We start from the raw sequence: 57671 nt of genomic DNA, 5'->3' as shown, positions 1-57671 counted from the left end.
GTGTAACCATGAACTAAATCCTTAACTCTTTTTAAAACAAGCCCCACAATAAGGCTTATCCTATGGGCGTCCAGCACCGTACCATAAAACAGAGCCTATGAGGCTGCCTCCCGTTTTTTTATTGACCATGTTATAGAGGGCAGCATGACGCGTTCTTCTATGCTGCCAGACAGCCCGCCACCGCCTTTTCAGAAGCCCCGTTTCCGCCGTTGGCGGTTCTTACTAGGGGCTGCGCTTAGCCTTTGCACGCTTGGCCTTGCCACCCTTGTGCTGGTGGGTTGGGGCTTATATGCCCATCTTAGTGCTAATCTCCCCAGCGTAGAGAGCTTGCAACATTACCAACCCCCCGTTGTAAGCCGGCTATACACCGCTGATGACCAACTCATGGCCGAACTCTCGCACGAGCGGCGTATTTATGTGCCCATCCGGGCCATCCCCCCACGTGTGCGTAACGCCTTCCTCGCTGCGGAGGACCAAAATTTCTATTCCCATGGCGGGGTGGACCCTTTAGCGATGCTGCGTGCTGGGGTGACGGATATTATCAGCATCCTCACCCATCAGGGTAAGCGTCCCCTCGGGGCCTCCACCATTACCCAACAGGTCGCTAAGGTCATGCTGCTTAATAATAACAGCCTGACCATCGACCGCAAAATACGCGAAGCTCTGCTTGCGATGCGTATTGAGCGCACCCTCTCCAAAGACCGTATTTTAGAAATCTATCTTAACGGGATTTATCTGGGTAATGGGGCTTATGGTGTAGAAGCCGCCGCTCAGACTTATTTTAACAAAACGCTCGACCAACTTAGCAATGCCGAGGCTGCGATGCTGGCCAGCATGCCTAAATCCCCTAGCAATTATAATCCCTTCCTCCACCCTAAAGCGGCGATGTGGCGGCGCAACTGGGTGCTGGACCGGATGAGCGAGACACGCGCCATCACCCCAGAGGATGCCCAGCAAGCCAAGCAAGACCCGCTCATCCCCCAAGGCTATACGCGCTTCGGCCCCTTGCAGGATTCCGAATGGTTCGCCGCAGAAGTCCGCCGCCAGCTCACCACCCTCTATAGTGAGGAACAAACCACCGAGGGCGGGTTGGATGTCCATACCAGTTTGGATGCTCACCTCCAGCAAGTCAGCACTCATTTATTACGGGAAGGGCTCATCAATTATGCACGCACGCATGAGGGCTGGCACGGCCCTGTAGGGCACCTAACCAGCCTGACAACATGGCAAGATGACCTCCCCAGCCAGAAGCCTCCCGCAGGGATGCTCTCCTCATGGCGGTTAGCCGTTATACTCTCCCCAGCCCCAGTAGTGCATGTTGGGTGGGTGAGTGGCCATACAGCCCACACCGCCACACTCCGCAAAGCTGATGAGAGCTGGAGCCGGCGCACTCATCCACTTCTCCCCGGTCAAATCGTGATGATTGAACCGCAAAGCGATGGCTCCGCAGCACTAGAGCAAATCCCCCAAGTGGAAGGGGCTACCGTCACGCTGGATGCCCATACAGGCCGTGTGCTGGCCCTTGTGGGGGGCTGGTCCTTCCAGCAAAGCCAATTTAACCGTGCCACACAGGCCCAACGTCAACCGGGGTCCTCCTTTAAGCCGCTCGTCTATCTTGCTGCGATGGAGCGGGATATTTCCCCCTCTGAAACATTTGATGATTCCCCCATCAGCTTTGGGGATTGGAAGCCGCAAAATTACGAGCATGATAATTGGGGCCCCACCACGTTGCATGATGCCCTGCGGGAGAGCCGTAACCTCGTCACGATTCGCGTTGCCGCGCACCTAGGGATGAAGGCTGTTAGCGATATAGCGGTACGCTCTGGCATGGTGAACAATATGCCGCCTTACCTGCCCGCTGCCCTCGGTGCGGTGGAGACAACCGTCCTTAAAGAAGCTGGGGCCTATGCTGCTATCGCCAATGGTGGCCATAGCATCACCCCTAGCCTCATCGACTATATCCAAAACCCAGATGGGACAATTATTTGGCGAAATCAGGCTAATCACCGTACCGTCACAACGGAGAATGGCCTGCCTGTCATCCATGATGACCGGCCCGTCCTCGCCTCCCCGCAAAGTGCTTATCAAATCACCACCATGATGCGCGATGTCATTGCCCGTGGGACTGGTGTGCGCGCAGGTGTGGGGATTGACCGCCCCATCGCCGGGAAAACCGGGACAAGCCAAGATTATCATGACGCATGGTTTGCAGGCTTCTCGCCCGATGTCGTCACTGTGGTGTGGATTGGTTATGATAACCCCCGCAGCCTCGGTAAGAACGAGACAGGCGGCCATCTCTCCGGCCCTATCTGGAATGGCATCATGAAAGCCGTTTTTGCCACCCGTCCCAAACTGGACTTCCCCACCCCAGAGGGCATGACCTTGGCAGAATATGACACAGGGCGCATCCGGGCGATTGATGCGTTTAAACAGGACCAGATTCCAGGAGCATCCGTCCCACTGCATGGCTTTGGCGATGGGACACAAACCCTTACTGCGGCCGATACGGGTGCGGATATGATTCCTGATTCTGAGACCGATATGCCCAGCAGCACCCCCAACAACACATCCGGTTCTGCTAACCCTGCCAATAGTGATGCCCCCCTTCCCCCCCCTACACCCATGGCGGCTACGCCAGCCCCCAGCACTCCCAACACGACACCAAACACCACAGGGGGAGGTGACATTGGCGTTGGGGGGCTATACTAAGGCAGCATCACTAACCATAGGAATAAGGAGAACGCCTCATGTCGGCTGAGACCGAAGCCCTCTCCGAGCAAATCAAGCAGTCTGTTGCACTGCTGAGGAGGCATCTTTGACTGGGATGCCGCCAAAACACGCCTTGCTGAGCTAAACCACCTCGCTGAGGACCCAGAGCTTTGGAATAATCCAGACGCTGCCCAAAAAATGATGCGCGAGCGCACCATGCTCGCTAATCAGATTGAAGGGGTCGAGGCCTTAGAGACTGAAGTGCAAGACACGCTCGACCTTGTCGAACTTGCCGAGATGGAGAATGACGAGGCTGTCATCCAAGATGGCCTGACCACTCTGCGTGCCTTAGCCGCCCAAGCCCAACAGCGTGAGACGGAGAGCCTTCTCTCTGGTGAGGCCGATGGGAATGACTGTTACCTTGAGGTCAATTCCGGCGCGGGAGGGACCGAGGCGCAAGACTGGGCCGAGATGCTGCTGCGCATGTACACGCGTTGGGCCGAGCAACATGGCTATAAAGTCACGCTGATGGAAAGCAGCGCAGGCGAGCAAGCAGGGCTAAAATCGGCTACGATTCTCGTAAGCGGCCCCAATGCGTATGGCTGGCTGAAAACCGAAGCCGGGGTACATCGGCTTGTCCGCATCTCCCCCTTTGACGCTGCTGCACGCCGTCAGACCTCCTTCGCCTCCATCTATATCTCCCCCGTTGTGGATGATTCGATTGAGATTGAAATCCTCGATTCTGACCTCCGAGTCGATACATTCCGTGCTTCTGGTGCGGGGGGACAGCATGTGAATAAAACGGATTCGGCTATCCGTATTACGCACATCCCCACCGGCATTGTTGTGGCCTGCCAGACAGACCGCTCCCAGCACCGCAACCGTGCCACTGCGATGGAGATGCTGCGTGCCCGCCTTTACGAAACTGAGCTGCAAAAGCGGGAGGCTGAAGCCTCCGCCGCTGAAGCAGCTAAGACGGATATTGGTTGGGGACACCAAATTCGCTCCTACGTTCTCGCACCTTATCAGCTGGTCAAGGACTTGCGGACGAACATAGAGAAAGGCAACCCCGATGCCGTTCTTGATGGTGATTTAGATGAGTTCATGGCCGCGTCACTCGCCCAACGTGTAAGCGCAACACGCTCCGAAGCCAGTGCAACCGCACAATAACGGCGTACGCGCCTAAATGGGATGCCCTTCATTCAAGAGGGCATCCCACCACGACCAAAGGGGTGATCCTCCCCCATCAAGAGCAAAACTTGTCATTTTTATAGGCAGCTCTGGTGTAACTTATACACAGAGAGCAATCTCAAAAACGTGATTTTAGAGACCAAAAAACCCTCAAAAATAGCCATTTATTAACCATCTCATAAGTTATGCACAATTTTCTCTTTAGTTATACACACTCTCTTATGCGAAAGAGTCGCATATAATATCTTGCATAGAGGCCCCCGCTTAGGCCATCTTGACACCAGAAACTAGACGGGACTGGTCCCGTGTAGGCATGGTGTATGAGCTGAGATAACAAAGGGGCAAAGAGTTTTGCTATGAAAAGCTACGCTGCCTTACAACGTAGGCCGATTGACTATATCGTTGCCGCTGTTGTGGCTTTTCTTGCCATTGGGTTGGTGGTCTATGCCCTCACGCTCAATAAGGCAGAGAAGACCGAGCCTGCACACCCGCCGATTCAAACGGTCATCATTGCAGAGGCACCACCTCCCCCACCACCGCCACCGCCGCCTCATCCGGTCATGGTGCAGCCACCACCACCTTATATCCCTCCCCCGCGCATTAAGCTGCCACCGCCGCCTAAGCCGCCTATCCATCATAGCGCGCAAAAAGTGCCTCAACCTAAAGTGGCTCCTACATCTGTTGCGCCTGCTGCCACATCGGCCTCGGCAGCGTCCAGCAGCAGTAGTGGCAGTGGTGATAGCACCTCCGATAGCGACCATGCTGCTGGGGCTGTGCCGATTAATAATGTGCGGCCAGAATATCCTGAAGAAGCCCAAGAGGAGAGCCGGGAGGGCTCTGTGACGGCTTCATGCGATATTCTCACCAATGGCAAGCCCGCTAATTGTAAGTTGCTCAGTGTAAAAGGAGGGCATGATTTTGCCGAAAACGCACTCAACTTCCTAGAACACTCCCCCGTACGCTACCAACCCGCTGTAGCTGGCGGACAACCCATTGTTGAACATAACCACATCCTACATGTGGACTTCACCCTCGGTGATGATGAATGAGTATCGCCTCATCCATCACCCGCTTATTTGCCCTGACCACAGGGTCCGTTAAGAAAACGCACCTTGCGTTGATAGACAAGGATATGAGATTCATGACCAGAATGCTCCGCCTTCCCCTGACACATACCGCCTCTAAAGCGCGTCCATTCTACGGTACGGCTTTAGCCTTAATCCTTGCAGCTATGCCGCTTTCCTCTGCGGCGTTGGCTCAAGAGGCAAGCCCTGCTGTACCGCCCGCGGGGGCGAGCGCACCAGCCCAGCCCCCCGCTGGGGCAACAGCTCCCGCACAAGCCCCCGTTACAACAACTGCTCCGGCTCAACCGCCAGCAGGGGCAACTGGTGACGCACAGCCTCCCGCTGGGACCGAGGGCAATGCCCCTGTCACAGCAACCCCCGTCAGCGACAAACCCGCTGATGATGCCTCAAAAGACAATCCCTATGGGCTGAAAGCCTTGTGGAAGAATGGGGACATCATCGCCCGTGGCGTCCTGCTGATTATGGCTCTGATGTCCTTAGGGACATGGATTATCATGGTCAGCAAGTTCATTGAGCAATCCCGTCTCTTTAGTGCCTCCAAAGCGGCAGACCGGACCTTCTGGACACAAAAGACCATTCAAGAAGGGGCGAAAACCCTCAAGCCCACCTCGCCCTTCCGTTATATTGCGGAGACAGGCATCATCGCCGCGCAGCATCATGAAGGCTCCATGCGGGATTCAATCGACCTGCAATCTTGGACAGCCATGTCCATCCAGCGCGCGTTAGAGACCATCAATACACGTTTGCAAGCGGGTCTCGCCTTCCTCGGTACGGTTGGCTCCACATCGCCCTTTATCGGGCTTTTTGGTACGGTTTGGGGTATTTACCATGCTCTGACAGCTATCGGCATTGCAGGGCAAGCCTCCATTGATAAAGTCGCTGGCCCTGTTGGTGAATCCCTCATCATGACGGCTATCGGTCTTGCTACCGCTGTCCCGGCTGTGTTGGGGTACAACCTTTTGGTGCGCCGTAATAAAGGAGCGATGGATCGCGTCCGTAATTTCGGCTCTGACCTTCACTCCGTTCTGCTCGGCGGCTATCGGCATGAAGATGGCCTGAGCGAAGCCGTGAAGGATGACAGCCCCACCACGACAACCACCAGCACGCGAGTCTAATCATCATGGCTATGAACATCGGTAACGGTGGAGATGATGACGGCGAGGTGGTGTCGGCTATCAACACCACGCCGCTTGTTGATGTCATGCTGGTGCTGCTTATCATCTTCCTCATCACCATCCCGGTAGCGACCCATACGGTTAAGGTTCAGCTACCGGTGGACCGCAACCAGCCAACCAAGACCAAACCGGGCAATATTGTGTTGGCTGTCACCGCTGATGGGCAAAGCTACTGGAACACCACCCCCCTCACCGGGCATAAGGACCTCCTCAACCGCCTTATGGAGGCAGCACGCCAGCAGCCTCAACCGCAAATCCAAATCCGTGGCGATGGGTCTGTCCAATATATGCCCATCGGTCGGATTGTAGCGGCGTGCCAAGAGGCTGGCATCCAACATGTGGACTTCATCACCGAGCAACCACACGACTAACCCCCTCTATTTACCTAATCTGTAACAGAGGCCCCATTTTCTGCCCCCTCTTTGGGGGCCAAACCGGACGAACATTTTGGGAGGTCCATCATGGCTATGGGTATTGGCTCTAGCAGCACTCATGAAGATGAAGCCATTGTCGATATCAACACCACCCCGTTGATTGACGTCATGTTGGTGTTGCTCATCATGCTCATCATCACCATCCCCCTCCAGACTCATTCCGTGGCGATTGACCTCCCCCAAGGCGACCCGCCTCCCTCGGCGATACAGCCACAAATTGTTACGATTAGCATTAATTACGACAATTCACTGAGCTGGAATGACATGCCCATCCCCTCTGAGGATGCTCTCCAAGCGCATATTAACGAGGCCGTACATCCCACAACGGGGGACCAGCCTGAAATCCATATCCGGCCCGACCGCCTTGCGAATTATAAAACCGTGGCTCATGTCCTTGCCGATGCCCAGCGCCTTGGTGTGACCAAACTCGGCATTGTAGGGTTAGAGCAAATGATGGAGGGCCAATAATCATGATGTTCCCATCTCTCAAACAGCCGCGCCCGTGGCTTTTAACAGCCCTAATTGGTCTTTCTGCCACCGGGGTTGCAGGGCTAACGCACACCCCTCTTACCCCCTTCGCCTTCAGCACCGCTTATGCAGAGGATGAGCTAGGGCAAGAGGTTGGCAAGCCACTCCAACAAGCGCAAGCTGCTCTGGATGCTCACCACCCTGCCCAGGCGTTAGAGTTCATCAAACGCGCGGATGCTGTCCCGACAAAAACCGCTTATGAGAGCTACGTCATCGCCCAAATGCGTGCCGCCGCAGCAAGCCAAGCGGGTGATGTCCCAACGGCCTTAAAAGCGTATGATGTGCTCATCACTAATGAGCGCACAGCCCCTGCAACACGCCATCAAATGCTCATGGCCCAAGCCAGCCTTGCTTATGGGGCGCATGACTACCCTAGCGCAGCCCGTGCCGCCAGCCGCTACCTGCGTGAGGCTGGCCCTAACCCTGCGATGCAAACTCTCTTGCTGCAATGTTATTACCTCCAACAAGATTGGAAGGGCCTAACAGAGGTTGGGAAAGCCACCCTCGCCGCAGACCAAAAAGCCAAGCTCATTCCCGCGGAAAATCAGCTCCAAATGCTGGCGACTGCTTATGATAAGCTGCATGACATCACCAATAAGACGGGCATTTATGTCAAGCTGGTGAAATATTATGCACGGCCACAATATTGGCAGATGCTGATTCATGACCTCACGACGGACAGCACCTTGACCCCACGTATGGTCTTTAACCTCCAACGCTTACGCCTCGCAACCGGGCTGCTTACAAACCCGGCGGAGTTCCAAGATATGGCCGAGCGTGCCGTCCAAATGGGGCTACCACAGCTTGCGCTTAATTTACTGGATGAAGGCTATAACCGTCATCTCCTCGGTACGGGGCCACAAGCAGCAGCGCAAGCGCGTTTCCGCGCCTTCGTAGCCCAACGCGCGAACGAGATACGCGCGGCTCTTCCCTCTGCTGTTGAACACGCCAAAACCTCACCAGATGCAGGGCTATCTCTCACAGCAGGTTATAATCTTGTCCTCAATGGGCAGGTGGACCAAGGCATCGCCCTGATGCAGCAAGGCCTCGCAAAACACCCGCATCAACCAGACCTTGCCCGTCTAACCCTCGGTATGGCCCTGCTGGATGGCGGCAAACGTACCGAGGCTATTGCCCTCTTTAACAGCGTAGATAGTGACGGTGCGGCCGATAATCTTGCGCAGTTATGGGCCGTCCAGCTTACCTCTCATGCCGCCTCTGCTGGAAAATGACATCATCTTCATAAAACTCACCCTTAAAACTATGTGAATCTTTTGAGAAAAGAGCGATTCATTCGCTCTATCTTGTTCTCCTTTTGTGAGGCCACTCTGAATGCTTAAACCTCTACAGCCCTTTGCAATGAGGCAAAAAGGCTTCCGCGCTATTATATCAACGCTTTTGCTAGCATGCTTTGCGGCCTTTGCGTTTGTTCGCCCTGCTTGTGCTGCCGATGCCTCTAGCAACACTGGGCTAAGTGATGCACAAGCCCGGCAGCTCATTTCTGTCCTAAGCAATGACTCTCAACGGCAGCAATTTTTAACGACCCTGCAAAACCTCGTTAAAGCGCAGCAAAATACAAAACATACCTCCCTGCTCACTATGGCACGGGATAATCTCACAGAGTTTGGGGAGCGTGCCCTCCAGCAACTCCATGTGCTGCATCAAAATATTATTGATTTTGGCGCGATTGGCCCTTGGCTAGGGGCCGTTCTGCATGATGCTGCCTTACAAAAAACAATTGCACATATTGCCCTGCGTGTTCTCATCATGCTGGCCGTAAGCTTTGTGCTGCTTTACAGCGTGCGCCTTGTTCTACGTCCCCTTCGCCGGCGCATTAACCGTATGGCTAAGGAGCATAATAAAAAGGTTTTCCAAAACGCTGCCCGTAAGCTCCGCAAAGCAAATGCTGACGCTGAAGGCCTTGCTCAACACGCCACAGATGAGGCTACCTCCGCAAAAACAACATCATCTCATGATGATGCTGAATCCGTACAAGCCACTTTAGAGGAAAGCCTGCGCCATCAAGGGGCCTTAACACAGCTTATGCTATGCCTACGCCGCGCTCCTTACGCGCTGGCATGGGCAGGGCTAGAGCTCCTCGCGATTGTCATGTTCCCTCTCGTCACTTTGTTGATGGGGGTCCTAGACCCTGCCCCTACCCCCCAAAGCGACCATGCCCTTTGGAGCATTACATGGTTAGTTGGCATTGGGTTGGGCCTATGGGTGATTCTCCTACGCATTTTCCTTGCGCCAGAAGCCCCATGGCTGCGGCTCAGCATCCTGCATGATAGGACAGCAAACTTCATCTTCCGCTATCTCCGCCATATTGGTTACATCATTGCGTGGGGGTTTGCGGCATTAGATGTCATCGCGACAATGAGTGTTCCTAGCCCTGTTCTCCACGGATTGCAAAAGCTGCTTATGCTGGTCGTCCATTTCCTCTTAGCGGTCATGATTATCCGCTCACGCGGAATTGTGCGCCGTGCTTGCCAACTTGTGGGAGCCAATAACCGCCATTTACAGTCCCTCATGTCTGTCATTGCTAAGGGATGGTGGATTGTCGCGCTCTTCTTTGACGGTGCGCTATGGCTCGTTTGGGCTGCCGATATTGCTGGGGGCTATCAGATCATCCTGCAATTATTCGTGCGGACTATTGTCGCGCTAGTCATTGTCCGCGTTGTAAGCATCCTCATCTATGGTGGATTAGAACGCTTCATGCGCGCTTTGAATGACTGGAACCTTAATGGGGAAACCCTAGCACGCATCCGCCGTTATTATCCGGCCGCTACAGCGATTATTCGCATCATTATGGCCGTTATCACCATCTTGGCCCTTGCGATTGCATGGGGGGCCCCTGTTTATCTGCTCATGGGGCAGAACACTCTTGGCCCGCGCATCTTCCAAGCTGCTCTCACCATTCTCGTAGCCCTGATTGTCGGTGTGGTTGCTTGGGAAGTAGCCAATGTGACGATTGAGCATCATATCCGCCGCCTTGATGCACAAGAGGGCCGCGATACCAAAATCCGCGTAGCACGGCTGCAAACATTAACGCCGATGTTCCGCATCCTCTTTCTCCTCATCTTGGCTGTTATTATTGGGCTGACGGTTCTCTCCCAATTAGGCATTGATACCGGGCCATTAATTGCCAGTGCGTCTATCTTCGGTGTGGCCTTGGGTTTTGGCTCTCAAAAGCTCGTCCAAGACTTCATTAGCGGGATCTTCTTGCTTTTAGAGAATGCCCTTACCGTTGGTGATGCTGTCACACTTAATGGGACATATGGGGTGATTGAGCGTCTCTCCCTGCGCTCGGTGCATGTACGAGCAAATGATGGGTCCATCAATATCTTCTCCTTTAGCTCACTCAGCCAAGTGACCAACTATAACCGCGACTTCTCCCGCGCTATGATTCTCGCAACTGTGGATATTGAAAGCGATACGGACCAAGTAGCGGCTATTCTGGTCGAAATTGGGAAGGAGATGCGTCATGAGGCCCCTTATAAAGACCTCATCCTCGCTGATTTCGACCTCTGGGGCGTCTCGGCCATCGGCACATCCTCTGTCTCGGTTAAGGGGGTTTATCCCACCACCAATGCAGGCCGTTGGACAGTGGAATGGGAGTTTAACCGCCGTATGAAGAAACGCTTTGAGGAGCATGGCATCCAATATCCCCGCGAGGTCGTGGATATTCAAGGTGCTGCGTTGGAGAGATTTATCACCAATGCTGCCCCTTCTGGGGAGACCCCCCAACCCCCACAACACTAGCCCATAAAAAAGCCCCCTGACCTTACAATCAGGGGGCTTTCTTTTTAACGGACGTTACCGCGTCTTAGCGATTTGTCTCATCATATTTCTGCAAAGCCAACACCGCCCAAATGGCCGCCGGAATCCAGCCCAAAATGGTGATTTGCAGGATAAGGCAAATAATCCCAGCAAAAGGGCGACCAATGGTAAAGAAGGTCAGCCAGGGGATGAAAAAGGCTATCAATGTACGAATCATAATTAGTCCTCCCTATCATAAAGGGCAGTAGTAAAAACAGCGTTCCTCCCTTTTTGGAAGAACACCTTATCATCCTTAAAAAAAATACCAATATTATGAAAGTGTTATTCTCCTTCTCTATGAGGCTGCTAGATTAAATCGCCTCCATATACTCACCAAAGGACCTCTTCTATGATCATCGCTGAAGTTTCCTACCTCGCCTCACCTGAAGACGTACAAGCCCAACGCCCTGCTCATCGCGCCTTCCTTGATACATTATATGACCGCCGCTTATTACTGGCCTCTGGGCCTAAAACCAGCAAGGATGGTGGCATCCTCATCATTCGCGATGGCATTAGCCTAGATGAGATTGAATCCCTCTTAGCGGAGGACCCTTTTGTGACCTCTGGCGTAGGGCAATATCGGTTTATTGAGTTCACAGCCGCCAAAACAGCCCCAGAGCTAAAAACACTAGCGCAATAAAGGGGCCGTCATGCTCGATACACTCTTAACAAAAGCCCGTAACAGGCCAGCCGTTGTTATTGGGGCGGGGACGATGGGCACGCGCATCGCCCTTATGCTCGCCACACAAGGGGGAGAGGTACGCCTTTTTGACCGCAGCGTGGAAGCCACCCAACGCGGACTTGCTTATATTCAACACACACTTCCACAGGTCATCCCTACCGTAAAAGGGGGGAAAGCCGGGCCTGTACATATCACCACCGCTCTGGACGATGCCTTAAAAGACGCATGGCTTGTGATTGAGGCCCTGCCGGAAAAATTGGACCTTAAAATAGATATTTTTGGCCAATTAGAGCAATACGCCCCCAAAGATGCCCTCCTTACAACGACCTCATCCTCCTTCCCCTCTCGTCACATTATTGGCCATGTGAAGGATACGCACCGCGTCTTTAACACGCATTTTATGATGCCACCGGATAAGCGCGCGGTGGAGATTATGTCCTGCGGGGCCACAGAGCCTAGCCTTATGGAAGGGTTAGCAGCTTACTTCACCCAGCTTGGCCTCTCACCTTATCTCCTAAAGAAAGAGAGCATGGGGTTTATCCAAAATCGTATTTGGGCGGCCATCAAACGCGAAGCTCTCTGCGTTGCGGCTGAAGGCATTACCGAGCCTGAAACGATCGACCGCATTTACCGCGAAACTATAGGAACCGCCCAAGGCCCCTTCCAGCTTATGGACCAAGTGGGGTTGGACATCGTTTTACAAATTGAGGAACATTACGCAGCGGTATTCCCTCATCTGCCAGAGGCCCCACGCCAGCTTCTCCGCGAAATGATTGCCGAAAACCGGCTCGGTATCAAAACAGGCCGCGGCTTCTATAGCTATGGTAAAGAAACATCATGACCCATCAGCCCCTTCTCTACACGTTAGAAACCGAACCACCACGCATAATAATTCTCTCCCCCAAAGAAGGGCAGGTGCTCTCCCATATTGACCTCGGTTGGGGCACACCTGATGGCCTCTGGATTGATAAAGCCGAGGGCCGCCTTTATTGGACCAATATGGGCAAGGATTACGCCGCTGCTGATGGCACAATAAACACCGCCCGGTTAGATGGACGTGACCATAAAACCCTCATAGGCCATGGCCTTGTCGTAACACCCAAGCAGCTTACCTCCGCCCCGCATTGTGAGCATCTTTATTGGTGCGACCGAGAGGGGATGCGCATCATGCGCTGCCGCCGCGATGGTAGCAATTTGGAGGTTCTCCTCCAAAGAGGCACCTTCCCCACAGATATGACAGATTGCACCCTCCATTGCGTTAGGATCGCCCTCGATACACATCATAATTACCTCTATTGGACCCAAAAAGGCCCCCCAAAAGGAGGCACGGGCGGCATCTTCCGTATGGCATTAGAGCGGCCAGAGGGCATGGACCCCGCTCATCGTACAGATATAGACTGCCTCCTTTCGCATCTGCCTGAACCTATTGACCTGCATCTCTCCTCCGATGGCCGCATCTTATGGTGGACAGACCGAGGCGGCCCCCCGAATGGCAGCAGCTTGAATGTTGCCCATGTAGATAAGCAGGGCCTACACGACCATCGCATCATCGCCCGAGACCTAGGAGACGCCATCGGCCTCGCTATTGATGAAGCCAAAGGATGCGCTTTTGTCAGTAATTTAGAGGGTGCGCTTTACGAGATTAACCTCACCACAGCAGAGGCACGCCTCCTCACCCAACAAGGCCCCATGACGGGTCTCCATCTCTTAACGCCATAAGACGCACCCTTCCCTCAAAGGAGGATATTCATGAAGCTTTATATTCCTTTATCATTAACTGCTCATATGGTCATATCTTTATCTTGACAGAATAAAGCGACCAGCTAAAAACTCATCTCACACGCGCTATGATTGGTGTGCGTGTCCCTCTTTCCTTGTGGTGGAAACGTCTGTAATACAGTACCCATCCACTCCTAAATGTTGAAAGGTATGCCCATGTCCCGGTCCTTTTCTCTCCCCCGGCGTCGTTTTCTTAGCCTTTCAACAGGGCTAGCGGGGGCTGCGACTCTTGGCCTTCTCGGTTCTGCCGCAGCTCATGCGGAGGAGCGTACGCTCAAAATCGGTATCATGTCCGGTGAGGATGAAGATATTTGGCGCGTTGTGAGCCAAAATGCGGCACAGCGTGGCTTGAGCCTTAAAATCATCACCTTCTCCGATTATAACACCCCTAATGAAGCCCTCTCCGAGCATGAGGTGGATGCAAATGCCTTCCAGCACAAGCCGTTCCTTGATGCGCAAAAGAAGGCCCATGGGTATGACATCGTCCCTGTAGGGGATACTTACTTCCAGCCGATTGGCCTGTACTCCCATAAATGGCACAGCCCTGCGGACATCCCTAAGGGGGCCCGCATTGGCATCCCTAATGACCCCAGCAATGAGGGCCGTGCCCTGCATGTGTTAGAGACACTTGGCCTCATTAAGCTTCCCAGCAATACGGGGCTCTTCCCCACTGTGCTAGATATTGCCGAAAACCCGCGTGACCTCTCTATTGAGGAACTTGATGCTGGTGTTGTTGGCCGCTCCCTGCCGGATTTAGACGCCGCGGTTGTGAATATGGACTGGGCGCGTAAGGCTGGCATCCCGCAGACAGAGCGCATTGGGGTAGAAGGCTTGGCCAACAACCCTTATGTCAATTTCATCTCTGTGAATGGGAATGACGCTAATGCACCATGGGTTAAGCCCTTGGTGGAGAGCTATCATCAACCTAATGTCCGTCAGGTGATTTTGGACCTCTATCACGGTACGGTCACCCCTGCGTGGTCATGAGGCCTATCCTTGACATCCAGCATGTAACCCATGCTTTTGGCCACCATACCGCCCTGCATGATATTTCCTTCTCTATCAAGCAGGGGGAGGTTGTTGGGCTGATTGGTCGCTCCGGGGCGGGGAAATCCACCCTTTTGCGCTGCCTCTGCGCGTTAGAGCGACCACAGCAAGGCCATATCTTGCTCGATGGGGTGGACCTCACCACCCAAACCGAGCGGCAACTTGTCCGCGCGCGGCGCAAGATTGGCTTGGTCTTTCAGCATTTTAATTTGCTTACCTCGCGCACGGTGGCGGGTAATATTGCCCTCCCCCTCCAAATCGCGGGCCGCCCCCGTAAGGACCATGCCAAACGCATCGCCGAATTATTGGCCCTTGTCGGGTTGGAAGGCTTTGAGGATAAATACCCCTCCCAACTTTCTGGCGGGCAAAAGCAGCGTGTCGGCATTGCGCGTGCCCTCGCCGCAGAGCCAACATTGCTCCTTTGTGATGAGGCGACCTCCGCCCTAGACCCGGAATCCACAAACTCCATATTGGCCCTCTTGGCCGACATTAACCGCACACTTGGCCTGACGATTATCCTCATCACACATGAGATGGAGGTTGTCCGCCGCTTTGCCCAGCGGATTCTCGTTCTTGACCATGGCCGCCTCGTGGAAGATGGCTCCTTGCTCGACATCCTACGCGATGGGCAGGAGAACCAAACCTTACATAAATTGCTAGCCGATATTCGCCCTTCTCTCCCGGCCTTCATTGCTGAGAACCTCAGCCCCAGCCCCCTAACTGAGCCACATAAAACCATCATCCGGCTGGTTCTGAGTGGGGATAGTGCTACAACCCCGCTCTTTAGTATGCTTTACGCACACTATGCCGTTAAAGCGACCTTACTCCAAGGTGGGGTTACGACCATTAGTCAACGCCTTAGCGGCGATATAATCCTCAGCTTAGAGGGAGAACATATAGAGCAAGCCTTGGCCTTCCTCAAAACAGCGACACAAAGCATGGAGGTTTTGGGCTATGTCCCCTCTCATCCTTAAGCTGATTCTCCAATCCACAGAACAAACGCTGGAGATGGTCCTCGCCTCCACAGCGATTTCCGTCTTATTGGGGCTGCCTCTTGCTCTATTTATGATTGCTACAGGCCCGCGCGGGCTTTATCGCCTCCCTTTTGCAGCGCGTCTTATTGGTATGATTGTTGATGCTGTACGGGCTGTCCCCTTCATCATTTTGCTCGTCCTGCTCATCCCTGTTACCCGCTTTGTTGCAGGGACCTCCTTAGGGACCGAGGCCGCCATTGTCCCACTCTCCATTGCGGGGATTCCTTACTTCGCCCGTATTGCAGAGATGGCATTGCGGGAGGTTGATTCCGGCTTGATAGACGCCGTACGCGCTATGGGCGGGACACGTCTAACCATCATCCGCTCGGTCTTGATTGCAGAGGCCATGCCGAGCCTCGTCACCGGGGTGACGGTGACGCTCATCTCCATGGTGGGGGCCTCTGCTATGGCAGGTGTGATTGGGGCCGGTGGGCTAGGCGACTTGGCCATTCGCTACGGGTATCAACGTTTCAACACCACTGTAATGTTCGGTGTGGTGGTGGTCCTCATCATCATGGTCAGCGTGATGCAGATTCTCGGTAATGCACTCGCTCGTTGGTTAAAGCACTAACAAACAGCGCGCCTCTGCTCCCATTTAAAAAGCCCGCCTCCATAATGGGGACGGGCTTTTCTACACTGTACCTTAACGCCACACCCTCTCAGGCAACATTGAGAGCTTGCTCAACATCCACCAGCAGGTCATCAACATGCTCCACACCGATGGAGAGACGCACGGTGGACGATGTCACCCCGATGCGCTCGCGCACCTCTTTCGGCACGCCAGAATGGGTCATGGTAGCGGGATGGCTCGCTAAAGATTCTGTTCCGCCAAGACTGACAGCCAGCTTCATAATCTTCAACGCATTGAGGAAGCGGAAGGCCGCAGCCTCACCGCCCTCAATATCAAACGAGAAAGTTGATCCCGCACCGCTGCATTGGCGGGCATAAAGCTGCCCCTCAGCTGAGGAAGCCTCATAAAAAGGCGGGAAGTGCACCTTCTGCACCTTAGGATGATGGTTTAAGAATGTCGCCACACGCTCCGCATTCTTCGTGGCCCGCTCCATCCGCAAGCTCAATGTCTCCAAAGAACGGCCAAGCATCCAGCAGCTATGCGGGTCCAAATGCGTCCCAATCGCCCCGCGTAATTGACGCAACGGGCGGGTCATCGCCTCACTACCCAGCACAGCCCCTGCCACAAGGTCGGAATGACCACCCACATATTTTGTCAGAGAATAGAGCGACAAATCTGCCCCATGCTTCAACGGATGCTGATAAAGCGGGCCGAGGAGCGTATTATCACACGCAATGACAGGCCGCTTTCCCTGCTTCGCCTCAATCTCTTCTGCAATGTGACGAATCAGCTTTAAATCCACCAGACCATTTGTTGGATTCGCAGGCGTCTCGACCAGAATCATCGCTACATGGCCCTCTGCCATGGCTTGCTCTGCCGCCTTCCGCATTAAGCCAGCATCAACACCATTGCTGCCTAACCCTACGGACTTCATCCCTAGAGAGGCCATAGTTTTGGTCAATAAAGTTTCCGTCCCACCATAAAGCGGCTGGGAGTGGAGAATCACCTCCCCCGGACGCACATACGCCAATAAGGTGGTCGCAATCGCGGACATGCCAGAGGAGAATAATACGCCCCGCTCTGCCTCCTCATAAACCGCCAAGCGGTCCTCTACAATCTCGCTATTGGGATGGTTAAAGCGGGAATAAACCAACCCCTGCCCTTTGCCCTCCGGTGGCTCTTTACGACCAGAGACGTAATCAAAAAAATCGCGCCCATCTTCCGCCGTGGGGAACACAAAGGTGGAGGTTAAAAATACCGGCGGCTTTACCGCCCCTTCTGAAAGAGCCGGGTCATACCCGTAATTCAGCATCTCCGTCTCAGGATGCAGCTTATGGTTGCCGATATGGGTTTTTTTATGATCTGACGCCATTGCGCTCTTCCTTCAGCGGGCTTTCACTAGCAGGATATATAGCTTGCTTTATATCCTACCTATCACGCTGAGTGATACCATATTCTCCAAAGAAAAACACCCTCACTCCCAATCGAGTAAGGGTGTTCCAGCAAGAACCATTCAGCGGTCAGAACGATGACCCGGCACCATACGCTCTACAATATGGTCCTTCTTAATAAACCGATGATACAACGCCGCCAGCACATGCAATGCAATAAACCCAGCAAATATCCACCCAAGCCACTGATGCAGCCCTGGCATCATCTCTGCAAGGGAGCCACTATCCATCACACTCTGCGGCAGGGGAATTAATGGCCAAGCCACAAGACCAAACAATACAAGCGGCATCGCCATGGCAGAGACCATCAACCAACCTGTTGCAGGTAGGAGAATTTGAAAAAGATATAAAATCCCCTCAACGCTACCCGCCATTACACGTTGAATACCAGACATACCTTGCGGAAGTGGTGGGGCTTTATGCGTCAACCGCCATATAATCCGCACTGCAATTAGCAGCATCGTTATAATACCAACCGATTTATGCAGCTGATGTAACGCCACTGGATCACTCACAGAGGCATGATCCATATATAAACCAAGGGCTATCAAAAAAAAGATTAGCAGGGCAATCACCCAATGCAAAAGCATTGCCACACCGTCATAACGTGCCGGTTGCTCGCCCTGTAATTCCACCTTCGCCGACATGGCTTTCTCCATAGGTTGTATATAAAAAAGCGGCCTTTTCCTGAAAAGATCAGGAATAAGGCCGGCATTGTTATAAACAATTTTTACTTACTTGCTAGCGTTATCCACTTGCTGGAAAAGCTGCTCAAAACGGTCTTTCGCCTTGCCATACATCGGGGCTTTACGCGCTTGGGCCTCGTTATTAGCATTATCCACCACAACAAGCCCAACCATGCCAAAAGAATAATGCGGTAGGCATTTATAACCATACACGCCCGGTGTCGTGAACTTAATTGTCCGCTCTTGGCTAAAGGGCACGCTAAAGGACTGCGCTCCCGCAGGGATCATCCCCGGGATGGACTGCACATTATGCCCTCTATCGGTAGGGATAAAACGCACGCTATCACCAGAATGAATACGCACAACCCCCGGCTCGAAAGCATAAGCACCATCGCTGCCATGGGTCAGCATTTTAACATCGACTGTCGCCGCTGTGGCGGACAGGGCTGTTGCCATAAACAGGGCCAAAGCCCCACCTGCAAACTTAAACATACTATCCTCCACTTCTTAACAAACCGCCGGGGAAAGACCCCGGCGGAATGCTTTATCTACTCTTTCTTTGACAGAAAGAACAAAGCTTAACGCTGAAGGTCAAAACGGTCCAGGTTCATCACCTTTGTCCATGCCTTCACAAAGTCGTTATAGAACTTCGCTTTAGCATCGTCAGAAGCATAAACCTCAGCCGCAGCGCGCAGCTCTGGGTTCGCACCGAAGACCAAGTCCACATCCGTGGCTGTCCACAGTTTCTGCCCTGTTGCGCGGTCAAAGCCCTCATAGAGGTCTTCCTGACCAGCAACCTTTTGCCAGCGTGTATCCATCGTCAACACGTTGGTGAAGAAGTCTTGCGTCAAGACACCGGGGGTCTTTGTCAGCACACCATTGGCGGAATGGCCAGAGTTGATGTCCAGAGTACGCAGACCACCAAGCAGGACTGTCATCTCAGGGATGGTCAGACCCAGCGTGTCAGCCTTATCTACCATTGCGTTAAGCGGCGGTGTGTTATCGGCATCTGCACGATAGTAGTTACGGAAGGCATCAGCTGTCGGCTCCAACAGGTTGAAGGAGTTAACATCTGTCTGCTCTTGCGTAGCATCACCACGACCCGGTGCGAACGGCACCTGAATCTTCACGCCAGCTTTTTGAGCTGCATCCTCGATACCAACGCTACCGCCGAGAACGATGACGTCAGCCAGAGCAACCTTGCGAACGCTGTGAGCGTTAAACTTATCACGCACCTGTTCCAGCTTCGGCAGAACAGCCTTCAGCTCCTCAGGATCATTCACAGCCCAGCCATTTTGCGGCATCAGAGCCAGACGGCCACCGTTAGCACCACCCCGGTGATCGGTCACGCGATGAGAAGACGCAGCTGCCCATGCTGTTTTGATCAGCTCACGGTCAGACAGACCTGTTGCCGCAATCAGCTTACGCAGCTCACGAACATCAGCCTGATTGATCGGCTTAGCTGGCATGTTGATGGGATCCTGCCAGACGAAGGTCTCTTTCGGAACTTCGCTACCGAAGTAACGGCTCTTCGGCCCCATGTCACGCACAACCAGCTTGAACCATGCACGAGCAAAAGCATCAGCGAATTCATTCGGATGCTCAGCCCAACGGGCAAGAATCTTGTGGTAAACCGGATCCGTCTTCAGCGCGATGTCCGTTGTGAACATCATGATCGGACGCATCTTGGAAGGATCGTTCGGGTTGGCCGGGTCTGGAGCGATCTTGTCGTCCGTCTTGGTGTGCCACTGATGCGCACCAGTCGGGCTTGTCCCCAACACCCAGTCATTGTTCAACAGGTTGTCAATGTACTGTGTGGTGAAGTGGATCGGATCAGCAGACCAAGAGCCTTCCAGACCACTGGTGGAGGCATCATCAGCGGTCTGTGTGCCCTTAATGCAATGGTCAGCCCAACCAAGACCCTGATGCTCCACACCGTTAGCAACCGGCGGGCCGCTCAAGCAGGAGTTCGGATGCGCACCATGTGCCTTACCAAAGGTATGACCACCAGCGATAAGAGCCACAGTCTCTTCGTCATTCATCGCCATACGACCGAAGGCCAGACGAATCATCGCAGCGGACTTCACAGGGTCAGGATCGCCGTTCGGCCCCTCTGGGTTCACATAGATAAGGCCCATGTGCGTAGCAGCCAGCGGGTGCTTCAGAGTACCGTTCTGCCCAACCTGGAAGGAGCTCTTATTGGGGAAGAATGTGGTGCCCGGACCCCAATAAATCAGCTCGGACTGCCAGTCATCAGGACGACCACCAACAAAGCCGAGGGTCTTAAAGCCCATCTGGTTCAGCGCGACATCACCTGTCAGGACGATAAGGTCACCCCAGGAGAGCTTCTCGCCATATTTCTTCTTAACAGGCCACAGCAGACGCTTTGCTTTATCCAAGCTAGCGTTATCGGGCCAGTCATTCAACTGAGCAAAACGCTGTTGTGCGCCTTCCTCACCACCACGACCATCAATAGCGCGGTATGTACCAGCATTATGCCATGCCATACGGATGAAGAACGGCCCGTAATTGCCGTAGTCCGCCGGCCACCAAGGCTGGGACGTCAGCATAACCTTCTCGATATCCTTACGGACTTCTTGAAGATTCAGCTGCTCGAACTTCTTGTGGTAGCTCGTATAATAATCTGCACCATATGGGTCAGACTCTGAATCATGGGCACGCAGCTTGGCCAGATTCATGCCCTTCGGCCAGTAATACTGGTTCGGAGAGGGCACATCAGCAGCCATAGCAACCGATGCGAAAGAGGTCAGTGTCGTGCTGGCAATCAGCAGAGCTGCCCCAAATTGTTTCAATTTCATCCTGATAATTTCCCTATTCGTGGATGAGGACTCGTTAGAGTGCGTAACAGTGGCAAGCTAGACGCTGCACGGCGTATGCCTCGCTGTCACACATCGCAGAGTTATATTATCGGGATGCAGGAAGGCAAGTAAATCGTTATTTTTAATAACTCTTATAAACCAATTCTTTCCGGGCCTGGTTTCCCTTCTAAGAGAAAGTAAAATTTTTTACAAGACAAAACAGCACAAAAAAACTCCGATAACCTAACAGTCGGAGAAAATTGCCCTCTTAATAGAGGATTTGCATTGCACTATAAGCTCAAAATACCACCAAGTAAGACATCTTGTTGCAATAAACTCGCAACACCTCTTAAATAAAGCACTCTAAACTGTGATGGTGTGAACTTTAAGAATCATACCTCATCAAAGAGCGATCATCTCTTCGAGAGAGTTGGTGCCCAGAAGAAGACTCGAACTTCCACGTCCTTGCGGACACAGGCACCTGAAGCCTGCGCGTCTACCAATTCCGCCATCTGGGCATACTCTTTTGGGAGTATGGTGAACCGGCTGGGACTCGAACCCAGGACCATTCGATTAAAAGTCGAATGCTCTACCAACTGAGCTACCGGTTCACTTGAGGAGGCTATCTACCCGCTCCCCTAAGGAGCGTCAACCCCACATAGCGGAGAAACCCGCCATGATGATGATTTTCTTCCCCCTCTCTACGCCTCTCGCGCTCTTTAAGAGGGAAGAAAACCTTTTACAAAGCCAGTATCTTACTTCTCGACATAAGCCTTAATGATGTGGTCCGGATTCTGCACCATGCCAGAGGCACCAGCCCCACGTTTGACCTTATCGACAGCCTCCATCCCCTCAATGACCTGACCAACAATCGTATATTGGCCATCCAAAGACGGAACGCGATCAAACATGATGAAGAACTGGCTGTTAGCGGAGTTCGGGTCCATAGTACGGGCCATGCCCACTGTCCCACGGTCGAACACGGCCGTTTGGCTAAACTCTGCTGGCAGGTCGGGATAGCTGCTACCGCCTGTCCCCGTCCCTGTGGGGTCGCCTGTCTGCGCCATGAAGCCTTCAATCACACGGTGGAACTTCACACCATTATAAAAGCCCTCATTCGCCAAGGTCTCCAAACGCTCCACCGCTTTAGGGGCGAGGTCTGGACGCAGCGCGATAACAACCTTGCCGTCCTTTAATTCCAAAACCAATTTATGCCCGCTTGTTGTCTCTGTCATGGTTGTACCCTCTCCTAAATTATCACTATCAGCCTGCTCACTAGCCCAAGCTTGTGCCAAGCTTCCGCCAGCCGCGCATAAGGCTGTTAAAGCGGTGACGAAATGCCGCCGTTTCATCTCATTATCCTCCTGCTAATTTACCCCGCAAGTGACGAGCTGTCCTGTCACTGACAAAGGGGGAAATATCCCCCCCTAGGCGGGCAATCTCCTTCACAATCCGGCTTGCGGTTGTACGGTGATTCTCTGAGGCCAGCAAAAAGACCGTCTCAATCTCCGGGGCTAAACGCCGTAACGCACCAGAGAGCTGAGTCTCAAAGTCAAAATCCCCCGCAGAGCGCAACCCACGGATAACCGTCCCCGCCCCAGCTTGCCTAACTGCATCGACTAAGAGCGTATCAAAGCCTGTAACAGAGATGCGATCCCGGTGCGGTAGGCTAGCAATCTCTTGCTCTACAAGGCCGCGCCGCTCCTCAAAGCCTAAAAGCGGGGCCTTAGCATCGTTAATTGCCACACCAACCACAACATGATCGAACAACACCGCCGCCCGGTCAATCACATCCAGATGCCCAAATGTGATAGGGTCAAACGTACCGGGGTAGAAACCGATGCGCGGGTTAGTCATCCGTTTTATCATCCGTAGCGGCTTCAGCTGTTTCGGCCTCACCTTCGGCAGAAGATTCAGCCTCCTCAGTCTCCTCCTCCATCACGGGGAATACGCTGATGATGCGCTCATCCCCATCGACACGGAAGAGCGTTACCCCCCCTGCCTGACGGGACATCACGCGCACTTGCTCCACTGGCAGACGGATAAGGCGGCCTGTATCGGTCACCATCATCACATCTGTACCATCTAGCGTTACAAGCGTGCCGACCACCTCGCGACCGCGGCGCGCATTGGAGAAGGTCATGTTATTAATGCCCTGCCCCCCACGGCCGGAGACGCGATAATCATACGCGGAGGACCGCCGCCCAAAGCCTGTATCTGTCACAGTGAGAAGGATTTGCTCCTGCGCCTCAAGCGCGGCATAGCGTTCCTCACTCAGTGGGCTATCAGCGAGAATCCCCTCTAGCCCTTCTTCATCAGAGGCGACATCGCTGCTCTCATCAATATCCTCCTCAAGGGTCTCATCCCCCGCCTGAGCGGCAAGGACGCGGCGATGTGCATTTGCGGCGCGGAGATAAGCAGCACGCTCCTCCACGCTTGCCTCAACGTGATTCAATACGGCCAGAGAGACCACCTTATCCCCATCAGCGAGGCGAATACCCCGCACACCGGTGCTGCCACGCCCTGCAAAAACACGCAGCACATCATCGGTGATATGGAAGCGAATCGCACGTGCATTACGCGTGGCAAGAAAGACATCCTGCCCCTCCCGGCATGTTGCCACGCCAATGAGCTGGTCATTTTCATCCAGCTTCATCGCGATAAGGCCAGAGGAACGAATATTGCGGAAGTCACTTAACCGGTTACGCCGCACATTCCCGCTTGCTGTGGCAAAGACGAGATGCAAATCATCCCACAGCTCCTCATCTTGCGGCAACGGCAGCACGGCAGTGATAGTATCCTCGCCCAATTCCGGCAGCAGATTCACCAAAGCGCGGCCTTTGGCGGTTGGGGCTGCCTCTGGCAAATGCCAGACCTTCATCCGATACGCCTTCCCGCCAGAGGAGAAGAACAACACCCATTGATGAGTATGGGCATTAAAGCTGCGGATGACGATATCATCACCACGCCGCCCTGCTGCCGTGCGCCCCCGCCCACCGCGATTCTGCGAACGGAATAAATCAAGCGGGGTCCGCTTAATAAAGCCATCGCGCGTGATGGTCACAACCATCTGGCCCGGCTCAATCAGGCTCTCATCGGACTGATCACCCAGCGCATCGGAGATTTCCGTACAACGCGGGTCTGCCAGAGCAGCGCGTGCGGCCTGAAGTTCCTCCCGCATGACTTCCATACGGCGGACATGGCTGCCGATAATCTCCAACAATTCCGTAATGCGCTGGCTGACCTCTGCCAACTCACCCTGAATCTTCTCCCGCTCAAGCCCTGTTAAGCGTTGGAGACGCAACTCCAAAATACCGCGCGCCTGTGCCTCGGTAAGATGGACGCGGCCATCAATAATCACATTGCCTTCATCATGGATCAATTCCAGCAGCGGCTCTACATCCGCAGCGGGCCATGTACGCGTCATGAGCTGCTCACGCGCTGTAGCGGCATCTGGTGCGGAGCGGATGAGGGCAATGACCTCATCAATATTCGCCACAGCCAGCACCAGACCAACGAGCAAATGCCCACGGTCGCGCGCTTTATTCAAATCGAACCGCGCCCGGCGGAGAATCACATCCTCACGGAAGCGAATAAACGCATCCAACACATCGCGCAGCCCCATCGTACGGGGGCGGCCTTCATCCAGAGCCAGCATATTCACGCTAAAACTCGTCTGAAGCTGCGTAAAGCGATAAAGCTGATTCAACACCACTTCCGGCGTAGCATCACGCTTTAGCTCAATCACCACCCGCATACCGGAGCGATCACTCTCATCGCGGATGTCGGAAATGCCTTCAATATCCTTAGAGCGGACAAGGTCGGCAATCTTCTCCTGCAACGTCGCTTTATTGACCTGATAAGGAATCTCCGTCACCACAATGGCAAAACGGTCTTTACGGATTTCCTCAATCTCAGCACGGGCACGCACAGGGATGGAGCCACGGCCTGTCTCATAAGCCTGCCGGATACCCCGGCGGCCCATAATAATTCCCCCCGTTGGAAAGTCCGGCCCCGGGACAATCTGCATGAGGTCTTCAAGCGTCATATCCGGGTTAGCAATAAGGGCTAGGACAGCATCAATCACCTCGCCCGGATTATGGGGTGGGATGTTCGTAGCCATACCCACCGCAATACCGGACGCCCCATTAACTAAAAGATTCGGGAAGGCAGCCGGAAGAACCTGCGGCTCTTGCTCGCTCTCATCATAATTGGGCTGGAAGGCAACCGTATCGCGATCAATATCATCCAGCAGGAAAGAGGCTGATTTTGCTAAGCGGGCCTCGGTATAGCGCATAGCCGCAGGGCTATCCCCATCGACAGAGCCAAAATTACCCTGCCCATCCACAAGCCGCACACGCATGGACCATGATTGCGCCATGCGGACCATAGCATCATAAATGGAGCTATCACCATGAGGGTGATATTTACCCATCACGTCACCGACCGCGCGGGCCGATTTACGATAAGGCTTATCCGCCGTAAAGCCGCTCTCTCGCATAGCGTACAAAATACGGCGATGCACAGGCTTCAGCCCATCGCGCACATCTGGCAAAGCGCGGGAGACGATCACCGACATCGCATAAGCCAGGTAAGAGGAGCGCATTTCCTCCTCAATCGTTACTGGGAGACGGTCGGAGGGTAAAATATCGTGCGGCTCGCTCAAGACAAATCAACCTATTTTCTATAAATGGTTAGGGTCCCTAGCATAGCCTATTCTACCGAGAGTTCCTAGTTTGTTCCGTCCATCCTCTTTTATCGCGCTCTTTTTACCCTTATGAGCCACCCTGCTGCCCCCTTTATCACACCCCTCCCATGGCAGCCGCCTGCGGCATTTTTCCCCCTCTGCCGCACGACAGAACATTCCGTTTTTCTCGATAGTGGCGGCCCTGCCACACAAGACCGCCATCGTTGGAGCTTGCTTTGCCCCCGCCCGGTGGCTCATCTCACCCTGCCTTTGGCAGAGATACACCAGTTTCCCCAAACATTACGCCAGTTCCTCACCACTCATGCCCCCGCTACACCGTTAGAGCCTATGGATGACGCTCTGCCCTTTCTGGGTGGGGTGATTGGTATGCTCAGCTATGAGGCGGGTATGCGCTATGCAGGTCTAACCTCCCGCCATCAAACAGAATGCCCCGCCTTAACAGCCCTTGCCTGCCGGGATTTCTTCCTCTTTGACCGGCGCGCGCAAAAATTATGGTGGGTCAGCGCGGAGGGGCTCCCTCCCCCCGCTATGCCCACCCCAACGCATAAACCCGCCCTAACACCACATCTCACCCCTCATGCCACGCAAAATGCCTCACACTGGCAAGAGGCTGTACAAACTATGCGGCGTTACATTGCAGCCGGCGATATCTTCCAAGCGAACCTCACTATGCGCTGGCATGCTGACCGCCCCGCAGGGTTGGACCTCCCACTTTTATATGAGCAACTCCGCACCCAATGCCCTGCCCCCTTTGGGGCGTGGTTTCATACACCGGATTTTACGCTGCTCAGTGCCTCAGTTGAGCGGTTTATCGCCCTTGATGCCGAGGGCATGATTGAGACACGGCCCATTAAAGGCACCTGCCCCATCAGCCCAGACCCACAACAGAATGACGCTTTCAAAGAGGCTCTCCGCCATGATGAGAAAGAGCGGGCGGAAAACCTCATGATTACCGATCTGATGCGCCATGATATTGGGCAAGTCTGCCAGCTTGGCAGCGTCACCGTGCCGCAGCTTTTTGCAGTCGAGGCATTTGCCCATGTGCATCATCTTGTCTCTAGCGTGCAAGGGCGGCTCAGACCGGGGTTAGATGCAGCGGACCTCCTCGCCGCCACAATACCGCCCGGCTCCGTCACCGGGGCCCCAAAATATCGGGCTATGGAGATTATTGATGAGGTCGAAACCTCCGCACGCGGGGCCTATTGTGGGACGCTTTTCCGCCTCGGATGGGATGGCACGCTTGATAGTGCCGTTATCATCCGCAGTATCAGCATAACAGCCAAGACCCTTGCCATCGGGGCTGGTGGGGGCATCACATATCCCTCCCACCCAGAGCGCGAATATGAGGAAATGTGCCTCAAAGCCGCGCCTCTTTTAAAGGTGCTTCGCCATTATGGCTCATAAGGTCATCCCCCCTTATCTCTGGCTGAATGACACGCTCCACCCAGCGGACCAACCGGCCATTATGGCCCAAGACAGAGGCTACCTCCTCGGTGATGGGCTCTTTGAGACCATGCAGCTTTATAATCACCGCGTGCCTTTACTAGAGGCTCACCTCACCCGGCTAGAAGAAGGCTGCCACCTATTGCACATCCCCACACCTCAGCGCACTCTTATTGAGAGGGCACTCCACCAACTTATAGAGGCCAACCACCTCACTCATGGCTCTGTGCGCTTGACGCTCACACGCGGCCCCGGCCCGCGGGGCTTAGCCCCACCAGCTCACCCAAACCCGACCTTGCTCATCACAACCGCCCCACCACTGCAACACCCACCCCAGCCTATCCGCCTGCATATCAGCACGCAGCGGCGGGACCCTCACTCTATGTTGAATCGGGTGAAATCACTCAATGCATTACCGGCCATCCTCGCCCGTTTAGAAGCCCAAGACCATGGGGCAGATGATGCGCTTTGGCTCACCCATGAAGGCTCCATTACCGAAGCCACTGCGGCAAGCTTCCTAGCTTTGATAGACGGACAATTAGTAACACCTCCCCTCTCCACCGGCATTCTCCCCGGTATTACGCGCGCACGATTGCTCGCCGCTGGGATATGTGAAGAACAGATTTTGAGCAGCAATGACATTCCCCTTCTACAAGGGGCATGGCTGGCCACGGCCCTTAGCCTCACCCCGATTGCCGCGATTGGGGGACATGCACTGCCACCTCAGCCAAAGCGCAGCTCAGAGTTACGGCGCATCCTCTATGACCATCCCATCTTGAATCCCCCCACCCAAACAGCCACATCTGCCTCATGACTGCACATACACATACCCCCGCTCCCACCGCCACGCCCAAGGCCCCCATCGCCCGGCGCAACCCCATCGTGCTGGAACAGCTGGGCCGCACCCGCACGGATTCCTACGCGTGGATGAAAGATGAAAACTGGCAGAAGGTCTTAAGAGACCCTTCCATTCTACGCGATGATATCCGCACCCATTTAGAGCACGAAAACGCCTATACAAAGGCCATGCTGGCCGAGACCGTCCCCTTACAAGAGGCCCTCTTTAAAGAGATGGTCGGCCGGATTCCTCCTGCTGAAGAATCCGTCCCGCTCCCCTCTGGCCCGTGGCTATATAGCTTACGTTTTGAGAAAGACGCCCAATATCCCCTCCATATCCGCCGCCCCCGCAAAGCTGGCACTAACGAGGCCGATGGGCCGGAAGAGATTCTCCTTGATGTCAACAAGCTTGCCGCTCAACATAGCTTCTACAGCCTCGCCCAAGCTGCCCATACCGAAGACCACCGCTATTACGTCTATGCTGAGGATGTACAAGGCTCGGAGGTCTATCGCATTCAGGTCAAAGACCTCTCCACAGGGACACTCTGCGCCCCGGCGGTGGAGAGCTGTACCGGCAGCTTCACCCTTTCGCCAGATAGCCAATATCTCTTTTGGATTTACCGCGATGATAATGGCCGCCCCTCCCGTATTTATCGCCGCCCCCTGCGTGGGGGGGATGATACGCTCGTCTTTGATGAGACCGACCCCGGTTTCTTCCTCAGCATTGGGGTGAGTGCCTCCCGCGCATGGATTATCATCGAGCGCGGGGACCATGATACGAATGAGACCCTCCTCATCCCCGCAGCGGAGCCAACAGCCCCTCCAAAATTAGCCGCCCCCCTCGTGCGGGGAGAACGCTATAGCCTCACCCATTGGAATGACCGTTTTATCATCCTCACCAATGCAGGGGGAGCGGTTGATTTCAAGCTCATGACCGCACCAGAAGCCACGCCAGACCGGAGCCATTGGCGGAACTTCCTCCCTTATGAGGAAGGCCATTTCCTCCTCGGTGTTAGTACAGGGCGCGAGCATCTCGCTTGGATAGAACGGCGCAATGGCAATACGGAAATCTTCATCCTTGACCATAAGGATGCTGATAAAGGGGCGATTCGCACCCATGCACGCCGTATCAGCATGGATGAGCCAGCCTATACGCTCAGCCTCCTCGGGGTGTTGGAATATGACGTGCCTATTCTGCGTTATATTTACCAATCCCCCACCACACCGGCCCATTGGTATGATTACGATATGCAGACGGGGCAAAAGACCCTCCGCAAAGTGCGGGAGGTCCCCTCCGGGCATGACCCTGCCGCTTATGAGACACGCCGCCTTTTTGCTAAAGCACAAGATGGCGCATTGGTCCCCATCACCCTCTTGATGAAAAAAGGCACGGAGCTAAATGGGAAGAACCCCATGTTGCTCTATGGCTATGGCTCTTATGGTATCTCTATGGAGGCCAGCTTCTCCACCACTGCGCTAAGCTTGGTGGATCGTGGAGTCATTTACGCTATAGCCCATGTGCGTGGTGGCAGTGAGAAAGGATGGGGGTGGTTCCTAGACGGGCGAGCCACCAAAAAGACGAACAGCTTTACCGACTTCATCAGCTCTGCTCATTATTTGATTGATGAAGGCTATACCGCACCACGCCGCATTGTCGCCCATGGGGGCTCTGCTGGGGGGCTGCTTATGGGGGCGATTGCCAATATGGCCCCAGAGCTTTTTGCCGGGATTGCGGCCCAAGTGCCCTTTGTGGATATGCTCAACACAATGTCGGACATCTCCCTCCCCCTCACCCCGCCGGAATGGCCAGAATGGGGTAATCCTCTCACCGACCCAGAGGCTTACGATCTCATCGCCAGCTATTCCCCTTACGATAACATCCGGCCTGTCCCCTATCCGGCGATTCTGGCGATGGGGGGTTTATCTGACCCACGCGTCACCTATTGGGAGCCAGCAAAATGGATTGCCCGTTTGCGAGAGGAAGCCAAGGGCGGGCCTTTCCTCTGTCATATCAATATGGAGGCAGGCCATGGCGGCTCCTCCGGGCGGTTTGCACGTTTGAAGGAAGTCGCCCTCGTGCAAGCCTTCGCACTATGGAGCCTCCAACGCGCTAACGCATAACCCCTCCATTAAAGCGGGGGAGAGCCTTATTGGAGGTCATCCCCCTCGCTATCCATATCCATCTCTGCAAGCTGGGAGCAAATCTTACCTAGCCGGGAATCACCCTGCCCCACGCCCTCCCCGCAAGCTGTGCGCGCATCTTTACCGCAGCTTTTAATCACGCTCTCCATGTCCGATTCCAAAACATCGCGGACAAGCCCAACGTCAAAGCTACGTTGTGCGGTTTCCTCAACATCAAGCTGCTTTTGCACCTTTCGCATCTCATGCAGATTATTCACACAAGCTGTGCTGACGACACGCGTATGGTCGCGCAAAACGGCGAGGATGTTATTCACGACCACGCCTTTTTCATTCACTGCGGGGTCATCATCATCCGTGCGGGCAGAGCCATCAGCCCATGCCACCCCCATTGAACTCATAAAAACAAGGCTCAAAAGCCCCCCTAAAAGGCGGGACCGGCGGGACGAGAAGAAAGAAAACTGGCTCATTCCCCTACCATAATCCGAAAAACATGAAGGGGAAATGGGGCTTTTGCACGACATCACCTTGACTCACCCCTCCATTACAGGTTATGCGGTCGCCAAGTTTCGCGGGCGTGTTAGCCCTGCATTATGAGAGCCACTACCTTACAACAAGGTAGAAAAGGCCCATCTTTTGGTCGGGGAGCCTGAACATTATGAAGATTCGTAATAGCCTGAAATCCGCTAAGGTTCGTGATAAAAACTGCCGCGTTGTTCGCCGCCGTGGCCGCGTTTATGTCATCAATAAGCAGAATCCGCGCATGAAGGCTCGTCAGGGCTAAGTAACGGATTTATGGGGACGCACCGCTTGATGTGCTGCGTACTTCATGCTCTGCCCCCTTATGAGAGGGGGAAGCCTCTTGCCTTCTGGCTGGGGGCTTTTTTTTACCTTACAGCTACCCCGCTCGCCTATGCAGCAGCCCCGACTCATCCCACGTCTGCTGCCTCTGCCCCCCCTAAGGCTCATAGCCTCAGCTTAAAAGAGAAAATCACCCAAACCGAACAGGCTCTCGCCACAGAGCAAGACGATCAAAAAGCCCAAGCCTTGATGAAAAAGGCCGAAACATTACGCCTCTATACCGTGCAAAATAGTGGCCGTTTACTGCTGAGCGAAGCGCAAGAGGCCATCCAAAAAGGCCATACGGATGAGGCTGAACGCGCCCTCTCTGCCGCTTTGACCCTTCAGCCGGATAATGCCTTTCTCCGCCGCCAACGCGCAGCGATTCGCTTTATCGGCAATGACCTCACCGGCACGGTAGAGGACCTCCAAGTCGCCCTTGTGCATGACCCCGGTGATGCTCAAAGCTGGGATTTGCTCGCCCGCACGCAAGAGCATCTCCATCACCCTCATCAGGCCCTCCATGCTTATACGGAGGCCCTCACCCATGCCCCGCTCCTCCCTAATGGGCAAAAACGCTACCAACAGCTAGAGCAACGCGCAAACGGCACACCGGATTAACCATCCGCCTTACATAAAAGATACCGGGTCCACATCTACATCAATGCGCGCATCATTCTTGCAAGTCACCCCTGCGAGCCAATGGCGCAAAACGGGTTGGAGGGCGATGTCACGCCGTGTTCGCAAAAGGAGGCGGAAGCGATACCGCCCGCGTAGCAACGCTAAAGGTGCAGGGGCCGGGCCTAAAATCTCCATCCCCTCCCCATGCGGGCCATTAAGGGCTAGATGGCGAGCAAGGGCCTCGGCATGCGTCTCCTTAGGAGCACTGACAATCACAGCTGCTAACCGCCCATAGGGAGGCCAAAAGCCGGGGCGGCGTTGGGCAGCCTCTTGCTCCATAAAACGGATAAAGTCATTCTCTATAAGAGCCTGCATAACGGGGTGATCCCCCACATAGCTTTGCAGCATCACACGGCCGGGTTTTGAGCCACGCCCTGCCCGCCCTGCCACTTGATGAAGAAGCTGCATCGTCCGCTCAGCCGCTCGTAAATCCCCCCCGCCTAGGCCAAGGTCCGCATCCACAACCCCTACAAGGGTGAGGTCGGGGAAGTGCCAGCCCTTCGCGACAATTTGCGTCCCGATGATGAGATCCACCTCCTTTTGGGCAATTTTGCGGACTGCCTCCTCCATCGCAGCGGGAGAGGTTAAGGTATCAGAGGCCATAACCAGCAACCGGGCCTCCGGGAAGCGCGTTTGTACCTCCTCATGAATCCGCTCTATCCCCGGACCAATGGGCACGAGGCTATCTTCCGCCTCACAAGCGGGGCAGGCTTTCATTAGAGGTTGGGTATAGTCGCAATGATGGCACGCTAAAATCCGCCGCCGCCGATGCTCCACCATCCATGCCGCACAATGCGGGCACTGGATGCGATGCCCACAAGCCCGGCATAAAGTCAGCGGGGCATAGCCACGCCGGTTGAGGAACAACATGCTTTGCTCCCCCGCCTTCATGCCATCCTCAATGCTTTCACATAATAAAGGGGAGAGGAACAAGCCACGCTCCGGCCCGTGGTCACGCATATCAATCAGGCTAATCTCTGGCATACAGGCTGACCCGTGCCGCGATTCGAGCACCTCATGACGGAAGCGGCCCTTCTGTACATTCACTAATGTTTCCATGGAGGGCGTTGCTGAAACCAAAATCGCCGCAGCCCCAGCAAGGCGCGCTCGCACAATGGCCATATCCCGCCCATGATACAGCACCCCTTCCTCCTGCTTATAGGTGCTCTCATGCTCCTCATCGACCACAACAAGCCCTAACGCAGCAAAGGGAAGAAACAGGGCCGAGCGCGCACCCACAACCACGCGCTGCTGCCCATCTGCCACCGCACGCCATGTCTCCCGCCGGGCTTTCTGCCCTAAATCGGAATGCCAAATCGCCGGAATAGTGCCGAAACGCTTGGCAAAACGCTCCGTCCATTGGGTTGTTAGGGCAATCTCTGGCACCAACACCAGCACTTGCCGCCCTTGCCGCAGAGCCGCCGCCACAGCCTCGAAATACACTTCCGTTTTGCCAGAGCCCGTTACCCCCTCTAGCAAGGTCACATTAAAAGCGCGTTCCTCCACTGCTTCTATCAAAGCATGAGCAGCCTCAGCTTGCTCGGCTGATAAAATGGGCGGGGCGTAATCAGGCTCAGGCGGCGTGGCACTCATGGGGGAGCCTTCCAGCACGCTCTCCTCCAGCACACCGGCATGTGCTAAGCCGCGAATCACCGCCGCGCTCGCCCCACTTTGCGCACTTAATGCCGCTGTACTGGCCGGGCCATGAGCCGCCAACGCGGCTAAAACCGCGTTACGCGCGGGGGTAAGCCGTAAAGACTCTGGCAAGGGACCAGCTTTACGGGCCCACCCAAGCATCGGCTTCATCCCTCCCCCTTGGGCAGGTACGCGCAGCGCAATGGCGAGCACCATACCCGGCGCACTCAGCCCATAAGCAGCTACCCAGTCGATAAAATGCCGTAACGTCTCCGGTAAGGCGGGGACGTGCGTCTCCACGCTAATAATCGCGCGTAAAGAGCTAAACGCCACATGCCGGCTAGAGCGTGGCGGGCGAAGGTCCACCGGCAAATGTGTTGGCTCGGCCTCCCACACACAGCCTACGATCTCCTGCCGCCCCAAGGGGACGCGCACCACCGTGCCCGGTGCCAAAGGCGTATCAAACTTATAATCCAACGGCCCCGCAAAAGGACGCGGCACAAGGACGGAAAGACGATGACCGGCTTCCCGTCTCCTGCTATGGGGGGAGAGGCGTTGTTCTGCCATATCACATCACCTTACCCTCTCCGGCGGGGAAATACCATGAGCCATCTACCAACGCGCACGCCTTCATCGCTTACGCTACATACCGCGCAAGAGGCCCTCACCGCGTGGCAAGAATGGCTCCTCTACGAAAAACGCGCCAGTAAAGCGACCTGCATAGCCTATCAACATGATGTTGCCCTCGCTTTAGGCTTCTTCAGCCGTCATTTTGGAGGGGAGCTGCCTCTACACGCTCTTGCTCGCCTCTCTTTAACCGACTTCCGCTCATGGCTGGCCCATGAGACAACACGTGCAGAGCAGAACGCCCGCCGCCATCCCCATAGCCGCCATACACAAGATGGCCATGCCCGCAGCCGCGCCCGCCGCATCTCCGCTCTACGCTCTTTTTACCGTTATTTGGAAAAAGAACATCACCTCACCAACCCCGCTTTAACCCTCCTTCGTAGCCCACGGTTAAAAACCCGCTTACCACGCCCCCTTACGCCAGACGCTGCACGCCTCGCCCCAGAAGGCATTGCAGAGCAAACCGTTAATCCTCATTTTGCTGCACGTGATGAAGCCCTCTTTACCTTGCTCTATGGTGCAGGTTTGCGAATCAGCGAGGCTCTCTCCCTCTCTATCGGGGATGTAGAACGCCTCAGCGATGATATGCTGTTCATCATCGGTAAGGGCGGTAAAGAGCGCGCCGTGCCGATTCTACCACCTGTTAAGCAGGCCTTGGAGCGTTGGTTAGCAGCACATCCTTACCGCCATGCAGAGGCTCCCTTCTTTTGTGGGGTACGGGGGGGACGACTGAATCCGGCCATCGCACAACGGGCCATGCGCCAATGGCGCATGATGGAGGGACTGCCCGATTCTGCAACACCGCATGCCTTACGCCATGCTTTTGCCTCTCATCTCCTGCAAAATGGGGCCGACCTTCGCACGATTCAGGAGCTGTTGGGCCATGCCAGCCTCTCTAGCACGCAAATCTACACCCTTGCTGATGAACAACACCTCATGGATGTATGGCAGAAAGCCCATCCCCGTGCTGATACATCCCCCTAACCAACATAAATGGCTGATGATGACCTTCCCCCGCGCTCTCAAAGTGATAATCCCAACCATGATGATGGCTCTCTTGAACCTCATCCTGCCCACAGCTTATGCAGACGAGCCGGGGCCTGCTTGTCGGCAGAGGCATCTCACCACCATCACCTTGCAAGAGACAGGCTATTATCTAACCTCTGTAGCACAGATTCATGGCCGGTCCCTCTCCATGATTATTGATACAGGCTCGGAGGGGAGCTTGCTCACACCAGAGGCTATTAGCCAATTACATCTTACACCCAATGCAGAAGAAGCCACCATCATCTCCGGGGCGGATGGACGTGGTCACGTTGTCCCCACTATTGAGCTGGCCTCCCTTACACTCGGCCATGTGACCTTCCATCAACCGATTATGCCTTTAGGGGCCTTACCCGCCTTCCCGGCGATTCAACCGCCCGTATTGGGGTTAATTGGGATGGATTTACTCGGCCATTACGATATAGACCTCGACCTCCCTCATCATAAATTAAGCCTTTGGGAGATTCAGACACATTCTATGCTCTGCCAACAACCTCCCTTTTGGCCGTATCAGAGCCAGAGGCTCACCGCAGGGCGGGTGAGAGGGCGATTCTTCATCCCCTTTACCTTAGATGGCCAACATGGTGTGGCTTTGATTGATAGTGGCGCACGCTCGCACATCATCAGCAAAGAGTTCGTCTATAAACTCGGCATCACAAAAGATGACCTCGCCCAAGACCCCGGCGGGGTCAGTGCGGGGATTGGCGATAAGGAGCATCGCTACCATTGGCACCGTTTTGGCCGCCTTACCTTGGGGGGACAAACCCAGCTTCACCCGGTCCTTACAGTGACATCCCTGCATGAACAAGCTGATATGCTCCTCGGGGCGGATTGGCTGATGCATCATCACCTCTGGCTTTCCGCTGGGGCAGAGGGGGCCGTGTTTGTTAAAACCACGCCAGAGACAAAACCAGCACAGAAAAAGTGAAAAAATCATTTTTCACTATTGCCAGCTCTGCGCTATCCCGCTAAACAGACGCCATCCCACGGGATGAACCTTTTTATAGAAGGTTATAAGACTGCGGGTGTAGCTCAGTTGGTTAGAGCGCCGGCCTGTCACGCCGGAGGTCGCGGGTTCGAGCCCCGTCACTCGCGCCACTCTTTATTCAAAGGGTGGCGTTTTTGTATCATCCCCCCTCTCAAAAATAAAAAACTTACCCCATGCGATGAGAAATCGCTTGCATCCAGCGCGCTGCTGCCCGACATCTCTGCCCATGGCTTATATCATCAAGGAATTATTCGCTACATTGCAAGGCGAGGGAGCCCATGCGGGCCGTGCGGCTATCTTCTGCCGGTTTGCAGGCTGTAACCTCTGGTCTGGCCGGGAGGAGGACCGCCATAAAGCCCAATGCAACTTCTGCGATACGGATTTTATCGGCACGAATGGCCCCGGTGGAGGCCGTTTTGCACATGCCGATTCCCTTGCAGAGGCCCTAGAATCATGCTGGCGCGCCCATACAGATAACGCAGCGCATCGCTATGTCGTCTTTACAGGGGGGGAGCCTTTGCTTCAGCTCGATGATACCCTCATCAAAGCCACAAAGGCCCGCGGCTTTACCCTCGCAGTAGAAACTAATGGAACACTCCTCGCCCCTGCGGGGCTTGATTGGATATGCGTTAGCCCCAAACCGGGCCAGTCGCTCGTACAAACCCATGGTCATGAGCTTAAACTCGTCTATCCCCAACCAAGCCTCACACCAGAGCAATTCGCGGGGCTAGCCTTCCAACATTTCTGGCTCCAACCTATGGATGGGCCAGAGCGCATCGCTAACACAAGGCACGCTGTGCAGTATTGCCAAGCGCATCCGCAATGGCGTCTTAGCCTGCAAACTCATAAACTCATCGGGATTGCCTAATTATGCCCAATGCTCCCCTTTCCGCCAGCCATCAAGCCGCGCAGAATCGCCGTGCGCTTGTCCTGTTCTCCGGCGGGCAGGATTCTGCAACATGCCTCGCATGGGCGTTGCAGCATTTTGAGCATGTCGAGACGGTCGGCTTTGCCTATGGCCAACGCCACGCCATCGAGCTGGAATGCCGCAATACTCTTCGCCACGGCCTAACAAAGCAGAACCCTCTTTGGGCAAAAAAGCTGGGGGAGGACCATATGATTGACCTCGCCAGCCTTGGTGCCCTCTCCGACACAGCCCTCACCCGTGATGCTGAAATCAGCATGGGGGAGAATGGCCTGCCCAACACCTTTGTGCCGGGGCGCAATCTCATCTTCCTCACCTTTGCGGCAGCCTTAGCCTTTCGCCGTAGCCTCCGCCATATTGTCACCGGCGTGTGTGAGACGGATTATTCCGGCTATCCTGATTGCCGCGATGATACCATCAAAGCCCTGCAAGTCGCCCTTAATCTCGGCATGGAACAACGCTTTGTCCTCCACACACCGCTTATGTGGATCAATAAAGCGCAGACATGGCAACTCTGCCACGAGCTTGGCGGGGATAGCCTTGTGGACATCATCCGCCATGAGAGCCATTCTTGCTATAAAGGGGAACGCTCCCATGAGCATCCATGGGGCTTTGGCTGTGGGGATTGCCCCGCCTGCGCCTTGCGTGCTGAAGGGTGGCGGCACTATCAGGAGGGGTTATGAGCGACATCACCCGCACAGAACTCGTTTTTACCCGGCGTTTCTGCATGGGGCATCGGCTTATCTCTGGCTGTAGCGAGCGTTGTGCCATCCCACATGGGCATAATGAATATGTCACCGTCACGCTCATCCCCGGCCCTAACGCCCCGCAGGGTCAGAGGCTTGATGGGCACCATAATATGATGCTGCCCTTTGCAGAGGCCAAAGGCCGTTGGCATCGCTTTATTGATGAGCGGATGGATCATAGCTTTCAGCTTTCCGCATCCGACCCGCTCTTACAATGGTTCACAACACATGAACCCCAACGCCTAGAGCGAATCGTCGTTACACCGGGTGACCCAACAACGGAGCTACTCGCTGCCCTGCTGATGAGCAAACTGCAAGCCTTCCTCACCGCCCAAGGCGGGCTACTTGCCCCTGCAAGTTTAGAGATTAAAGAAACACCCACCAACACAGTGCGCCTGCATGGCGAGCCGACCCTCTATCTCCCATTAGTGGACCGCCCCGCAGAGCAATGCTGGTGGCACCGGGCGGATGACAGTACGCGCGATTAAACCCGCACGCACAACCACGTCAATCACGCATCAACCCCATGACTTCCTGCCGCGCTTGGGCATCTTCAGCCCATAAGCCGTAAGACCCTGTCGTGACGGTCGTAGCACCGGGGCTACGCACACCACGGAGGCTCATGCACATATGCTCCGCCTCTATCATGACCAACACGGCTTTAGGCTCCAATATCTCCACAAGGGTTTGAACAATCTGGTCCGTTAGTCGTTCTTGTAATTGCGGGCGGCGTGCATAGCCCTCCACAACACGGGCTAACTTGCTTAGGCCCGTCAAACGCCCGCCCTCTGGCAGATACGCCACATGCGCCCGCCCGATGACCGGCAAGAGATGATGCTCGCATGTGGAATGGAAGCGAATATCCTTCACCAACACCATCCCACTATGATGATCCGCACTGAATTGCTTTTTGAGATGGTCGCGCGGGTCCTCATACAAGCCGGAGAAAACCTCCAGATACATCTTAGCTACACGCTCTGGCGTATCGCGCAGCCCCTCGCGGCTAGGGTCCTCCCCTATAGCGAGTAGAAGCTCCCGCACGCCACCGGCAATGCGCTCCAACGCATCCTCTGGCTGAATGATAGCCCCGGCTGCGCCCTCTGGCGTGGGTTTTGCCTCTGTTACTGCCTTTATCGTCTTACGCGCCATTCAACACTCCCCATCACCACATAGCCCCATTATCGCCGTGTTACATCCCCGGCTATACGCTCCATCCCTGCTAACGCCTCCGCGATGGAACGTCCAGCAATCTCAAGCTTTGGTGCGATTTCCACAAGCGGTTCTAACACAAAAGCGCGCTCAAACAGATGGGGGTGCGGCACGCTCAGCGCAGGATGCTCGATAACACGCTCCCCATAGAAAAGAAGGTCAATATCCACAGCACGCTCACCCCAGCGACGCCCCGGCATGCGGCCTAAACGCTGCTCAATCTCTTTGCATAAGCGCAATACCGCTTGCGGGGGCAGGGTCGTACGCCCTAGGGCTGCGATATTTACAAAAGGCGGTTGGTCCTCCACCCCCCACGGGGCACTATCATAAAAGGAGGAGACAGCCTCTATCTCCATCCCCTCATAATGGCCGAGCGATTCCACCGCGGCGCGTAACACCGCCTCGCGCTCCCCCAAATTCGCCCCTAAAGAAAAACCCACATCATGCGCCCGCTGCTGCGCCACCGTCACAGAGACATCTTCCACCGGATGCGGTACAGGGGCAGACGGTTTACGCACCGTTACAGAAACCCGCTCCACCACAGCATGAGCCGCCAACACAGCATGACCAATCTGCGCGGCTAATGTCTCTATCAAATGATAGGTCGTATCATGGAACACTGCCTCAGCAATCTGGCATAGCTGGCCATAACAGACGGCCTTTTCGTAATCATCCGCACTTGTCGCAGCAGAAAGATCCGCCTGCACATCTATTGAGATATAAAAACGCTGGCCCAGGCGTTGCTCCTCCCCATGCACACCATGAGGGCCAAAAAGGCAAAGATCATGCACACGCACATGCGATAAAGGAGCAGTAATCACGCTGTCTCTCCCACCATAGCACAAGCCGCCCCCTCATCGCGCCCAGCCAATAATGCCGCCATTGTAAGGGCATCTTTATGCGCTTGAACATCATGCACGCGCACCATACAAGCCCCCTCTGCGGCCCCATAAAGATGAGTGGCCAATGTTGCAGGCAAGCGGGCCTCCACCTCTCGGCCAAGCAGCTTACCAAACAGCGACTTACGCGACACACCGAGCAGAATAGGCCGCTCATAATACGCCCCTAATGCGCGCATATGCCGTATTGCCCATAGATTTTGCTCTACTGTTTTGCCAAAGCCAATGCCGGGGTCCAGCATAATCTTCTCCCGCGCAATACCCGCTTGCTCAGCCAATGTAAGGGAATGGTCAAAAAAACGTTGCCACTCATCCCATAAATCCAACTGCGGAGTAACCTCTTGTCGGTTATGCATCACTGCAACAACCGCCCCGCCTTCCGCCACGACAGAGGCCATAGCCGGGTCCGCCTGCAACCCCCACACATCATTAATCATCTGCGCCCCAGCCTTTAACACCCGGCGTGCAACAGAGGCTTTAGTGGTATCGATAGACAATACCGCCCCCTCATCCACTAAAGGAGGAATGACAGAGGCTAGACGTCCCCATTCCTCATCCGCCTCCACAGGGGTAAAACCCGGCCTTGTAGATTCCGCCCCAAGGTCCAGAACATCAGCTCCTTGGGCGCGTAATAGACGCGCTTGCTGGAGTGCCGCCTCCGGGGTGAAAAACTGCCCCCCATCGGAGAATGAATCCGGCGTGACATTCACAATCCCCATAATAAGAGGACACCGTCCCGGCGATGTGAGGTCAGACGGACCATAAGCCGCAATCTGTTCAACAAGGGTAGGTTTCATCTATCCGCACCACCTTACATACAAGGCATCGGCACGCTTAACCCTTCTGCGCGAGGGTCAAGAACTGCTCCATTTGCGCCATATCCAACGCACCGGGGGCAATCGCAGCTTGGCCAAATAGGAAGGTCGGCGTCCCTTGCACACCAACCGTTTGAGCTTGGTTTAGATTCGTAGCAAGAAGGCCCATAACAGCCGGGTTAGCCATATCTTTCTCAAACCGTGCTAGGTCTAGCTTTAAACCCTTCGCAATATCGCGAATACGCTCCATGCTTGGCTTAGCATTATCTTCCATCAAACGGCGGCGCATCGCATCATATTGCCCTTGAAAAGCCGCCGCATAAATCGCCCGTGCTTCCAAAATACTGGCTTCACCCAATACAGGGATGACCTTCTCCACCAAGCGCACATCAGGATGTTTTGTAAGGAATTGGTCCACCAACGGGGCCATACGGCGGCAATAGCCACAACGAGGGTCGAGAAACTCTACAACCGTAACTTGCCCTTGTGGATTACCCCGCACCGCATAAGAAGGCGCGGTGGAAAGAGCCGCCCAATTCGTCCGTACAGCCGCTTTTGCTTGGGCATCCTGCTGCGCTGTCGCTTGTTGGCGGATAGACTGAATCGCCTCAGAGAGGATAGTCGGGTCCGTCTTTAAGGCATTACGGACAATCTCTATAATAGCGGCACGTTGCTGAGGATTAAAAACATCCCCCTCTGCCGCATGGGCTTGCTGAAAGAGCGACCCTCCCCCTATAGGTAGGCCAATACATAACGCTAATGCACATGCGGCTACATAATTCTTCATGCTCATGCCTTCCAATACCTTCAATAATATGGCCCTCAGGCCGTCCCTTTTACACAAAACGATCCAAACATCACAATTCCCATGAAAAGAGCTTGCTCTTTCCCTGCCGACCGCTTTAACGCTATGATGGCTTATCTGGAAGCCCACCATAGCTTTCCACAGTCTGAATGACCACCTACTTAAACGTGACCGCAAAATACTGGAGAGCCGCCACCGTGCCACAGCATGACAGCCAGACACCCTCATCCTCCTGCCTGTCTAAAAGACCAACCCGCCGGTGGGTCCGCCATTGTGCCTTACTGGCCTCTGTCAGCCTTTTAGGTGGTGCGCTTGGTGCATGCTCCAGCGGTAAGAGCCTTAAACATCACCTCTTTGGCCCAACAAACGCACCTAATAGCGGTATTGTTGTCGCTGATGAACCCCAAGCCGCGCTGATTGGGCGGGATGTCCTCGCCCGAGGGGGTAATGCTGCCGATGCTGCAACAGCCACGGCCTTTGCGCTCTCCGTCACACTGCCCTCACGCGCCTCTCTTGGCGGGGGTGGGGCTTGTCTTGTTGTCCGCCCCGGCAAAGCGGCCGAGAGCATCACCTTTGTCCCTGTTAATGGCAGTGGCCCAACAGGCGATCGCCCGGCCTCTGTCCCGATGGTTGCACGCGGGTTGTTCCTCCTGCATCTACGTTATGGCTCTGTCCAGTTTGGCGAGACAATCGACCCCGCCATTACCCTTGGCCAGCAGGGCATTACTGTCAGCCGTCTCCTTTCGGACGATATCGCTGCTGTCAAAGCACCGCTCTTTTCCAATGAAGGCATGCGCGCTCTTTTAAGCAAAGATGCCACCGGCACGGCTGTGAGCGAGGGAGACCAGCTCACCCAACCACGCCTGACCTCCTTCCTCTCCCGCCTCAAACTTGTAGGGGTTGGTGACCTCTATACAGGTGCGCTCTCTGACGTATTTGTCTCACAAGCTAACCAAGCGGGAGCGGCCCTCACGCGTGATGACCTTCGCCACGCCATACCCGGATGGACCAAAGCTCTCACCCTCTCCAGCGGTCGCTATATCATTGATGTTCTCGCCCCACCCGCTGATGGCGGCATAGGCAGTGCAGTGGCCTTCAGCCGTAATGTCCCAGCAGAAAATGCCGTTAGTGCATGGCGTCATTCTGGTTTGCATAGCGTGCAAGAGGCGCGAGGCTTCATTACCTCTGGGCGAAGTGATGCCACAGGCTTGCCCCCGCTCCCTGCCTCAACCTCCTTTGTGGTGCGCGATGGCCAAGGCCTAAGCGTTGGCTGTGTCCTGACGGAAAATAACCTCTTCGGTACGGGGCGTCTGGCTGGCAGCACAGGCGTTGTCCTCGGTGGGGCACCACGTTATTACCCCACACCGCTCCTTAGTGCCGCCTTTATCAATGCCCCTCATAACCAGGTACAGGCGATTCTCGCTGCCTCTGGGCAGAATGATGCAGCCCAAGCTATCGCTGATGGGCTACGCAACATCACCCAAAACCACATGGTTGCGACCACCACAAGCGGCTCTGGTGTGCTTAATAGCATTACCTGCACAGACACAAGCTGCACAGGCCATGCCGCTACGAATGGTAAAGGGTTAAGCGCACAAACCCTACAACATCGCTAAATCTAATTCACGCTCTCCCTGTGTGAGACGCATAGTAACGAGGTCTTCTTCATGTCAGCAGGTAAAAACGCCGAAAAAAGCAAAGCCTTAGAGGGCGCACTCAGCCAAATTGAACGCTCCTTTGGTAAAGGCTCCATCATGCGGTTGGGCCAACGCCCTAAAGAGCAGGTGGATGTTATCTCCACCGGTTCGCTCGGCTTGGATATTGGCCTTGGGATTGGGGGGCTACCACGGGGGCGCATCATTGAGATTTACGGGCCTGAAAGCTCCGGTAAAACAACCTTAGCCCTCCATGCCGTTGCTGAAGCGCAGAAAAAGGGCGGTACGGCTGCGTTTATTGATGCCGAGCATGCGCTTGACCCCATCTATGCCCGCAAGCTGGGTGTGGATATTGATAACCTCCTCCTCAGCCAGCCTGATGCAGGCGAGCAAGCTTTGGAGATTGCCGACACGCTGGTCCGCTCTGGGGCAATTGACATCCTTGTGGTGGATTCTGTGGCTGCTCTCGTCCCCAAGGCTGAGTTAGAAGGCGATATGGGCGATAGCCATGTCGGCCTCCATGCCCGCCTGATGAGCCAAGCCCTGCGTAAACTTACCGGCTCCGTCTCCCGCTCTAACACCACCATCATCTTCCTCAACCAAATCCGTATGAAGATTGGGGTAATGTTCGGCAACCCAGAGACCACAACAGGCGGTAATGCGCTGAAGTTCTATGCCTCTGTTCGGCTGGATATCCGCCGTATCGGCTCGGTCAAAGATAAAGACGAGGTGGTGGGGAACCAGACACGCGTTAAGGTGGTGAAGAACAAAATGGCCCCGCCCTTCCGTCAGGTCGAGTTTGACATCATGTATGGTGAGGGGGTCAGCAAAATGGGTGAATTGCTGGATCTCGGCGTTAAAGCGAATGTGGTGGAGAAATCCGGCGCGTGGTTCTCATACGATAGTACGCGCATTGGCCAAGGGCGGGAAAATGCCAAGCAGTATCTGCGCGAGCATCCTGAAATGGCCGATGAAATTGAAAAACGCGTCCGCCAGAGTGCTGGTCTCATCGCTGATGATATGATGACGGGAGAACAAGAAGACGACACCGACCTTACAGGGGAAGAACTCCCCCTGGATAACGCTCCCTCAAAACGTAAAAGCTAAAATCCTTTGGTCCTATGGAGGGTATCTTCATAGGACCACACCTCTAATATTATTTTACGCCTCGATATTAAACATACTCACACATTCGCAGCCATTAGGCAGCGTAACATTGCGATAACTGCACACCCCTTTTGAATATTCGTAAACCTCTAAAGAGGCTTCTCCGACCCCTGCAATATCAAATTGGCCAGAATGATTCGCACTACCCCCTGTACTGCGATTCGACGTAGCCGCATCATTCCACGCAATATCAGCAGAAGAAACAATCACCTTCTTATCTGGAGGGATAAAAAATTCTGCATAACCTGATATAGAAACCATATTCACCTCGGCATTGCTAAAGCCTACCCGCCTCCAAGCGAGCAACCATTCCCAACTTTGCGAGGAAAATCATTACAAAGACACTAACATAACACAAAAAATCCCACCTCATTCTAATTATGAGGCAGGATTCTTCTTTGTTCACCACACTATCAGCCCGAAGGCTAACAGAATGTAACCTTTAAGCAGCCTGTTGTGAGGCCCCTTTATGGCCTGTTAAACGCCGCCAGAGCTTCACACCACCCAACGCTACACGCGCAGCAAATGGTGCCATCTGAGGCCGCACAAGGCGCGAATCGTACCCGGCAAAGCGGCGTTCATTCTCACGCAAGCACAACTCCATCAAATCGACAAAATCGACCTGCTTGTCCGTCATGCTCTTTGCACCTGTAACGGTGAAGTTGTTATCCTGCGTATGCTCCACGCCATTATCATCAAAGCTACGCACCAAGCTCAAACGCTCATAGAGCAAGAAGAACAGAACCCCAATAACGCGCATCTCAAACCATGGGCGACGCCAGAGCGGCATAACCGCACGGTGATAAGCCAGCCAGTTTGCAAAGAGCAGAATATGACGACACTCTTCCTGCATCACTGGCTCGAATGTCTCAATCAGCTCCATCGGGAACAGGCCCGCCTTCTCAGCAAGAGAGAACAGCCCAAATGCAAAGAAGCTATCCCAACATTCAGAGAAGCCCGTTACCAGATAAGCCCATTCCGTATCGCGTGGCTCGATATACGGGTCTTCCGGGGCTAGCGGAATGCCGTAATGCTCGACCATACGGGCGAGCACTTCTTTATGGCGATTCTCCTCCCACGCATTACGCGCGATAGCATCTTTCACATCCGGGTCATCCAGCATCTCGGCATAGGCAGCCATACGCAGGCGGGCCTTACCCTCTGTCTGCACCGCAATATCCCAGATAGGCAAGGAAGTGATGCGCTGCATCGTCTCCGGGTCCAGCTCCGGCCAAGGAATGACGGAAGGCTTGTAGGGATTAAACGTATCACGGAACATATCGGCCATTGCCTTTTTATGCTCCGGTGTACCCGGCTTTAGCGGCCCTTTTACCGGGCTGCTCCAATGGCGGGCATCATAATCCACCTGCTCCAATGTTTTTTCGGAGGGGCTATCGGGCAAATGGGAATAAATATCCGCCAGATTCTTCACGTCACTCATCGATAGGCTTCCTTTCCTTGCTTTAAGGCTCAACCTTTTTTAAGATCAGCTGCAGACGAAATGATGCGGTTAACAAGCCCGTATTCAACCGCCTCCTTCGCCGACATCCAGTAATTGCGGTCCGTATCACGGGCCACTTTCTCGTAAGGCTGCCCTGTTTCCCGCGCGAAAAGCCGGTTGAGGCGTTCACGCATTTTGATGATCTCGCGGGCCTCGATATCAATATCGGTCGCCGGCCCCCGCACACCGCCCATCGGCTGATGTAAAAGGAACCGGGTATTAGGAAGACATACACGCCGCTCTGCCCGACCTGCGGCAAAAATCAACGCCCCAGCCGAGGCCACCCAGCCTGTACCAATCATCGTCACAGGGGCGATAGAATCCACAAAGCGAATCATGTCATGGATGGTATCACCGCTCTCTACATGGCCACCGGGAGAGTTTACATAAACCTCAATCGGCTTATCCGACTCCCCAGCAAGAGCGAGAAGGCGGCCGGTAATCTCACGGGCCATGCGGTCATGCACCTCCCCAAAGATGAGCACCTTGCGTTGCTCAAAGAGATGGCGTTCTACCTCTGGCGCAGGAGCGGCCTTTTTCTCCTCCTCGGCTGGTTTTTCAGCCTCCTCCATACGGAGCGGCCCCCTTACAGGAGAGGTAGACAGAGCAGACCGAGAGGGTGCGGTATAAGTATCGCGTTCGTCATATGTCATCATGTGCGCTATCCTGCTCCCGCTTTGTCTCTCTGCCAAGCCATAAAAACGCACTTCTGGGTCGCTTTTTTATTATTTCCTAAGGGAGAATTAGGACTCTATTTCTCCCCATCCCAGCCTCACCCCATTAAGAGATGCAGATAAGGAATTGCGTCAAACCGCAGAGATACATATTCTGCCCCATGATTTCTCTAGGGCTTTTTGGGCCCTGTCCCTTTGCCCCCGTAGATATGCCCGGACTATGACACCCAGTTTTTTTAACCGCTTCTCCCACATTATGCGCCATAGCAGCAAAGCCGTTTCTATTCTGGCTGTGCCTTTCCTCCTCACAGCCTGCCAACATCGCGGCCCGGTGGAAATGACACGCGACCTCTCACATGACCTCATGGGCGGCGAAATTAAAAAACTGCACCCTCTTACACCGGGTTATGACACACCTGCCCCTAATATCGCCTTTACTCCTACGACTATTCCAGAGTTTCCTAGCCCAGAAAATCGCGCCATGATTACGACCAAGCTAGAGCAAGACCGTAATCTTACCCAGCATGTCGGGGCAGCAGGGGGCGCATTACCAATTGGTATGGTCAATCCCCTTCCCCCACGCACTCAACATGGCGGGGCAACAACCTTAAACAGCCCAAACCAGCCCCCCGCATTGGAGGACACACCCGCGCCTCCTCCTGCACGAATCTCTAGCTCTGGCTCAACGCTCATCTATCAACCCATCTCCCACAAAATGCCCACCTATCTGCCAGACCCCGGGCATCCCCCCCTGCCGATTCTGTTCCCCGGCTTCACACTGCCGGATGCGGCTCGCTCTCTCATCCCCAATTTTGATACCACCACCCCAGCAGGGACGCTCATCCGTTTTCAATCCGGTACGGACCATATGGTGGAGAATCAAACCGATCGTTTTAACGAGATTATCGCCCATCGCCGCCATCATCGGCTTGTCATCCGTGGCTTCGGCACCACCCTTACCGCACAAGCGGGCCTCTCCCCCACCGAGCAAGCCAATGAGATTGCCCTCGCCCTCCTACGCGCTCGGGCAGTCGCACAGCAATTAACCCTCATGGGTGTTTCAACAAACGATATGCGCCTAACAGGTGAGCCTATCGGCGATGGGGTGCGCGTCTCTTACGAGCTAAACATCAAACCCACCCAAACAGCCCAACGCTAACGGGCTGTCATCGCACTCCTGTGAAATAAAAATCGCCTCATCTGCGCGAAAAACCCTTGTCGAACGCCCCGCCCTCATGAAACATGGGGCGTTCGTTTTTTGAGGCTTTAGGCCCTGCCCTATTGCCCCGCCTGTTGATTGATTGAGTGTCATGACTGAAGAATTCCACAAAATCCGCCGCCTGCCGCCTTATGTCTTTGCTGAAGTCAACAAAGCCAAAGCCGCCGCACGCGCCGCCGGGGAGGATATTGTGGATCTCGGCATGGGCAACCCAGACAGCCCACCCCCGCAGCATGTTATTGATAAATTAACCGAGACACTGCGTAACCCGCGTGTGCATGGTTACTCTGTCAGCCGTGGCATCCCCGGGTTACGTAAAGCCCAAGCCGCTTATTATGACCGCCGCTTTGGTGTGAAGTTGGACCCAGAGACGGAGATTATCGCCACCATCGGCTCTAAAGAAGGCTTAGCGAACCTCGCCTCAGCCATCACTAGCCCCGGCGATACCATCTTGGTGCCTAACCCCTCTTATCCCATCCATCAATTCGGCTTCATCATTGCTGGGGCCTCTGTCCGCTCTGTCCCTGCCTCACCTGATGAGACGATGCTGCGTGCGCTCCATCGTGCTGTTCGTCACTCCGTCCCCAAGCCAACGGCCCTCATCATCAATTTCCCCTCCAATCCGACAGCCTATCTCGCCTCTAAGGAGTTTTATAAAGAGATCGTCGCCTTCGCGCGGAAGGAGAATATCTGGGTCCTCTCCGACCTCGCTTATTCGGAAATCTATTTTGGTGATGAGCCTCCTCCTTCCATCCTCTCTATTGAGGGTGCAAAGGACATCGCTGTGGAGTTCACCTCCATGTCCAAGACCTACTCCATGGCGGGTTGGCGCATTGGCTTTGCAGCGGGCAACCCGCGTTTAATTCAGGCCCTCACACGCATTAAATCCTACCTGGATTATGGGGCTTTTACCCCTGTGCAGGTTGCTGCCACGGCCGCTCTTAATGGCCCGCAAGATTATGTGGAAGATATGCGCCTACTTTATAAAGATAGGCGCGATGTTCTTATCCGCGGCCTCCATGCTGCGGGATGGGATGTCCCCACACCGGAAGGATCGATGTTCGCATGGGCACCCATTCCGCCTCACTTCGCTCATATGGGCAGTGTGGCTTTCTCCAAGCTCTTATTGAAGGAAGCAAAAGTCGCCGTTGCCCCCGGATTAGGCTTTGGTGAACATGGGGATGGATTCGTCCGCATCGGGCTGGTGGAAAATAACCAACGCCTCCGCCAAGCCACACGCTCCATTAAAACATTCATGAACCACCATAACGCCGTTAAATCATAAACCCCGCCCCTTTTGGGGCTTGTCTCACCCTGATGAAAGCCACTGCACATGACTGCTGCCCTTCACAACACTGTATCATCTCCCGCCCTTCCGCCACTTCGGTTAGGTATTGCAGGCCTTGGGACAGTGGGGACGGGTGTCATTCGCCTATTGCGCGCCCACGCGGCTCTGCTCCAAAGCCGTACAGGCCGTCAGATTGAGGTTATTGCCGTCAGTGCCCGCAATCGCACACGCGATCGGGGGATCGACCTCTCCGCCCTGCAATGGTACGATGACCCTATCGCCCTTGCTGCCGCCCCTGATATTGATGTGGTGGTAGAGCTTATGGGCGGGGCAGATGGCGCGGCCCGTGCTTTGGTAGAGGCCGCCTTAAAGGCGGGCAAAGCTGTCGTCACAGCTAATAAAGCCCTTGTGGCTCGTCATGCCCAAACGCTCGCGCGCCTCAGCCATAAACATGACGCCCCGCTTTTGTTTGAAGCAGCCGTGGCAGGGGGCATCCCCGCTATCAAAATGGTGCGCGAAGGGGTCGCCCCAGATGCCCTCACACGCTTAGGCGGCATCCTCAATGGGACAAGCAACTTCATCCTCACCGAGATGGCGGAAACAGGCCGCGCTTTTGATGATGTATTGAAGGAAGCTCAAGAGAAAGGCTATGCTGAGGCTGATCCCTCCGCTGATATTGATGGCTGGGATGCCGCCCATAAGCTAAGCATCCTCACGGCCATTGCCTTCCGCCCGATTCTCTTTGATAGTCTTGCCGTCAGCGGGATGCGCCGCATCACAACAAGCGATATTCATCAGGCCCGTAAGCTGGGTTATGCCATCAAAATGCTCGGTGTTGCCCGCCGTCTTGCCGATGACCGCGTAGAAGCATGGGTGCAACCCTGCCTCATCCCCGCACAATCGGGCCTCGCGCAGGTTAATGGCGTGTATAATGCCCTCACAACGGAAGGGCCTTTCAGCGGGCCGATTACCATCTCCGGCCAAGGGGCGGGAGAAGGCCCTACAGCAAATGCGGTCATGGCCGATATTATCGACCTCGCCCGTGGTCATGCCCTCCCTCTCTGGGGCCGTATGGCAGAGCAAGCCCCCATCGCGTGCGAGCCGATTGAAGACTTGCCCAGCCGGTTCTATCTCCGCATCACGCTCAAAACCCCATCAGATGCGGTACCAGATGCTACTACGGCCCTGCATGAGGTCCGCACCATTTTAGAGAATGAAGCTCTCCCGGTAGAGAGCGGCCATCACCATATGGAGGGTGATGCTGCCCAGCTTATCTTCCTCACCGGCACCACAAGCTTGGCCGAGATTAACCGCCTCCTCCCCATTTTAGAGGAAGTCGCCTTTATCAACGGCACACCACTCGCCCTCAAGCTGGAGGATTTACCATGAGTTCCCAGCCCTCCAGCATCACACCTCATGCGTACCGTGTAACAGGGCGGAATCTGGGCCTTGACCTCGCCCGTGTGACCGAGGCCGCTGCCATTGCCTCTGCCCGTTGGACAGGCCGTGGCGATAAAAACGCTGCGGATGCGGCCGCTGTTGCAGCAATGCGTACAGCCTTTGATACTGTTGCCATCAGCGGCACAGTGACCATTGGTGAGGGGGAAATGGATGAAGCCCCCATGCTCTATATTGGCGAAAAAGTAGGCCGCGGCGGCCCAGAGATGGATATTGCTGTGGACCCGCTGGAGGGAACCAATCTCTGCGCCCGTAGCCTGCCCAATGCCATCACTGTTGTAGCCCTCGCCCAAAAAGGCTGCTTCCTCCACGCGCCAGATATCTATATGCAAAAGCTCGCTGTAGGCCCCGGCCTGCCGGACGGCGTGATAGAGATTGATGCCTCTATAGGCCAAAATCTCGCTAATCTAGCACGCGCCAAACACTGCGATGTCAGCGACCTCACCCTCTGTGCGCTAGAGCGGGAACGCCATAATGAGCTTGTGGCCAAAGCACGCGAAGCCGGGGCGCGTGTCCGGCTCATCAGTGATGGTGATGTAGCCGCCGTCATCGCCACATGTTTGCCCAATAGCGGGGTCGATATTTATGCAGGCAGCGGTGGCGCACCGGAAGGTGTATTAGCCGCCGCGGCAATACGGTGCCTGAATGGCCAAATGCAAGGCCGCCTCCTTTTTGAGAACGAGGCCCAAATTACACGCACACGCAGCATGATTCGCGCTGACCTCGACCCTACACAGGCCCTTACCTTGGCCGATATGGCGGCTGGTCCTGTCTTTTTCTGCGCTACAGGGGTGACCTCTGGTGATTTGCTAAAAGGGGTGGAATATCCCAACCCGCATTATATCCGCACCCATTCCGTCATGATGCGCTCAGAGAGTGGCACAATCCGCTATATGGATGCTTATCACCATTTCGACCCTCATCTCGCTTAAGGACCTTTTACCCCTTTCATGCGTGCCACCTCGCCTTCTACCACCACTCCCCCCACTACGCCGGACCTTGTTTTAAATATACAACGCAGTGCAGGGCTACGCCGCTGGGTATGGCGGCATCCCCTCCTTGCCCAAGCAGATAACAGGCTGGCCCTCGCCCTTGCCCAGAAGCTGGATATGTCCGAGCTTACAGCACGCATCCTTGCAGGGCGTGGCATCACGGTAGAAACGGTGGAATCTTACCTCCAACCCCGTTTGCGCGATGCGCTGCCAAACCCCTCTTGCCTCAAAGATATGGACGCCACAGCAGCCCGTTTGGCAGCAGCCGTGACACACCATGAGACAATCGGCATCTTAGGGGATTATGATGTTGATGGAGCTTGTGGGACGGCCCTGCTCTGCTCCACACTCACTGCTTTAGGCTGCCAGGTTTTTACCCACATCCCTGACCGCATTGCCGAAGGCTATGGCCCCAACATCCCCGCTTTAGAAGGGCTCCTCCAACAAGGGGCGACACTGCTCGTATGTGTGGATTGCGGTACCGCCGCGGTTGAAACACTCGACCATTTTGAGAGCAGGGCGGACCGCATCGTACTAGACCATCACAAGCCCGATGGTATGCGCTTACCCAAAGGGTTGGTCGTCAACCCGAATCGTCTTGATTGTGAGTCCGGCCTTGGGCAGCTTTGTGCCACATCTGTTGCGTTCCTCACCATCATAGCCCTCCAACGCACACTCCGCCAGCAAGGGTGGTTCAACCACCATCCAGAGCCTGACCTTATGGCTCTGCTAGACCTCACAGCTTTAGCAACCATTTGTGATGTGATGCCCTTACAGGGGCTTAATCGCGCTCTTGTTGCCCAAGGCCTCAAAATCATGAATCGCCGTCAACGCCCCGGCTTAGCCGCACTGGCTGATATTGCCGGGGTAAAGGCCGATGCCACCGCAATGAGCTGCGGCTTTGCCCTGGGCCCGCGCATTAATGCTGGGGGACGTATTAGTAAAGCTGGGCAAGGTTTGCGGCTCCTCCTCAGCCCGACTGAAGACGATGCCCGCCCCATTGCCGAAGCCCTAGATGAAATCAACCGCAAAAGACAAACCGTTGAGAGCCATATTCTTGATGCAGCTATAGAGCAAGCCCAAACGCAGCTCGAGGCTGGCCGTGCGGTTATCTTCCTCCACGGGGCAGATTGGCATCCCGGTGTGGTAGGCATTGTCGCAGGCCGGTTGAAAGAACGCTTTAACCGCCCTGCCCTTGTCGGAGCCTTGCAGGAAGGGATAGTGAAAGGCTCTGCCCGCTCCGTCACAGGGTTGGATATGGGGGCAGCCATTATTCAGGCCCAACAATCCGGGTTGCTCTTAACCGGTGGGGGCCATGCTATGGCGGCTGGTTTCTCCCTTACTGAGGAACAATGCCCCGCTTTTCACACCTTCCTAGACGATATGCTCAGTGAGGCACGCACTCTCCCCCCGCAAGATGATTTGCTCTTGGATGGTGTGGTGAATATTCAAGGGGCAACAGCTACGCTCGCCCAGACCATTGCCCAACTAGCCCCTTTTGGACCGGGAAATGAAGAACCCCTTTTAGCCCTCCGCAATGTACGCTGTGTTAAGGCCGACCGCATCGGCCAAGATGGCAATACGTTACGGGTGATTCTCCAAGATAGCGATGGCCGTAACCGCCTTAAAGGGTTGCTTTTTCGCGCTGGGGAAAAGCGTTTTGCCCCCCTCTTAGAGGATAAGAGCCGCCCTCTCCTCCATATTGCTGGGCAATTACGATTAGAGCGTTGGCAAGAGCGAGAAAATCTTACTTTTTTCATTTTTGACGCCGCATTGGCTTGACGTCACGCCCCATCCTGCCTATTAACCCCTCACGCCTTTAGTCCCGTTCGTCTAGAGGCCTAGGACACCGCCCTTTCACGGCGGCAACACGGGTTCGAATCCCGTACGGGACGCCAATTTTACCCTCCCCAAACGGGATAAAGGCTGCATCTTTCCTCACAATCTTACCCTACCCTACTGGCTGTAAGCGGCGTTACCGTGTGGCCGTTAATGGGCTATAATGGTATGGCATACACTATATTCAAACGAGGTATTGGCCTTGCCTATTATTTATATAGATAGAGATTTTTGTCTTATTTTTGTCCAAGACTTATACTAATAGTCACCTGCTCCTTATAATGCCCAATTACATAGGATATTATATGTATAAAGTCACTGTTATCACCTCATATAACATCAGCTCCATATAGCGTCACAAAAAATAAAGCCATAGCTATGCCCTTCAATTAACAAGTCTTTTAAGGTCGTGTAAGCCTTCTATTGTCCCTTACAATACAATGGCTAATTTTTAGGCCATATGGACCTTATTCTTAATAAAAACCGTTAAAGATCCTTATTAACCATTATCCTAATGACGCAATAAACATACTTTCACTTTATCATGAGGAAGAAAAAACAAAATAGCCTTGTACAACAAACTCCTTTGGTTTGGAGCTCAAACTAGAACTTGTGAACCTTTTCATTTTTCGTTAAGAAATCGTCAATCTTTTTAAGATATAGGCGCATCGTCCTACAGGATAAAACACCCTAAAAAGGTATAATCGCAGTGACCAACCACGTTTCTTCACATGGTACTATGAATACTTTTGTGCAGGCTAATCCACAGGCTTTACCAAAGCACAAGGGGGGTAATACCTCTTTTGTAAAAGTATCTGCACGGGTTGCTTTACTTTTAGCGAGCGTTTCATCCTTTTCTATCATCAGTGCGCCAGCCTATGCGAATGGTACAACCAAAACATTTTCTCCTGCGGCGAATACAAGCAACACCATTACCGACACCCTTGCCGATAGCAATACCAATGCACCGCTCTCTGTCATCCAAAACGGTGCAGGAACTACGATTCTATCCGCTACGAACACATACACAGGGGCAACCAGCATTAACCAAGGGACATTGGCTCTCTCTGGTACAGGCAGCATTGCCCAATCCAGTGGCATTGCCATAGCAAAGGATGCCCAATTCGACCTCAGCAAAGCGACTGCTGATGTCAACATTCAAGATATGTCCGGCCAAGGTAACACCAATTTGGGGGCGAACACCCTTAACCTCTCCAAGGCACAGGGCAGCTATGACGGTGTTATCAGCGGCACTGGCGGCTTAACCATTAATGCTGGAACAAAAACCCTCACCAGCGCACAAAATTATACGGGTGATACCAGCATCAATAATGGGGCTACCCTTGCCCTAAGCGGCAATGCCAACCTTGCTAACACCCGCATCCAACTCAATAACCAGAATGTCTCTGGTAATTCGACCTTTGATATTTCCCAAGCCTCACAACCTGTTGATGTTAAGTCTGTCATATGGGGCAATAATGGGGCTGTTATTAATCTCGGCAGCAATACACTCAACATTACCTCTGCTGGCCCGGAAGATACGAATGGAGCAACCTACCAAAGTAATGGTGGGACTATTCATGTTGCGGGGCAAAAAGAAGGCTTTGGAGGCACAATCACAGGCAAGACAAACTTCATTGCTGACGCCCCCATTGTAGACTTTTACGCTACTCATACCTTTGATTACACAGGTGATACGACCGTCAAAAAGAAAGCCTCACTAAATATATACGGTACGGTCAACAGCACGCCACACGTCACAATCGAAAATGGCGGAACGGTGATGATGGCGCAAGGGAGTTTCCTCCAAAACCCCTCCCATATTGATGTCAGCGGGACACTTAGTGTTGCTGGCTCTATCAGCGGGGTAAAACAGCTTGATGTTAATCAGAACGGGGCACTTGGTGTGAGCGGCTCTGTCGATAGTACAAACAACATCACTGTCCATAATGGTGGGTCGCTCTATGGTACAGGCAGTGTCGGCAACATAGTCACAATCGAGCAAGGGGGTAGTATCGGCTCCTCTGCCACGGCTCCCAGTGGCACCGTACAGACCCTTTCTTCCTATGCGCCACGTCAACAACTCACTGTTAAAGGCGACCTTAATGTTCAGGGGACATCCTCCTTCCTGAACCTTCAAGATAATGGCTCTAGCAAACTCTCCGATAACTCCATCAATGTTACGGGCAATCTTGCCCTTGGTGGTCAGGTCCAAGCGGTTGACCTCTCCTCTCAACAAGGCTCTGGTATCCAAACGCTTTATCGGTATGAGACGGGGCTGACCTATAACAACCCCATCCTTACAGTGTATCAAACCAATGGCACTGTAGACAAAGCCAATACAAGCTTTCTTCAGACTGGCACTCACCAAGTAAATCTTGTCACGGCCAATGCCGGGGATAATCTCACGTTCTGGAACGGCACCCAAACCACCGCCAATGGCCACATCACAGCCGGTGATGGCACATGGTCACAAGGGGCCAATAACTCCACCAATTGGACCACAGCCAGCGGTGATAAAGCCAGCGCATGGCAAGGCAAACAATTTGCTATCTTTAGCCAGCCTTCTGACGATGCTGTCCAACAAAATGGCAAAAATGCCTATAACGTAACCGTAAGCGGCAATGTTGATGTAACGGGCATGCAGTTTAGCCAAAATGCCCGCCCATCCTCCTATTCCGTCATCCCTAGTGATGGCAACAGCTCCATTACACTCTATGGCAACCGCTATACGGACCAAGACCACCCAGAGCAACCTAACAAGCTCAACCCTTATTTCTACATCAGCGACAATACCGGCCCCTCTGGCTCTATGACGGAGGAGGGCATCAAAAATTATGAGCAAAATAATGGTGTCCTCGTTAATAAATCCGGCCTTGTCTCTACAATCCGTGTGGGAGATGGCTCAGTTTACGGTGATACCAACCTCGCCATCATTAAAACACCCATAAAAGATGACCCTAACAATCCCACAACCCTTGTAAAAACAGATACAGGGACACTTATTTTAGATGGTACGAACAGCTATCATGGCGGTACCGTCATCACTAATGGTGCGTTAGAGATTACCTCTGATGCTAATTTGGGGGACAAAAATAATGCCCTTGGCATTAGCGGTGGCACGTTGCGTATTGGCAGCGACCTAACAACCAATCGCACAACCATTCTCGGCCATTATGGGGCTAATATCGACCTCTATGGCCATGAATACACTAATAATGGCACCATTATCGGCCCTAGCGGAGCGAATGTAACAATTGAGAGTACAGCCGATAGTGACGAGCGAAAAGCCGCCCTGCAAAATGCCAATGCTCCTTTAAGTGGAACGCAGCCCATCCTCAACCTTACGGCTGACAATACCTATATGGGCAATACGACCGTCCAAGGTACCCATACTGGCCCCAATGTTGTGGTTAATGCCAATGATAAAACCCCCTTTGGGACCTCTAGCGAGACACAAAAAGGTGGCGACCTCACCATAACGGCTAAGGCGACTGTCAATATGAATGGCGGGCAAGACCATTCTGCCTCTATGGGTAACCGTGACGTTAATATCTTTGATGAGTCCTTTCTTAACTTCAACAACCAAAGCACGGCCGATACCGCGAACATCAAGAGCGCAACCTACACCAACCTGACCTTCAACGACTCTAGTACCGCTGCACACTCTACCATCGCCAATTCTGGTCATCTCACCTTCACAGGTCAGGCCACGGCCGAGGGAGCAACCGTTCAGAATACTGACAATAGTGTCTATAATGATTATCATGCTACAATTGACATCTCTAAAACGAGTCATGGCGCATCCATCGGCTCTCTCTCTGGTAATGGTGTAGTCACGCTCGGCAACAAAACGCTAACAGTCGGTGCGCTTGGTAAAAATGATGAGCTTTCCGCCTCTATCAATGGCGATGGTGGCTCTCTTATTAAAACAGGGAGCGGCACGCAGACCCTAACAGGCAATAACAGCTATACAGGCTCCACTAATGTAAATGAGGGTACCCTCGCCCTTGCTGGCCAAGGCAATATTGCCGCCTCCAGCGGCGTTGCCGTAGCAAAAGATGCTAAGTTTGACATTAGCCAGACTGCCAATGACCATGCAATCGTTCAGGATGTATCTGGTAAGGGTGATGTTACCCTTGGGTCAAAGAACCTTATCCTCTCCAATGCTCAAGGCAGCTATGATGGCACCATGAGCGGCGATGGCGGCTTGGAGATCCGAAATGGGACAAAAACCCTGACAGGCAATAACAGCTATACAGGGCCAACGTTACTTCAGAATCAAGGCACGATGCTGGTCGTTAATGGCACTAACAGCTCCAGCCCTGTAACCGTTGGGGATGGTGCCACCCTGCGTGGTGTGGGCACTGTTGGCAGCACCACAGTAAACAGCGGGGCGATTATTGCACCTGGGACGGTTGGCTCTAACACGCCTTCTACCCTGAATGTCGCAGGTGATGTGAGCATGGCGAAAGGCTCCATCCTTCGCATTAATGGCACTAGCGACACGACAGGCCAGAGCCTGAC

50 protein-coding genes and 4 tRNA genes (1 of these 54 running past the window's edge) are annotated in these 57671 nt (G+C 54.3%); 34 read left to right on the top strand and 20 right to left on the bottom strand.

Features of this window, described 5'->3' with window-relative positions:
* On the bottom strand, nucleotides 1-10 hold the start of the coding sequence (rph, locus tag GM556_RS00575; RefSeq protein WP_099026457.1) for a ribonuclease PH. 710 nt of this gene lie to the left of the window's left edge; 10 of the gene's 720 nt are visible here — the first part of the coding sequence; the start codon lies at nucleotides 8-10; the stop codon falls past the left edge of the window.
* A 134-nt stretch (nucleotides 11-144) separates the two neighbouring features.
* On the opposite strand from rph, the gene GM556_RS00570 reads away from it, so the two are divergent.
* The 8 genes from GM556_RS00570 to GM556_RS00535 all read left to right on the top strand — a co-directional run bounded on the left by GM556_RS00570 (nucleotide 145) and on the right by GM556_RS00535 (nucleotide 10884).
* Nucleotides 145-2709 carry a penicillin-binding protein 1A gene (locus GM556_RS00570; protein WP_155572648.1) on the top strand — a complete coding sequence of 855 codons (2565 nt, stop codon included), beginning with the start codon at nucleotides 145-147 and terminating at the stop codon, nucleotides 2707-2709.
* Nucleotides 2710-2747: 38 nt separating this feature from the next.
* Nucleotides 2748-3879 (top strand): peptide chain release factor 2 gene (gene prfB, locus GM556_RS00565; RefSeq protein ID WP_155578950.1). Its coding sequence is split into 2 segments (ribosomal slippage): nucleotides 2748-2816 and nucleotides 2818-3879, totalling 1131 coding nucleotides; the frame shifts between segments, so codons are not numbered across the junction.
* A 377-nt stretch (nucleotides 3880-4256) separates the two neighbouring features.
* Entirely contained in the window at nucleotides 4257-4949 is a 693-nt protein-coding gene (locus GM556_RS00560) for an energy transducer TonB (RefSeq protein ID WP_155578949.1), read from the top strand.
* A 92-nt stretch (nucleotides 4950-5041) separates the two neighbouring features.
* Nucleotides 5042-6100, top strand: coding sequence for a MotA/TolQ/ExbB proton channel family protein (locus tag GM556_RS00555; protein WP_155578948.1), 1059 nt, complete (start codon nucleotides 5042-5044; stop codon nucleotides 6098-6100).
* Between the two features lie 5 nt (nucleotides 6101-6105).
* Entirely contained in the window at nucleotides 6106-6531 is a 426-nt protein-coding gene (locus GM556_RS00550) for a biopolymer transporter ExbD (protein ID WP_099026461.1), read from the top strand.
* A 90-nt stretch (nucleotides 6532-6621) separates the two neighbouring features.
* Complete coding sequence (locus tag GM556_RS00545; protein ID WP_155578947.1) at nucleotides 6622-7062, top strand: biopolymer transporter ExbD; 441 nt, start codon at nucleotides 6622-6624, stop codon at nucleotides 7060-7062.
* 2 nt (nucleotides 7063-7064) lie between these two features.
* Nucleotides 7065-8354 (top strand): tetratricopeptide repeat protein, encoded by a 1290-nt coding sequence (locus GM556_RS00540; protein WP_196424744.1) that lies wholly within the window; start codon nucleotides 7065-7067, stop codon nucleotides 8352-8354.
* A 100-nt stretch (nucleotides 8355-8454) separates the two neighbouring features.
* A complete protein-coding gene (locus GM556_RS00535; RefSeq protein ID WP_155578946.1) occupies nucleotides 8455-10884 on the top strand; it encodes a mechanosensitive ion channel family protein in 2430 nt (809 codons plus the stop codon).
* Nucleotides 10885-10948: 64 nt separating this feature from the next.
* Here GM556_RS00535 and GM556_RS00530 read toward each other — a convergent pair whose 3' ends face one another.
* The gene (locus tag GM556_RS00530) at nucleotides 10949-11116 is read right to left on the bottom strand and encodes a YqaE/Pmp3 family membrane protein (RefSeq protein ID WP_099026690.1); all 168 of its coding nucleotides are present in this window, start codon (nucleotides 11114-11116) and stop codon (nucleotides 10949-10951) included.
* A 174-nt stretch (nucleotides 11117-11290) separates the two neighbouring features.
* On the opposite strand from GM556_RS00530, the gene GM556_RS00525 reads away from it, so the two are divergent.
* From GM556_RS00525 to GM556_RS00500, 6 genes are all read left to right on the top strand, one after another.
* A complete protein-coding gene (locus tag GM556_RS00525) occupies nucleotides 11291-11581 on the top strand; it encodes a YciI family protein (protein ID WP_155578945.1) in 291 nt (96 codons plus the stop codon).
* Between the two features lie 10 nt (nucleotides 11582-11591).
* Nucleotides 11592-12464, top strand: a complete 873-nt coding sequence (locus GM556_RS00520) for a 3-hydroxyacyl-CoA dehydrogenase family protein (RefSeq protein WP_099026465.1) — start codon at nucleotides 11592-11594, stop codon at nucleotides 12462-12464.
* On the top strand, nucleotides 12461-13342 hold the full coding sequence (locus GM556_RS00515) for a hypothetical protein (RefSeq protein ID WP_155578944.1): 882 nt from the start codon (nucleotides 12461-12463) through the stop codon (nucleotides 13340-13342). Before GM556_RS00520 ends, GM556_RS00515 begins: the two co-directional genes overlap by 4 nt.
* A gap of 216 nt (nucleotides 13343-13558) precedes the next feature.
* Complete coding sequence (locus GM556_RS00510) at nucleotides 13559-14389, top strand: MetQ/NlpA family ABC transporter substrate-binding protein (protein ID WP_155572639.1); 831 nt, start codon at nucleotides 13559-13561, stop codon at nucleotides 14387-14389.
* On the top strand, nucleotides 14386-15423 hold the full coding sequence (locus tag GM556_RS00505) for a methionine ABC transporter ATP-binding protein (protein WP_099026468.1): 1038 nt from the start codon (nucleotides 14386-14388) through the stop codon (nucleotides 15421-15423). Before GM556_RS00510 ends, GM556_RS00505 begins: the two co-directional genes overlap by 4 nt.
* On the top strand, nucleotides 15404-16054 hold the full coding sequence (locus tag GM556_RS00500) for a methionine ABC transporter permease (RefSeq protein WP_099026469.1): 651 nt from the start codon (nucleotides 15404-15406) through the stop codon (nucleotides 16052-16054). Before GM556_RS00505 ends, GM556_RS00500 begins: the two co-directional genes overlap by 20 nt.
* Nucleotides 16055-16142: 88 nt before the next feature.
* Here the strand turns inward: GM556_RS00500 and GM556_RS00495 are convergent, their stop codons facing one another.
* The 9 genes from GM556_RS00495 to gyrA form a co-directional block, all read right to left on the bottom strand.
* Nucleotides 16143-17426, bottom strand: coding sequence for a cystathionine gamma-synthase family protein (locus GM556_RS00495; protein WP_155572637.1), 1284 nt, complete (start codon nucleotides 17424-17426; stop codon nucleotides 16143-16145).
* A gap of 141 nt (nucleotides 17427-17567) precedes the next feature.
* Nucleotides 17568-18152: a cytochrome b gene (locus GM556_RS00490; protein WP_196424743.1), complete on the bottom strand. Its 585-nt coding sequence runs from the start codon at nucleotides 18150-18152 to the stop codon at nucleotides 17568-17570.
* 87 nt (nucleotides 18153-18239) lie between these two features.
* On the bottom strand, nucleotides 18240-18683 hold the full coding sequence (locus tag GM556_RS00485) for a pseudoazurin (protein ID WP_155578942.1): 444 nt from the start codon (nucleotides 18681-18683) through the stop codon (nucleotides 18240-18242).
* An 86-nt stretch (nucleotides 18684-18769) separates the two neighbouring features.
* Nucleotides 18770-21010, bottom strand: coding sequence for a catalase/peroxidase HPI (gene katG / locus GM556_RS00480; protein ID WP_155572634.1), 2241 nt, complete (start codon nucleotides 21008-21010; stop codon nucleotides 18770-18772).
* Between the two features lie 431 nt (nucleotides 21011-21441).
* Nucleotides 21442-21528 (bottom strand) — tRNA-Leu (locus tag GM556_RS00475).
* Nucleotides 21529-21545: 17 nt separating this feature from the next.
* Nucleotides 21546-21621, bottom strand: a tRNA-Lys gene (locus tag GM556_RS00470).
* A gap of 144 nt (nucleotides 21622-21765) precedes the next feature.
* Complete coding sequence (locus GM556_RS00465) at nucleotides 21766-22245, bottom strand: peptidylprolyl isomerase (protein WP_155579011.1); 480 nt, start codon at nucleotides 22243-22245, stop codon at nucleotides 21766-21768.
* A 121-nt stretch (nucleotides 22246-22366) separates the two neighbouring features.
* The gene (gene coaD, locus GM556_RS00460) at nucleotides 22367-22879 is read right to left on the bottom strand and encodes a pantetheine-phosphate adenylyltransferase (RefSeq protein ID WP_099026474.1); all 513 of its coding nucleotides are present in this window, start codon (nucleotides 22877-22879) and stop codon (nucleotides 22367-22369) included.
* Nucleotides 22860-25616 (bottom strand): DNA gyrase subunit A, encoded by a 2757-nt coding sequence (gene gyrA, locus GM556_RS00455; RefSeq protein WP_099026475.1) that lies wholly within the window; start codon nucleotides 25614-25616, stop codon nucleotides 22860-22862. The genes coaD and gyrA overlap by 20 nt, the downstream gene beginning before the upstream one ends.
* A gap of 171 nt (nucleotides 25617-25787) precedes the next feature.
* On the opposite strand from gyrA, the gene GM556_RS00450 reads away from it, so the two are divergent.
* From GM556_RS00450 to GM556_RS00440, 3 genes are read left to right on the top strand one after another with little or no spacing between them, the layout of a single operon-like run.
* Nucleotides 25788-27122: an anthranilate synthase component I family protein gene (locus tag GM556_RS00450; RefSeq protein WP_155578941.1), complete on the top strand. Its 1335-nt coding sequence runs from the start codon at nucleotides 25788-25790 to the stop codon at nucleotides 27120-27122.
* Nucleotides 27112-27975 carry an aminotransferase class IV gene (locus tag GM556_RS00445; protein ID WP_155578940.1) on the top strand — a complete coding sequence of 288 codons (864 nt, stop codon included), beginning with the start codon at nucleotides 27112-27114 and terminating at the stop codon, nucleotides 27973-27975. Before GM556_RS00450 ends, GM556_RS00445 begins: the two co-directional genes overlap by 11 nt.
* Entirely contained in the window at nucleotides 27972-30119 is a 2148-nt protein-coding gene (locus GM556_RS00440; protein WP_155578939.1) for a S9 family peptidase, read from the top strand. The genes GM556_RS00445 and GM556_RS00440 overlap by 4 nt, the downstream gene beginning before the upstream one ends.
* A gap of 26 nt (nucleotides 30120-30145) precedes the next feature.
* Here GM556_RS00440 and GM556_RS00435 read toward each other — a convergent pair whose 3' ends face one another.
* Nucleotides 30146-30607: a hypothetical protein gene (locus GM556_RS00435; protein WP_155572630.1), complete on the bottom strand. Its 462-nt coding sequence runs from the start codon at nucleotides 30605-30607 to the stop codon at nucleotides 30146-30148.
* A 188-nt stretch (nucleotides 30608-30795) separates the two neighbouring features.
* Between GM556_RS00435 and ykgO the strand changes: the two genes are divergently transcribed.
* Together ykgO and GM556_RS00425 are read left to right on the top strand one after the other, a co-directional pair.
* Nucleotides 30796-30921, top strand: coding sequence for a type B 50S ribosomal protein L36 (ykgO, locus tag GM556_RS00430; RefSeq protein ID WP_043561915.1), 126 nt, complete (start codon nucleotides 30796-30798; stop codon nucleotides 30919-30921).
* 26 nt (nucleotides 30922-30947) lie between these two features.
* On the top strand, nucleotides 30948-31598 hold the full coding sequence (locus tag GM556_RS00425; RefSeq protein WP_155572629.1) for a hypothetical protein: 651 nt from the start codon (nucleotides 30948-30950) through the stop codon (nucleotides 31596-31598).
* Nucleotides 31599-31607: 9 nt separating this feature from the next.
* Here GM556_RS00425 and GM556_RS00420 read toward each other — a convergent pair whose 3' ends face one another.
* Nucleotides 31608-33860: a primosomal protein N' gene (locus GM556_RS00420; protein ID WP_155578938.1), complete on the bottom strand. Its 2253-nt coding sequence runs from the start codon at nucleotides 33858-33860 to the stop codon at nucleotides 31608-31610.
* A gap of 36 nt (nucleotides 33861-33896) precedes the next feature.
* Between GM556_RS00420 and GM556_RS00415 the strand changes: the two genes are divergently transcribed.
* From GM556_RS00415 to GM556_RS00390, 6 genes are all read left to right on the top strand, one after another.
* Nucleotides 33897-34904, top strand: coding sequence for a tyrosine recombinase XerC (locus GM556_RS00415; protein WP_155572627.1), 1008 nt, complete (start codon nucleotides 33897-33899; stop codon nucleotides 34902-34904).
* A complete protein-coding gene (locus GM556_RS00410; RefSeq protein WP_370513557.1) occupies nucleotides 34885-35892 on the top strand; it encodes a retroviral-like aspartic protease family protein in 1008 nt (335 codons plus the stop codon). The genes GM556_RS00415 and GM556_RS00410 overlap by 20 nt, the downstream gene beginning before the upstream one ends.
* Nucleotides 35893-35985: 93 nt before the next feature.
* Nucleotides 35986-36062: transfer RNA gene (locus GM556_RS00405), tRNA-Asp, on the top strand.
* Nucleotides 36063-36178: 116 nt separating this feature from the next.
* On the top strand, nucleotides 36179-36820 hold the full coding sequence (queE, locus tag GM556_RS00400) for a 7-carboxy-7-deazaguanine synthase (protein WP_196424742.1): 642 nt from the start codon (nucleotides 36179-36181) through the stop codon (nucleotides 36818-36820).
* A 2-nt stretch (nucleotides 36821-36822) separates the two neighbouring features.
* A complete protein-coding gene (gene queC, locus GM556_RS00395) occupies nucleotides 36823-37560 on the top strand; it encodes a 7-cyano-7-deazaguanine synthase QueC (protein WP_155578935.1) in 738 nt (245 codons plus the stop codon).
* Entirely contained in the window at nucleotides 37557-38111 is a 555-nt protein-coding gene (locus GM556_RS00390; RefSeq protein ID WP_155578934.1) for a 6-carboxytetrahydropterin synthase, read from the top strand. The genes queC and GM556_RS00390 overlap by 4 nt, the downstream gene beginning before the upstream one ends.
* Nucleotides 38112-38130: 19 nt before the next feature.
* Here GM556_RS00390 and folE read toward each other — a convergent pair whose 3' ends face one another.
* From folE to GM556_RS00370, 4 genes are read right to left on the bottom strand one after another with little or no spacing between them, the layout of a single operon-like run.
* Entirely contained in the window at nucleotides 38131-38772 is a 642-nt protein-coding gene (gene folE / locus GM556_RS00385; protein ID WP_155578933.1) for a GTP cyclohydrolase I FolE, read from the bottom strand.
* A 29-nt stretch (nucleotides 38773-38801) separates the two neighbouring features.
* Complete coding sequence (gene folK, locus GM556_RS00380; RefSeq protein ID WP_370513556.1) at nucleotides 38802-39653, bottom strand: 2-amino-4-hydroxy-6-hydroxymethyldihydropteridine diphosphokinase; 852 nt, start codon at nucleotides 39651-39653, stop codon at nucleotides 38802-38804.
* Nucleotides 39650-40528, bottom strand: a complete 879-nt coding sequence (gene folP / locus GM556_RS00375; protein ID WP_155578931.1) for a dihydropteroate synthase — start codon at nucleotides 40526-40528, stop codon at nucleotides 39650-39652. Before folP ends, folK begins: the two co-directional genes overlap by 4 nt.
* Before the next feature lie 37 nt (nucleotides 40529-40565).
* A complete protein-coding gene (locus GM556_RS00370) occupies nucleotides 40566-41339 on the bottom strand; it encodes a DsbA family protein (RefSeq protein WP_230873220.1) in 774 nt (257 codons plus the stop codon).
* A gap of 209 nt (nucleotides 41340-41548) precedes the next feature.
* On the opposite strand from GM556_RS00370, the gene GM556_RS00365 reads away from it, so the two are divergent.
* Both GM556_RS00365 and recA read left to right on the top strand, forming a co-directional pair.
* Nucleotides 41549-42967, top strand: coding sequence for a gamma-glutamyltransferase (locus GM556_RS00365; protein WP_370513555.1), 1419 nt, complete (start codon nucleotides 41549-41551; stop codon nucleotides 42965-42967).
* A gap of 51 nt (nucleotides 42968-43018) precedes the next feature.
* On the top strand, nucleotides 43019-44113 hold the full coding sequence (recA, locus tag GM556_RS00360; protein WP_155572617.1) for a recombinase RecA: 1095 nt from the start codon (nucleotides 43019-43021) through the stop codon (nucleotides 44111-44113).
* Between the two features lie 54 nt (nucleotides 44114-44167).
* Here the strand turns inward: recA and GM556_RS00355 are convergent, their stop codons facing one another.
* The 3 genes from GM556_RS00355 to GM556_RS00345 form a co-directional block, all read right to left on the bottom strand.
* Nucleotides 44168-44434, bottom strand: a complete 267-nt coding sequence (locus GM556_RS00355; RefSeq protein WP_155572616.1) for a hypothetical protein — start codon at nucleotides 44432-44434, stop codon at nucleotides 44168-44170.
* A 181-nt stretch (nucleotides 44435-44615) separates the two neighbouring features.
* Nucleotides 44616-45605: a ferritin-like domain-containing protein gene (locus GM556_RS00350; protein ID WP_370513440.1), complete on the bottom strand. Its 990-nt coding sequence runs from the start codon at nucleotides 45603-45605 to the stop codon at nucleotides 44616-44618.
* Between the two features lie 38 nt (nucleotides 45606-45643).
* Nucleotides 45644-46246, bottom strand: coding sequence for an ATP-dependent Clp protease proteolytic subunit (locus tag GM556_RS00345; protein WP_155573432.1), 603 nt, complete (start codon nucleotides 46244-46246; stop codon nucleotides 45644-45646).
* 322 nt (nucleotides 46247-46568) lie between these two features.
* Between GM556_RS00345 and GM556_RS00340 the strand changes: the two genes are divergently transcribed.
* The 7 genes from GM556_RS00340 to GM556_RS00310 form a co-directional block, all read left to right on the top strand.
* Nucleotides 46569-47507: a hypothetical protein gene (locus GM556_RS00340; RefSeq protein WP_155578929.1), complete on the top strand. Its 939-nt coding sequence runs from the start codon at nucleotides 46569-46571 to the stop codon at nucleotides 47505-47507.
* Nucleotides 47508-47658: 151 nt separating this feature from the next.
* Nucleotides 47659-48852 carry an LL-diaminopimelate aminotransferase gene (locus GM556_RS00335; RefSeq protein WP_155572613.1) on the top strand — a complete coding sequence of 398 codons (1194 nt, stop codon included), beginning with the start codon at nucleotides 47659-47661 and terminating at the stop codon, nucleotides 48850-48852.
* Nucleotides 48853-48900: 48 nt separating this feature from the next.
* Entirely contained in the window at nucleotides 48901-50244 is a 1344-nt protein-coding gene (locus tag GM556_RS00330) for a homoserine dehydrogenase (protein ID WP_155578928.1), read from the top strand.
* The gene (gene glpX, locus GM556_RS00325; RefSeq protein ID WP_155572611.1) at nucleotides 50241-51245 is read left to right on the top strand and encodes a class II fructose-bisphosphatase; all 1005 of its coding nucleotides are present in this window, start codon (nucleotides 50241-50243) and stop codon (nucleotides 51243-51245) included. The genes GM556_RS00330 and glpX overlap by 4 nt, the downstream gene beginning before the upstream one ends.
* Before the next feature lie 18 nt (nucleotides 51246-51263).
* Nucleotides 51264-53087 carry a single-stranded-DNA-specific exonuclease RecJ gene (recJ, locus tag GM556_RS00320; RefSeq protein WP_155578927.1) on the top strand — a complete coding sequence of 608 codons (1824 nt, stop codon included), beginning with the start codon at nucleotides 51264-51266 and terminating at the stop codon, nucleotides 53085-53087.
* A 40-nt stretch (nucleotides 53088-53127) separates the two neighbouring features.
* A tRNA-Glu gene (locus GM556_RS00315) sits at nucleotides 53128-53203 on the top strand.
* Nucleotides 53204-53883: 680 nt separating this feature from the next.
* Nucleotides 53884-57671 (top strand): autotransporter-associated beta strand repeat-containing protein (locus tag GM556_RS00310; RefSeq protein WP_155578926.1); only part of this gene is annotated, 3788 nt, incomplete at its 3' end.

It is taken from the genome of Bombella sp. ESL0378, assembly GCF_009725845.1.
GTDB lineage: Bacteria > Pseudomonadota > Alphaproteobacteria > Acetobacterales > Acetobacteraceae > Bombella > Bombella pollinis.
This window is presented reverse-complemented; position numbering and strand designations above follow the sequence as displayed.

Excerpts from the sequence above, each read along its gene's own strand:
- GM556_RS00570 (WP_155572648.1), top strand. The coding sequence starts at position 145 with ATGACGCGTTCTTCTATGCTGCCAGACAGCCCGCCACCGCCTTTTCAG.
- GM556_RS00560 (WP_155578949.1), top strand. The coding sequence starts at position 4,257 with ATGAAAAGCTACGCTGCCTTACAACGTAGGCCGATTGACTATATCGTT.
- GM556_RS00555 (WP_155578948.1), top strand. The coding sequence starts at position 5,042 with ATGACCAGAATGCTCCGCCTTCCCCTGACACATACCGCCTCTAAAGCG.
- GM556_RS00550 (WP_099026461.1), top strand. The coding sequence starts at position 6,106 with ATGGCTATGAACATCGGTAACGGTGGAGATGATGACGGCGAGGTGGTG.
- GM556_RS00545 (WP_155578947.1), top strand. The coding sequence starts at position 6,622 with ATGGCTATGGGTATTGGCTCTAGCAGCACTCATGAAGATGAAGCCATT.
- GM556_RS00540 (WP_196424744.1), top strand. The coding sequence starts at position 7,065 with ATGATGTTCCCATCTCTCAAACAGCCGCGCCCGTGGCTTTTAACAGCC.
- GM556_RS00535 (WP_155578946.1), top strand. The coding sequence starts at position 8,455 with ATGCTTAAACCTCTACAGCCCTTTGCAATGAGGCAAAAAGGCTTCCGC.
- GM556_RS00525 (WP_155578945.1), top strand. The coding sequence starts at position 11,291 with ATGATCATCGCTGAAGTTTCCTACCTCGCCTCACCTGAAGACGTACAA.
- GM556_RS00520 (WP_099026465.1), top strand. The coding sequence starts at position 11,592 with ATGCTCGATACACTCTTAACAAAAGCCCGTAACAGGCCAGCCGTTGTT.
- GM556_RS00515 (WP_155578944.1), top strand. The coding sequence starts at position 12,461 with ATGACCCATCAGCCCCTTCTCTACACGTTAGAAACCGAACCACCACGC.
- GM556_RS00510 (WP_155572639.1), top strand. The coding sequence starts at position 13,559 with ATGTCCCGGTCCTTTTCTCTCCCCCGGCGTCGTTTTCTTAGCCTTTCA.
- GM556_RS00505 (WP_099026468.1), top strand. The coding sequence starts at position 14,386 with ATGAGGCCTATCCTTGACATCCAGCATGTAACCCATGCTTTTGGCCAC.
- GM556_RS00500 (WP_099026469.1), top strand. The coding sequence starts at position 15,404 with ATGTCCCCTCTCATCCTTAAGCTGATTCTCCAATCCACAGAACAAACG.
- GM556_RS00495 (WP_155572637.1), bottom strand. The coding sequence starts at position 17,426 with ATGGCGTCAGATCATAAAAAAACCCATATCGGCAACCATAAGCTGCAT.
- GM556_RS00490 (WP_196424743.1), bottom strand. The coding sequence starts at position 18,152 with ATGTCGGCGAAGGTGGAATTACAGGGCGAGCAACCGGCACGTTATGAC.
- GM556_RS00485 (WP_155578942.1), bottom strand. The coding sequence starts at position 18,683 with ATGTTTAAGTTTGCAGGTGGGGCTTTGGCCCTGTTTATGGCAACAGCC.
- katG (WP_155572634.1), bottom strand. The coding sequence starts at position 21,010 with ATGAAATTGAAACAATTTGGGGCAGCTCTGCTGATTGCCAGCACGACA.
- GM556_RS00465 (WP_155579011.1), bottom strand. The coding sequence starts at position 22,245 with ATGACAGAGACAACAAGCGGGCATAAATTGGTTTTGGAATTAAAGGAC.
- coaD (WP_099026474.1), bottom strand. The coding sequence starts at position 22,879 with ATGATAAAACGGATGACTAACCCGCGCATCGGTTTCTACCCCGGTACG.
- gyrA (WP_099026475.1), bottom strand. The coding sequence starts at position 25,616 with ATGCGCTCCTCTTACCTGGCTTATGCGATGTCGGTGATCGTCTCCCGC.
- GM556_RS00450 (WP_155578941.1), top strand. The coding sequence starts at position 25,788 with ATGAGCCACCCTGCTGCCCCCTTTATCACACCCCTCCCATGGCAGCCG.
- GM556_RS00445 (WP_155578940.1), top strand. The coding sequence starts at position 27,112 with ATGGCTCATAAGGTCATCCCCCCTTATCTCTGGCTGAATGACACGCTC.
- GM556_RS00440 (WP_155578939.1), top strand. The coding sequence starts at position 27,972 with ATGACTGCACATACACATACCCCCGCTCCCACCGCCACGCCCAAGGCC.
- GM556_RS00435 (WP_155572630.1), bottom strand. The coding sequence starts at position 30,607 with ATGAGCCAGTTTTCTTTCTTCTCGTCCCGCCGGTCCCGCCTTTTAGGG.
- ykgO (WP_043561915.1), top strand. The coding sequence starts at position 30,796 with ATGAAGATTCGTAATAGCCTGAAATCCGCTAAGGTTCGTGATAAAAAC.
- GM556_RS00420 (WP_155578938.1), bottom strand. The coding sequence starts at position 33,860 with ATGGCAGAACAACGCCTCTCCCCCCATAGCAGGAGACGGGAAGCCGGT.
- GM556_RS00415 (WP_155572627.1), top strand. The coding sequence starts at position 33,897 with ATGAGCCATCTACCAACGCGCACGCCTTCATCGCTTACGCTACATACC.
- queE (WP_196424742.1), top strand. The coding sequence starts at position 36,179 with ATGGCTTATATCATCAAGGAATTATTCGCTACATTGCAAGGCGAGGGA.
- queC (WP_155578935.1), top strand. The coding sequence starts at position 36,823 with ATGCCCAATGCTCCCCTTTCCGCCAGCCATCAAGCCGCGCAGAATCGC.
- GM556_RS00390 (WP_155578934.1), top strand. The coding sequence starts at position 37,557 with ATGAGCGACATCACCCGCACAGAACTCGTTTTTACCCGGCGTTTCTGC.
- folE (WP_155578933.1), bottom strand. The coding sequence starts at position 38,772 with ATGGCGCGTAAGACGATAAAGGCAGTAACAGAGGCAAAACCCACGCCA.
- folP (WP_155578931.1), bottom strand. The coding sequence starts at position 40,528 with ATGAAACCTACCCTTGTTGAACAGATTGCGGCTTATGGTCCGTCTGAC.
- GM556_RS00370 (WP_230873220.1), bottom strand. The coding sequence starts at position 41,339 with ATGAGCATGAAGAATTATGTAGCCGCATGTGCATTAGCGTTATGTATT.
- recA (WP_155572617.1), top strand. The coding sequence starts at position 43,019 with ATGTCAGCAGGTAAAAACGCCGAAAAAAGCAAAGCCTTAGAGGGCGCA.
- GM556_RS00355 (WP_155572616.1), bottom strand. The coding sequence starts at position 44,434 with ATGGTTTCTATATCAGGTTATGCAGAATTTTTTATCCCTCCAGATAAG.
- GM556_RS00345 (WP_155573432.1), bottom strand. The coding sequence starts at position 46,246 with ATGGAGGAGGCTGAAAAACCAGCCGAGGAGGAGAAAAAGGCCGCTCCT.
- GM556_RS00340 (WP_155578929.1), top strand. The coding sequence starts at position 46,569 with ATGACACCCAGTTTTTTTAACCGCTTCTCCCACATTATGCGCCATAGC.
- GM556_RS00335 (WP_155572613.1), top strand. The coding sequence starts at position 47,659 with ATGACTGAAGAATTCCACAAAATCCGCCGCCTGCCGCCTTATGTCTTT.
- GM556_RS00330 (WP_155578928.1), top strand. The coding sequence starts at position 48,901 with ATGACTGCTGCCCTTCACAACACTGTATCATCTCCCGCCCTTCCGCCA.
- glpX (WP_155572611.1), top strand. The coding sequence starts at position 50,241 with ATGAGTTCCCAGCCCTCCAGCATCACACCTCATGCGTACCGTGTAACA.
- recJ (WP_155578927.1), top strand. The coding sequence starts at position 51,264 with ATGCGTGCCACCTCGCCTTCTACCACCACTCCCCCCACTACGCCGGAC.